Consider the following 56,880-nt stretch of genomic DNA (forward strand, 5'->3'; position numbering starts at 1 on the left):
AACCGTCCAGGGGCGACACCATGCGGGCCGGCATCGTTTTGTCGGTCACCATGTTGGGGGCTGGGCTGATCTATCAGGCGTCACAGCCGGCCCTGCCGAAGCTGTTCGAGGAACGGTTGGGCGACACGGTCAGCGTCGCCGACGCCGCCCTGGCGGTGACCGTGGTCTATCTGGTGGCCGGGCTGACCCAGATCGTCGCCGGACATCTGGCCGACCGCTTCCCGGCCAAGCGGATCTATGTGCTGGCGGCCTTGGTGCAGGCGCCGTTGCTGGCCCTGCTGTCCGGGGCTTCGGGCCTGCCCATGGTGGCGGTGGCGTTGCTGGCGGTGGCCGGCAACATGGGGGCCATTCCCGCCGAGAATCTGTTGCTGGCCAAATACACTCCGGCACGGTGGCGGGGCACGGCGTTCGGCCTGAAATTCGTGTTGTCGTTCGGGGTGTCGGGTTTGGCGGTGCCGCTGGTGTCGCTGTTGCGGGGCTTGACCGGTGGTTTCGAGGTGCTGTTGTGGCTGATGGCCGGGGCGGCGCTGATGGTGGCGGCGGCGGCCAGCCTGTTGCCCACCGAGAAAAAAGAAGGCGAGGCCGCCGAGAGGGTCACGGAAGCGGCCTCGCCGGTTCCCGCCACGGGGATCGACGGGAACTGAGGGCATTCGACATGGGGTGGGGAAGGGTCGAGTGTCGAATACCCCGTTCATTGTTAGGCGATGGCCGGCTTGGTCCGGCCCTTGGGTGCCAGCTTGGTCTCGGCGGCGCGCACCAGGGTCTTGAGCTTGGCCAAGGCGGCCGTTTCGATCTGGCGCACGCGTTCGCGGCTGATGTTGTAGCGCTGCGCCAGGTCTTCCAGCCTCAGCGGGTTTTCGCGCAACGTGCGTTCGGCGACGATATCGCGCTCGCGCTCGGTCAACTCGCCCCAGGCCGATTTCAGCAATTCGCGCCGGTACATCAATTCCTGTCGTTCGCCCAGGATTTCCTCGGCGTCGGGGCGGTCGTCCATCAGCAACTCGCCATAAGGCGTACCGCTTTCGCCGACTGGCGCGTCGAGCGAGCGTGGGGACTGGGTCAACAACCGTTCCATTTCGGCGACGCGGGTGTCGCGGACACCCAGTTCCTTGGCCACCTGACGGGTTTCCGCCTGACTGAGCGCGCCGCCCGAGGGGCCGGTCAGGCGGGACCTGAGGCCACGCAGCTTGAAGAACAGCTTTTTACGTTCTGCCGACAGGCCGAAATTGACCGGGGTGGAAAAGCGCAGGACATATTCGAACATGGCGGCGCGCACCCACCACTGGGCGTAGGTGGAAAAACGCAGGTTGCGCTCGACGTCGAAGCCTTCAAGGGCGCGGACCAAGCCCAGGTTGCCCTCGGCCACCAGATCGGCGGTGGGCAGGCCATAGCCCTTGAACTGCGAGGCGGTCTTGATCACCAGGCGTAAATGGGCCTCGATCAGGTGGTCGCGGGCGGCGACGTCGCCGTCCTGGCGCCAGCGACGCACCAAATCCGCCTCTTCCTCGCCGGTCAGCAGGGGGACCTCACGCGCCGTGCGGTAAAAAGCACTGGCGGGATCGGAAGCGGTGCGGGGGATCGACATGGTCGTCTCCGGTTGGTTCGTGTTCGTGACTTAAAGGTAGGGGGAGAACTCTGATCATTCCAATCGAACTTTCTTGAGAAATTGATAGGAATTTGTTATCACATGGCGTCATGATCACTCTTCGCCAGCTCCAATGCCTTGTCGCCGTGGCCGATCTGCTGCATTTCCGTCGTGCGGCCGAGCGGTTGAACCTGTCGCAGCCGGCCCTGTCGGCCCAGGTGGCGCAGTTCGAGGAACAATTGGGCGGGCTGTTGGTGGAACGCACCCGCCGCCGAGTGTTGCTCACTCCCTTGGGGCGTGAAGTGGCGGACCGGGCACGCTCCATCCTGCGCGACGTTTCCGACCTCGAGGAAATAGCCCGCCATGCCAACGCGCCGTTGTCCGGGACGCTGCGGCTTGGCGTTTTGCGCACGCTGGGGCCTTATCTCTTGCCGCACATGCTGACGGCCATGCGTGCGAGTTATCCCGACCTCAAGCTCTATTTGCGCGAGGAACCACGGGCGCAATTGCTGGCTGACCTTGCCCATGGCGAGTTGGATGTGGTGCTGTTGCACAACGCCCCGGACGACGACGATCACCTGACGGTGGTGCCGTTGTTCCGCGAGCCCTTGTGGGCGGTGTTGCCCCTGGGCCATCGTCTGGCCGGCAAGGCGGTTCTCGACCCCGCCGATCTGGCGGGGGAAAAGCTGATCCTGTTGGAATTGGGTGACGGTCTGCGCGATCCGGGGCTAAGCCTGTGCAAGGCGGCGGGCGCGCGCGAGCATCCTGATTTCCGGGCGACATCGCTGGACGCCTTGCGTCAGATGGTGGCGACCGGGCTGGGCTGTACCTTGCTGCCGGGCCTTTACGTCGAAGCCGAAGCCTTGGCCGACACCCAGATCGCGGTGCGTCCCTTCAGTCAGGCGCCGACGCGGGCGATCGACCTGGTCTGGCGCCGCACCACCTCGCGCGCCGACGATTTTCGGCTGTTCGCCAAACTGGTCGAGGACAATTTACCGCCGGTGGTCGAACGGGTGTCGTTTCCCGAGGGGCGGTGACTACGCCGATCTGACCTTGGCCACGAAGTTCTGAACCTGGGTCGCCAGATGGCAGAATTCGTCCGTCAGCCGTGAGGTGGCGTCGCGCAGGCTTTCACTGCGGCTGGCGGCGTCGCTCACCACGCTGCCGACGGCGTGGATGTTGTTCGCCACCACCTGCGTACCGTTGGCCGCCAGATTGACGTTTTGCGAGATTTCCCGGGTGGCGGCGCCTTGTTCCTCGATGGCGCTGGCGATGCCGGCGGCCAATTCCTGCGATTGCATGGCGATGGTGGCGATGGCGCGAATTTCGTTGACCGCCAGCACGGTCGCCTGTTGCGTCGCCTCGATCTTGGCGGTGATCTCGCTGGTCGCCCTGGCTGTTTGGTTGGCAAGGCTTTTGACCTCGCCGGCCACCACGGCGAAGCCCTTGCCGGCCTCGCCGGCACGGGCGGCCTCGATGGTGGCGTTCAGCGCCAGCAGATTGGTCTGGCTGGCGATGTCGTTGATCAATCCGACGATGGCGCCGACGCTTTCCGCGTGACGGGCCAAGTTCTCGACGGTTTCCCGAGCCTTTTCTGCTCCCCGCGCGGTCTGGGTGGCGATGTCCGAACTTTGGGTGACCCGCTGGGCGATCTCGTCGATGGATGCCGACAGTTCCTCGGTGGCCGCCGCCACGGTCTGGACCGAAGCGGTGGTTTCGTCGGTGGCGCGGACCACGGCGTCGGCGCTGGTGCGGGCGGTGTCCATGCCGCCGTGCATGGTCGTGGCGATGTCGCCCATGCCCCGTGTCGAGGCCGAGGCGGTTTCGATCAGCGTGGACACGTTCGCCTCGAATTCATGGGCCAGCCGTTCCAACAGGGCCTTGCGCGCCTCCTCGGCCTCTTGGCGCATGCGTTCCTGCTCCATCTGAAGGCGGCTAATCTCTTGGGCGTTGCGCTTGAACACCTCCAGCGCCTGGGCCATGGCGCCGATTTCGTCGGCGCGGTCGAGGCCCGGCACCGCCGTTTCCAGCCGGCCGGCGCTAAGTGCGGTCATGGCCTGGGTCATGGCGGTGATGGGGCGCGACACCAGACGGAGGATCAGACTGCCCAGCAAGGGCACCACCACCGCCAGGGTCAGCACGATGGACACCAGCAACACGGTGGTCAGGGTCCGCAGGGGGGCGAAGACCTTGTCCCGGTCCATGGAGACGCCGACGAACCAGTTGGCCGCGCTCAATCCCTTGATGGGGTAGAAGCGAAGGACGCGCTCGCCGTCGTCTTCGACCCCGGGGCCGGGGGTGACGCCCAGTGGTTTGAGCAGCAGGTTCTTGTCGGGATGGACCAGGACGGTGCCATCCGCCTTGACCAGGAAGACGAACCCCTTACCCGCCAGATCAAGCGAGGCGAGGAAGGATTGCAGAGCGTCGAGCGGCAAGTCGGCGCCGATCACGCCTTGCACGCTGTTTCCATCGCGCACCGCTTGCGCGGCGCTGATCACCAGCTTCTTGGTGGTGGCGTCCACGTAGGGCGGTGAGAAGGCGACGCCTTGGGCCTTGACCGCGGTGTCGTACCACGGCCGTTTGCGGGGGTCGTATCCTTCGGGCAAGGGCAGGGTGTTGGAGGTGATGAAGCTGCCGTCGGACTGGACACCGAAATACACCTCGGAAAAAATGTCGGTCAGGGTCTTGCGGGTGACCAGTGCCTTGATTTCGGCCGCGTCGGGGGCACGCTTCACGTCCTCGGCCAGCAAGGAGACCGCCAGCAAGCGGCCATCCAGCCATTTTTGGATGCCGTCGGCGGTGGAGGAACCGGCAATGGCCACCTCGCCTTCGATTTCCGCCATCAGGCCGTCGCGGGAAACCTTGTAGATCCAGGCGCTGAGCGTGCCGAACGAGACGGCGATCAGGATCGTGGCGACCGCCAGAATCTTGACGACGAAGCGTTTGCGGCGGCTGATAGCGATGGCGTCGGACATGGCGCTCTCTCCGGCAGGGATGACGATGCGACGGAGCGAAGGACAATATCCATAATCATGCCATAGATATTAAGGCCGGCATTAAGAAATTACTGTGTATCTCCCTGCCAGGACTCAAGCATGGGGGGCTATACCGTGGGATGAAAGTATCAGCTTGGAGGTAGTAAGTTGCGGTCGAACAGGCTGACGAGGTCTTCTCCCGATACGGGACGGCTGATCAGGTAACCTTGGATTTCGTCACAGCCCTTGGCCCGCAGGAAATCGGCCTGTTCTTCCGTTTCCACGCCTTCGGCCACGGCGCGCAGGCGCAGATTGTGGGCCAGATTGATGATGGTCGAGACGATTTCGGCGCCTTCGCCATCGGCGACGTGGCCGTCTTCCAGCAAATCGTGGACGAACGAGCGGTCGATCTTGAGCGCATCGATGGGCATGCGCTTGAGATAGGACAGCGAGGAATAGCCGGTGCCGAAATCGTCAATGGAAATGTGCACCCCCATCTGACGCAGTTCCCGCAGGACGTGGGCGACCTCGTCCACCCGCTGCATCAGGACCGATTCGGTCAATTCCAGTTCCAGGTAATTGGGCGGCAATCCGCTTTCCCGCAACGCCTCGGCGACGATGGCCGGCACGTCGCCCTCTCGGAATTGCAGGGCCGAGACGTTGACGGCGATGCGCACCGGCGGCAGTCCCAAATCGTGCCAGCTCTTGCACTGACGGCATGCCGCCTTGAGCACCCAGGCGCCGATGTCGCCGATCAAGCCCATGTTCTCGGCCAACGGGATGAATTCTGCCGGGCTGACCAATCCCATTTCGGGATGGCGCCAGCGCACCAGCGCCTCGACCCCCGACAGCCGCCCCGACACCAGATCCACCTTGCCCTGGTAGACCAGGGTGAATTCGCCCCGCGCCAGCGCGTGGCGCAACGAGCTTTCCATGGCCAGTCGTTCGAACGAACGGGCGTTCATGGACGGCGTGTAAAGCTGGTAGGCGTTGCGTCCCAGGTCCTTGGCCCGGTACATGGCGGTGTCGGCGTTCTTGATCAATTGCTCGACCGTCTGGCCATCGTCGGGATAGACGGCGATGCCGACCGAGGTGGTGACGTAGAGCTCGTGTTCGTCGATGACGAACGGCGCCTTGACGTGGCTGATGACCCGCTCTGCCAGTTTGGCGGCGTCTTCCATCTGTTCCAGTTCGGGCAACAGCACCACGAATTCGTCGCCGCCCAGCCGCGCCACCGTATCGCCTTCGCGCACGCACTGGCCCAGCCGTTTCGAGGTTTCCACCAGAACGGTGTCGCCGACGCCGTGGCCCAGCGTGTCGTTGATGCGTTTGAACAGGTCGAGGTCAAGGAACATGATGGCCAGACGCTGGCCGTGGCGGTGGGCGTTGGCAATGGCCACCTGAAGCCGGTCGGTGAACAGCCGGCGGTTGGGCAGGCCGGTCAGCACGTCGAAATAGGCCAGGTTCTTGATACGCTCCTCGGCCTTCTTGCGTTCGGTGATGTCGCTGAACACCGCCGCGTATTGGCTGATCACCCCGTGGTCGTCGCGGATGACGTTGATGGTCAGCCATTCTGGGAACATGTCGCCGTTCTTGCGCCTGTTCCAGATTTCGCCCTGCCATACGCCGTCGCGTTCCAGCGTTCCCCACATGCGGTGGTAGAAGGCTTCGTCGTGGCGGCCGGACTTCAATATGTTCGGGTTCTTGCCGAACACGTCCTCGAAGGTGTAGCCGGTCAATTGGGTGAAGGCGGGGTTGACGAACTCGATCAGGCCTTGCGGGTTGCAGATCATGATGCCGTCCAGCGACGCCTCGATGACCTTGCGCGCCAGATGCAGGTCCTTGCGTGAGCGCAGCAACGCCTCGTCGCGTTCGCGCAACGCCTCGTCCAGGCGCTGGACGTATTCGTATTGCAGGCTGAACAGGATGTCGGAAAAGGACAGCAGGCCCTTGAGCTTGCCGCTGGCGTCCTTGACGCCGACATGGCGGATGTGGCGCTCCTCGAGCAGGCTGCGCGCGGCCAGAAGGCTGTCGTCCTCGGACACGCACAACAGCGGCCGGCTGGCGATGGAATCGACGCAGGCCGGCAACGGGCCGTCGGCGGCAATGACGCGGACAAGATCGCGTTCGGTGATGATGCCCGGCTCACCATTATCGGCGGCCAGGACCACCGCCGCGTCGGCGCGGGCCGCCCGCAATTGCGCCACCGCCTGTTTGAGCGACGAATTGCCGTCGATGGCCACCATGGGCTTGGCCAGCCCCGAACGCACGTTACGCAGCACCAGGAAGTGTTCCACCCCGTGGCGCAAGATGACGTCCGACTGGCTGACGATGCCGATGGGGTGGCCGGAATCATCGACCACGACGAAATGGCGCACGCCCTCCATCTGGAACCGCAGGCCGGTGTCGCCGATCGAGGTCTTGTAATGCACGGTCTTGATGGGGTGGCTCATCACCGTGGCGATGGGCCGCACGAAACTTTCGTGGTCGTCGAAGTCGATGGCCAGGGCGTCGCGTTCGGTCCAGATGCCAATCGGCTGCCCCTGGTCGATGACGATGATCGAGGAACAACGTTGTGTCGCCATCTTGCGTGCCGCTTCCAACACCGGGGTGTCGGGCGGGCAGCTCAGGATTTCCCGTTTGACGATTCGCTCGACGGCGTGATCCGAACCCAAGAGCGGCTCCACGTTTAAGTTCCAGTTACATCAGTTTCTTTCTCTTTTTGCGAGGATGCAACAACCCTGTTCGGCAAACGTGTTCAGCCTTTTCCTCGGGTGACTTTAGAAACGGATTCCTTTTGGTTGTGAATATTGCGGTGCATTGCCGTCAAAAGGGGGGGTACGCAATTCGGCAAGCCCCTTAGTCCCACCGAGGGGGTGTCGCCAGCGGGGCGGGTCCGCTACAGTGGAAGCCGGCAGGGGAAGGTGGCACAGGAAGGGCCAGGGTGCGATGCACGAAGAGGGCAAGTCGGCCACGGTCGTCGTCGACCAGTTGCGACAGGAATTCGTCGACGAGGCGGTCGAGACGCTGCAAGGGCTGGACGTCATCCTTGATTCCGGCCGTCATGGGCATGCCGCCGAAGACGAGGTGGTCGACGCTTTCCGCCGTGCCGCCGTGCGGCTGCGTGGACCGGCCGGGAATTTCGGCATGCGGGCCCTGGCCGTGGTCTGCCATCGGCTGGATGATTATTTGACCCACGCACCGGCGGTGTTGCCGCCGCGCGTGTGGGACGACCTGCAACGCTTCATCGATCTGATGCTGACCCTGGCCGAGGGGGAGGCGGGGAACAGCACCGAAGCGGCCAGTCTGGTCCGTTCGTTGCCGCCCCGTCTGGGTTTCGAACTGGGCGATATCCAGATACGCTGCGTCGAGGTTCTGTTGGTCATGCCGCACGGCGCCCAGACCCGCTATGTCGAGCGTGAGCTTCAGCAATGCGGCTATCGGGTCAGCGTGTTGGACGACACCATCGAGGCGTTCTCCCAGGTGGTGCAATCCAAACCCGACCTGATCGTGATTTCCGCGCTGATGCCCCACCTTGAGGGCATCGACCTGGCCATCGGGCTGGCGGCGATGCCGTCGACCCGCAATATCCCTATCGCCGTCATCACCTCGCTTGATCCCGACGACGAACGCCTGAGCCTTCTGCCCAAAAGAATTCCGGTCGTGCACAAAGGGGCCGATTTCGGCGATGGCCTGTTCAAGGCGCTGGACAGCCTGTTCCTGATCTAGAAACAGCCTCAGTCCATCCGGGGTGCCCCGTGACCGGACAGGAACAGCCGGACGGCCTGTATTGCGATGGCGTCTTTTTCCTGCGGGTCGGGAATGGCCGCCACCCCCATCAGCACGTCGAAATAGCGCGGGGACATGACCAGATGGTGGAAATCCTCGGCGGCTGCCCCGGCATTCGGGATATCCAGGGTCCATGCGGCCGGCCGGGTGTCGAGAACGGCGACCATCTTGGTGATGAAGACCGACTTGGCATGGGTGCCGTAGGCGCGGCCAAGTTCCGGGAAACGCGATGATTCGGCGAACAGCAGCCGCATGAGTTTGATGTTTTCCGGCTGGTAGATGACATCCAGCAGGCAGCGGGCCATGTAGCGCAAGCTTTCCGCCGCCGAGGCGGGTTCGGAAGCGGCGGCCAGTCGCAGGCGCAAGGCCGCTGTGGTCTCGCTCAGGCATTTTTCGAACAAGGCTTTCTTGCTGCCGAAATGCCGGTAGATGGTCGTCTTCGCCACCCCTGCTGCCGCCGCGATGCCTTCCAGGCTGGCGGCGCCGTATCCTAGCTCGAGGAACACCCGGCGGGCGGTTTCGAGAACGTGGCGGATACGTTCCTCGCTTTCCCCTGCCGAGGGTCTGCCCGGTTTCCTGGTCGATGTTGCCGTCACCTTGGCCTCTCTGGTGCTGGTCGGGGGATGCTATTGGCGCTGGCGGATGCCGTCGAGAATTTAGTGCGCCACGGCGCGCTGTCCATCTGATATAAAACGATACCGTATCGTATCATTTTGGTGGGCATCGTGGAAAACGCACCGGTCATCATCAAACGGCCCAAGAAGGTCGTCGGCGGCGAGCATCATGGCGGCGCCTGGAAGGTGGCCTACGCCGATTTCGTGACCGCCATGTGGGCGTTCTTCATGCTGCTGTGGCTCCTGAGTTCGGTGACCGAGGAACAGTTGCAGGGGATATCCAACTATTTCGCGCCGACCATGGCTTCGAAAAGCCAATCCGGCGCGGGGGGCATGTTGGGGGGGCAGACCATCGGAGAGGGGGCTCAGATGTCGAACACCTCGTCGCCCAGCCTGGTGCAGCACCTGCCGCCATCCTCGGTCGGTCCAGGCGGCGAGGATCTGACGACCCCTTCCACAGAACCGACGGAGGGCATGGGGGAAAAGGAATTCAAGGCGGCGCTGGCGGAACGGGAACAGGCCAGGTTCGACAAAGCCAGGAACGTCCTGGAAACCGCCGTCCGCGGTATCCCGGAACTCAAGCAGTTCCAAGGGTCGATGTTGGTCGACAACACGCCCGAGGGGCTGCGCATCCAACTCACCGACCAGGAAGGGCTGGCGATGTTCCCGTTGGGCTCCAGCGCCATGTATGGTCACACGCGGGCGCTGCTTGACGTGATTGCGCGGGTGGTGAACCAACTGCCGAACAACGTGACCGTCGCGGGGCACACCGACGCCACGCCATTTCAGGACCCTTCCGGCTATGGCAATTGGGAATTGTCGGCGGACCGCGCTCTTGCCGCTCGTCGAGGACTTGTCGCCTCGGGTGTGCCGGAAAGGAAAATCCGGCGTGTTCTTGGTGTCAGCGACCAGGAGCCGTTGGATGCGGACAACCCCAAGGCCCCACGCAACCGCCGCATCAGCATTGTGGTTCTGCGCGAGAACGAGGTGCCGTAACTAAATGCCGGCGCCGGCTTCGATCAATCCGGTCTGGCGTTCCACTTCCTTGAGCAGGGCGTGCAACCCCTTGTCCACGAAACCATCGGCTTCCAACTGGCGGACCGTGTTGATCAGATAGTCGCGGTTCAGGCCTGTGCAGCCCTGGGCGTCCATGATGATCGCCGCCGAACGTTCCAGGCCCAGGTCGCCGGCATATTGCCGATGCTGGCGGTCGGCGACGAAGGTGTAGGCGGGAACCTTGCGGCCATCGTCCAAGCTGACGGCAAGGGTGCGCGCGATGTAGGCGTATCCCACCAGTTCCCGTTCGTTCAGGTATTGGACGGTCATGTCCGCGTCGGATTTCGGCACCCGGAAGGCCAGACCCCGGCACGAGCCGCCGCGATCCAACCCCAGCACCAGGCCGGGATGGGCCGGCGTGCCGCGGTAATGCAGGGAATAGAGGCAGAAGGAGCGGTGCCAGCCCTTGAGCAGGGCAGGGCGCGATTCCGCGAAGTCGAAGCCCGGCCGCCACATCAGCGAGCCATAGCCGAACACCCAAAGATCGTCGTCTTGCACGTCCATGATGGGGCGGCACAATGACCGAGATGCCAAGGGCTTTCCAGGGATTATTGCCCGAAAATCATTGCAGGGCTCCATAGGCCGCCAGCACGGCGTCGCCCAAGGGGCGTTCCAATTCTGGCGGAAGCGCCACCGCCGGCCGCCATTGACCATCGCCGCCGCGATAGGTGGGCAGCTTGACCACCAAGGTGGCGAAGCCGCGCCGGTGGCCCGTCACCACCTGGATGCCGTCCAGACGGAAGGCGATGCCGCTGACCTCGATTTCGGCCGAGGCCAACGCCAACAGATGAGGATGGTTGACGCGGGTGACGCTGTCGACGCGACAGGTCACCAACGCCATCTCGGGACCACCGGATTCGGGCAAGAGGTTATTTCCCTTGGTCGCCGAACAGGGCGATGATCGCCTGTTTCAGGTTGTAGATGGAAACCTTTCCCTCGATGTGCAGCACCGGCACCTTGACGCCGGTGGGGCCGTCCACGCTGTCGGTGACGATCCAATCGGCACTGGCGATGTCGTCTTGGGGGGCGAAACCGATGGATGCCAACTGACCACGCACGGTGGCGGCGTCAGGAGAAAGCAGAACGCCAACGCGGGGGGCGGCGGCGGCGATATCTTCAAGTCTTTTCATGATCTCCCGTTTCGGGGGCGGCGGGGTCAGTCGTCGTCCGTCGTCCCGTCATCTATATCGGCCTGGCGGACATGGGCCACGATTTCCGCCAACATGCCATTCACGTGTGCATCCGCCGCCGAATAGAAAATCTGGCGTCCCACCCGTTCGGCCCGCACCAGTCTGGCCCCTTTGAGCAGGCGCAGGTGGTGGCTGGTGAGCGAGGGGGAGACCCCCGCTTCGGCCGCCGCGTCGTTGACGCATTTCGGCTCGAACAAACAGGCGAGCAGAATCCGCAGCCGGGTGGGGTCGCCCAGCAAGCGGAAGGTCTCGGTGATGACCGCGATCTGTTCTTCGTCGGAGGCTACACGTCGCATGTGATATCCGTATATATGAACATCTATCGAGATTTCAAGCCTTGGTGGCCGAGGTGTGGCGCATTATCGAACGATAAGCCTGGGGCGTCGACCGGAGAACGTGGCGGCGGGGCGCCGGGGGGCTGGAATTCCTGGGCTCGACACTATATAGAGGACGCTTCGCAGCCCACGCCGGTGGGGTGCCCACCATAAGATGTTTCGAGGACTCGATGGCCGCAGATTGGACGCCGGACAGCTGGCGCTCTAAACCGATCGTTCAGGTTCCCACCTACCCCGACCAGACCAAGCTGGCCGAGGCCGAGGCGACCCTTGGCAAGTATCCGCCGCTGGTGTTCGCCGGCGAGGCCCGCCGCCTCAAGGCGTCGCTGGCCGATGTGGCCGAAGGGCGGGCGTTCCTGTTGCAGGGTGGCGACTGCGCCGAAAGCTTCCTCGAGTTTTCCGCCAACAATATCCGCGACACTTTCCGCGTGCTGTTGCAGATGGCGGTGGTGCTGACCTATGGCGCGGCCATGCCGGTGGTCAAGGTCGGCCGCATGGCCGGCCAGTTCGCCAAGCCGCGTTCCGCCGATATCGAGGTGATCGACGGCGTCGAACTGCCCAGCTATCGCGGCGACATCATCAACGGCTCGGAATTCACCCCCGAGGCCCGCATCCCCGACCCTGAGCGCATGTTGCGCGCCTACAATCAGTCGGCGGCGACGCTGAACCTGTTGCGCGCCTTCGCCCAGGGCGGCTATGCCGACCTGCACAAGGTGCACCAGTGGACCTTGGGCTGTGTCTCCGGTTCGCTTCAGGGCAAGCTGTACGAGGATCTGTGCGCGCGTCTGTCCGAGACCCTGGCCTTCATGGAAGCCTGTGGCCTGACCAGCGACGCCACCCCGCAAATCCGCGAGACCGACTTCTTCACCTCGCACGAGGCGCTGTTGCTGCCGTACGAGCAGGCGTTGACCCGCGTCGATTCCACCACGGGCGACTGGTACGACTGTTCCGCCCACATGCTGTGGATCGGCGAACGCACCCGCCAGTTGGACGCCGGCCATGTCGAGTTCCTGCGCGGGGTCAAGAATCCCATCGGGTTCAAGACCGGCCCGTCCATGTCGGCCGACGACCTGTTGGGCCTGCTCGACATCCTGAACCCCGAGAACGAAGCCGGGCGCATCACCATCATCACCCGCATGGGTGCGGAAAAGATCGGCGAGAAGCTGCCGGGTCTGGTGCGTGCCGTTGAACGCGAGGGACGCAAGGTGGTGTGGTCGTGCGATCCCATGCATGCCAACACGGTCAAGGCCGGGGCCTTCAAGACCCGCGAGTTCGACAGCATCCTGAGCGAGGTTCGCGCCTTCTTCGCCGTGCATAAGGCCGAGGGCAGCCATGCCGGCGGCGTGCATTTCGAGATGACCGGCCAGGACGTCACCGAATGCGTCGGCGGCACCCGTCCGGTGACCGAGGCGCATCTGGGCGACCGTTACCATACCCATTGCGACCCGCGCCTGAACGCCAATCAGGCGCTGGAGCTGGCTTTCCTGATCGCCGACGCGCTCAAGGGCGAGCGTGCGCTGGCGATGGCCAAAAAGCAGGGTTAGCTCTCTCCGTTTGTTGTCGTTCCGACGATCGCGCCCGTCGACCTGATTTGGTCGGCGGGCGTGATTGCGTTTCAGCAGTTGTTTCAGGGGGCATACTGCAACCTTGATGGGAAAGCTTCCATCTTATGGATAGGAAGCCTGTATGTCCGTTGTAGGTATAATGAAAGCCACGTCGTCGATCGGGGGATCGTGTCATGGCCGTCAAGACCGGTATCACCGTCAAGCTGTTGTCTACCGCGGTCCTTGCCGCTGCCGGCTTCCTTATCCTGGCCGTGGTGGCTTTGTCGCAGATTTACGACGTGATGATCGAGGACCGCGTCACCAAGGTCCGCAATCAAAGCGAGACCGCGCGCGGCATCTTGCAAAGTTATTATGACCGGGCCAAGGCTGGGGAGTTCGATCAGGCCACCGCACAGGCCATGGCTCGCAAAACCTTGCGTAACGTGCGTTACGACAAGGTCGAATATTTCTTTGCCTACACCATGGAGGGCGTCAACACCCTGTTGCCGCCAAAACCGGCCGCCGAAGGTACGTCGATGGTCGAACTAAAGGATTCCAACGGCGTCCAGATCATCCGCGAGATGATCGTGGCCGCCAAGGCCGGTGGCGGCACCGTGTTCTACAAGTTCCCGCGCCCCGGCTCCGACGTGCCGGTCGAGAAGGTGTCCTATGCCATCGGGTTCGAGCCTTGGAACTGGTTCGTCGGCACCGGCATCTATATCGATGACGTCAAGAGCGAGTTCAGGACCATCGCCTTCAAGTTCGGCGTGATCTTCGTGGTGGTGATGGTGCTGGCGGTGTCCCTGGTGGTGGCGCTGTCACGCCATATCGGCGGCGCGGTGGTGCGGCTGGTGGCGGTTACCGAGCGCTTGGCCGGGCGCGACTATGAGGTCGAGGTGCCGGAAACGACGCGCAGCGACGAAATCGGCCACATGGCCCGTGCCGTGGTGGTTCTACGCGACGGTGCCGCCGAGGCCGAGGCCTTGCGTCACCGTCAGGAGGCGATGAAAGCCGAGGCCGAGGCCGAACGGCACGCCGACATGCTGAGGGTCGCCGACGGTTTCGAGGGGAGTGTCAAACGGGTGGCGGACACCATCACCTCGGCCGCCGGAGAGTTGGAAGGGGCCGCGCAAATCGTGTCGGGGGCGGTGGACACCGCCTCGGTCCAAGCCAGTTCGGTGGCCGCCGCCGCCGAAGAGGCGTCGGCCAACGTCGCCACGGTGGCCACCGCGGCCGAGGAATTGTCGGCTTCGATCGCTGAAATCAGCCGTCAGGTGCAGGCGTCGTCGAGCATTTCCGCCGAGGCGGTGGACGAAGCCCGCCACACCAACGAGTTGGTGGAAGGCTTGGCGCAAAGCGCGACACGTATCGGTGAAGTGGTCAGCCTGATCAACGACATCGCGTCCCAGACCAACCTGCTGGCGTTGAATGCCACCATCGAGGCGGCCCGTGCCGGCGAGGCCGGCAAGGGCTTCGCCGTGGTCGCCGGCGAGGTCAAGAGTCTGGCGACCCAGACCGGTCGCGCCACCGAAGAGATTTCCAGCCAGATCGGGGCGGTGCAAGGCGCCACCCATCAGGCGGTGTCGGCGATCCGTGCCATCGTCGGCACCATCACCCGCATCAACGAAATCGCCGGCGCCATCGCGGCGGCCGTCGAGGAGCAAGGCGCCGCTACCCAGGAAATCGCCCGCAACGTTCAGGAAGCGGCGGCGGGGACGGCGCAGGTGACATCCTATCTGGGGCACTTGACCATGGCGACGTCCGAAGCCGGAAACTCGGCGGGCGGCATGCTGTCGGCGACCCAGGCATTGATGCAGGAAGCCCGTTCGCTCCGTCAGGAAGTGGACAGCTTCCTGTCCGGTATCCGCGCTTAGGCATAGGGACCACCCAACCGGTCAACCTGGTGATCGGTTGGGTGGCGGACCTCAGCTCAAGGAACGCAAGGTCTGGACCAGTTTGTCCAGGCCGCGGAAGGCGGCGCCCAGTTCGGTGTGGGCCTCGCGCATGGTGCCGGCGTCGGGGCAGGGGTGGCCGCCCAGCCGGTTGGCCTGAAGCATGCGAACGGCTGCCGCCAGGCTTTGGCCCTTGACGAAATCCGACACCCGTTGCACCGCCGCGTAATGTACCGACACATGCGCCGCCAGCTTTTCCGGCAACAGGTGCAAGGCCCCCTGGGTCGAGCGGAAGCCGGCGTCGAACCCGGCCAACGAGGTGACCGCTGAAACGAACGACACCCCGGCTTCCACGTTGGGCGGCAGGGGAACCGCCTCGTATGCCTGTCGCCGGGTTTCCAGTTCGGTGGCCAGGGTGGCGGCCACGGCGCGGCGGCGGGCGCCGATTTCGGCCCGGCGCATGGACAATGCGGTCAGGATGCCGAACAGCGTCGCCAGGAAGGCGCCGGCAAGAACTAATACCGGCAACAGCCAAGGCGGCAACTGGTCGTTGGAGGGCGGGGGAACCATGGCCGGCGGTGGCGCCGGAAGCGTGACGGGGGCCGTCGCCACAGGCGCCGGAAGCGTGACGGGGGCCGCCGCCACAGGCGGCGGCGGGGCGGCGGGCGGTTGAAGCTGTTGAACCATGGGCGCGGTCGGCTGGGGGGCCGGAACGGCTTGCTCCACCACGGGCAACGGTTGTTGCTGGACCGCCGGAACCCCAGGCATGACCTCGGTGCCGTTGGGGCGGATCGCTTGGAAATTGGGAGACGGTTCCTCCAGCAACGGCTTGTCGGCCGGCGGCACCGCGTCATGCTGGTTCTGGGGCAAAAGGTTGATGGGAGCCTGATTTTCCTGGGCGGAAGCCACGGCGGGCATCGCCAGAATCAGGGAGAGAACCAGCATGGACAGACGCATGGGGGTTAACCTCGGATCACTGTCTGATGGGCGGATTCAACCATGTCTCGCGGTCTATTGCCGCATATATTTATGAAAATTCCTCCAATTTCCGAGTTATCTCGCGAACCGGTCACCCCCGGCGCAAGGTTTCGTCGGCGGCGATGGCCTGGGTCGCGTCGGCGATGATCCTTCCAGGGGGAAAAGTCACCTCGACCGTCGTTCCCTGGTTGGGAACCGAGCTCAAGGTCAAAGTGCCGCCATGGGCTTCGACCAACGCCTTGGTCAATGGCAGGCCCAGGCCGGTGCCTTCGTATTTGCGCGACAGCCGGGTATCCGCCTGAACGAACGGCAGCATGACCCGTTCCATGTCTTCCGGGCTCATGCCGATGCCGGTGTCCGCGACGCAGAGGTGGAAGCCCGCTTCGTCCATGCGCGCCAGGACGGTGACGGTGCCGCCATCGTCGGTGAACTTGACGGCGTTGGACACCAGGTTGAGCACGATCTGGCGCAATCGCCGCTCGTCGGCCCGCAGATGGGGAAGGCTCTGGGGTAGTTCTTCGATCAACTCGACGCCGTTGGCGGTGGCGCGGCGCGACATCATGCGCAGGGACGACCGCACCAGGGCGGCGACGTCGACCACGCTGTCCATCAGATCGGTCATGCCGGCCTCGGCCTTGGACATGTCCAGGATGTCGTTGATCAGTTCCAGCAGATGCATGCCGCTTTCGTGGATGTCGTCCACATAGGTGCGGTAGGAAACCGGCTCCAGGGGGCCGAAGATTTCGTGCTTCATCAGTTCGGAGAAACCGATGATGGCGTTCAACGGCGTGCGCAGTTCGTGGCTGATGTTGGCCAGGAAGGTGGCCTTGGCGCGGTTGCCGCGTTCGGCGGCTTCCTTGGCTTCGCGCAAGGTGTCCTCGACCCGCTTGCGGTCGGTGATGTCGGCGAAGGTGAGGATCAGGCCGCCGCCCGGCATGGAGGTCGAGCGGACTTCGAGGACCATGCCGGTGGGGCGGGCGTGCTCGAAGATCTGGTAGGGGTTGCGGCGCAGCCGCTCCACCCGGCGTGCGGTCTTGGTCATGGCGTTGCCGCGGCCGAACTCTCCCAAAAGGGCCAGATGCAGCAACAACGTCTCCAGCGTTTCCTTCTTCTCGGACAGTACCGGCATGTCCAACAGGGCGCGGGCGGGCTGGTTCATGGCCACCAGCCGTTCCTCGCGGTCGAACACCACCACGCCATGGCCCATGTTGTCGATGATCGCCTGACGCTGCGCCGATTGGGTCGCCAGTTCCTGTTCGTGGCGCTTGAGCGGCGTGATGTCGGTCGCCGTGCCGCGATAGCCGCAGAACAGGCCGTCCGCGTCGAAAGCCGGCCGTCCGGCCATTTCCACGAACTTGACCGCGCCCGACGGCAGGCGATGGGAAAAGACGAAGCCGCGGAATGGACGGTGGGCCCGCATCATCGCCAATTGCTGTTGCCATTCCTCGATGGCGTCGCCGGCTTCGGCCAGTTCCATGAATTGGCGGCCGATGAAGAAACTGGGGCCGACGCCCAAAATCTGGCGCACGCGGCCGGAAACGAAGGTGAACTGGAATTCGGAATCCATTTCCCAGAACCAGTCGGACGCCGATTCCGCCAGATCGCGGAAGCGTTGTTCGCTTTCCACCAGTGCGTCCTCGACCCGCTTGCGGTCGGTGATGTCACGCACCACGCCGATGAAGGTGATCATGTCGCCCTGGCGCATTTCGGCAACGGCCAGATCCAGGGGGAAGGTCTCGCCGTTCTTCCGCAACCCGCGGACCTGGCGGCCGATGCCGACGACATGGGCCTCGCCGGTTTCGGCGTAATGCTTGAGGTAGCCGTCATGGGCCGACCGGAACGGTTCGGGCATCAGCATGGAAACGTTGCGCCCCACCACTTCCGTGGCGTCGTAGCCGAAGATACGTTCGGCCGCCGGATTGTAGGACAGCACCGAGCCGGAATCGTCGATGGTGACGATGCCGTCGACCACCGTGTCCATGATGCCGCGCAGCCAGTTCAGACCTTCTTGCAGCGACGCTTCGGCCTGACGGCGGGATGTGACGTCGCGCAAGATGCGCAGATGGCCGCCATCGGCGGTGCGGTAGACGCTGACCGCCACCCAGCGGCCGTCCCACAACTGGAACTCGCGGCCGGCACCCTTGGGTGCGTCCGGGCCGACGTGGTCGGCCAGCATGTCGAACAGCCAGTCCTGTTCGCGCCCCTGGGCCTCGGGGACCACGCCGCGTTCCGCCTCGATGCGCAGGATGTCCTCGAAGCTGCGGCCGGGCTTGATGACTTCGGCGGCCGGTGCCAGGAACGCGCGGTAGAGGCTGTTGCAGGTGACCAACCGGTCGTTGCCGTCGAACAGCGCCACCGCGTCCTGGACGCTGCCCAACGCATCGACCAGACGGCTGTGGAGCAGGTTGGCGCGCTGTCCCTCGCTTTCCACCAAAGCCTGTTGCCGGCGCAGCACCACCACCAAAAGTGCAACAGCCATGACCATGGACAGAAATTGCGAGGCAACGAAGCTCCAGGTGGCAAGCCCGGTATGGGAATGCAGCAAGGGGGCCGACAATTGATGCAGGCCGGCGGCGGCAAAGGCAATGGCCGCCAGCCGCAATGCGCCGCTGCCGGCGGTCAGGCCACCGCGCCACAGGAAGGCCCAGGCGGCGATCAGCAGCGGAATGCCGCCGATGCCGAACAATGGCAGGTTATCGAGGTGCAAAAAGGGGCGCACGGTATGGGCAAGCCAGTCCCAGCCCAGGGCGGAGACCAGCCCGACGGCCATCAACGTCGGCGTGATGCGCCAGCCGGCGAAGGAAAGAGCGCCGCACAACGACAGGCCGGCGGCCAGACCATGCAGAAGGTCAGAAATTTCGATGGGGATGCTGTCGCCACCCGACAACAGGACCGCCTTGCTGGCGGCTTCCAGGGTGAAGGCGGCCGCCCACCAGCCATAGGCGTTGGGAGCCGCTGGCAAGCTCCAGCCATAGAGCGTGGTCACGGCCAGCAAGGCCGAGCCCAAGACCGCTCCCAACAGCGCCGCTTGCAGCGCGAATTCCATGGCCGGGCCCGCTCCCCTAGCCGCGCGCCGCCTTTTGTTGAAGGCAGCGCGCAGTCACCTCATTCGTCGTAGGCAGCCAAGCTGGTCACCGGAACATCCAGTGCTTCCAGCTTGCGCCGGCCGGACAGGAAGTTCAGTTCGATCAGCGTGGCCGCGCCGGTAACCTCGGCTCCGACCTGACGCAACAGCTCGACGCCCGCCGCCATGGTGCCGCCGGTGGCCAACAGGTCGTCCAGGACCACCACGCGCTGGCCCGGCTGGATGGCGTCTTCCTGGATCTCGATGATGTCCGACCCGTATTCCAGGGAATATTCGTGGCGGATGGTCTTGCCCGGCAGCTTTCCGCGCTTGCGCAGCATGACGAAGCCGCAACCCAGCTTCAGCGCCAGCGGCGCCGCCACCAGGAAGCCGCGCGACTCGATGCCGGCCAGGATGTCGGGCTGGTACTTGCGCACCGCGTGGGCCAGACGGCCCATCGCCACCTGCCACGCGTCGGCATGGGCCAGCAAGGTCGAGATGTCGTAGAACAGGATGCCCGGCTTGGGAAAATCTGCGATGCCGCGGATGTGGTCCTTGATGTCCATGAAGTCCCCGGATTGAACATGTGACTAAGAAAAATGACGGCAGGATGGTAGCGGACCCCCCGGCCGCGGTCAAAGCAAAGGCTTTGCCATCCGTTCAAGAGCCTGGGCCACCGCGTCGACCGGAATGGCGTCCATGCTGTCCGCTCCGAAATCCTGGGCGCGGACGACGGTCAGCCGGCGGGCCGCGGGGGCGAATTTCTCGGGCGGGGTCGGGCCGAACAGCGACACCAGTGGCACGTCGGCCGCCGCCAGCATGTGGCCGGTGCCGGAATCGTTGGCGACCGCCGCCGTCAGACGCCGGCCCAAGGCGATGGTCAGCGCCGGCGGCGCTTTGTCCACCGCCTGAAGCGGCAGTCGGGCGTCCGGCAGGGCGGTGCGGATGTCGTCGGCCCATGCCGCCTCGTTGGGGCCCAACAGGAACACCGGAACGTTCTTCGCCGCCTGGATGCGGGCGGCCAGTTCCAGGAAGCGTTCGAACGGCCAGCACTTGTGGCGGCCGCCGGCACCGGGGGCGAACCCCACATAGGTCTGACCAGATGGCAGCAAGGATGCGGCCAGGGCCTCGACCGCCGGGTCGGCGGGCAGCGGCGCCAGGGCTTCGGTCGGCCGGCCGGCGGCCAGGGTCGCAAGGTCGAGCAATTGTCCGACCATGGCTGGCGGGCGTCGCCAGCCCCTGGTCGGGCGGGCGTCGGACAGGGCGAAGCCGGCGGCGGCGGAAATGAAACGGCGGTGACGGATGCGGCGCACGATCAGCGAGGTCAGCAACCGCCGCTGGGTGTCGATCACCAGATCGAACGACCGGCCCGAAAGCGGGCGGCGGCCAAACAATTCGCCGATCCTGCTGCCGACATCCGCCTGATCCAGGACCTCGTCCACCAATCCCTGGACCAAGGGGGCCAGCGATCCGGCATAGACGCTGTGACCCTTGCCGGCCATCCAGGTGATGCGGGCCTCGGGAAAGGCGGAACGCAGCGCCCGCAGGAACGGCAGCTTCATCAGCCCGTCGCCGACGGCGTCAAGCCCGACATAGACCAGGATGGAGGCCGGGGGGGACAGTGTCATCTATTCGCCGCGCAGGCGGTTGACGAAGGCGGCCATGCCCACCTGACGGTCGCGCTTGAGACGTTCGGCGTCCAGGATCGCCTGGACGCGGGCGATGGAACGGTCGACCTCGGTGTTGAGCAGGATGTAGTCGTATTCAAACCAATGGCTCATCTCGTCGCCGGCCTTGGCCATGCGCTTCTTGACCACTTCGACGGTGTCCTGGGCGCGGGTGCGCAGGCGGCGTTCCAGTTCCTCGACCGATGGCGGCAGGATGAACACGGTCACCAGATCGGCCCGCGCGTTCTGGCCCAATTGCTGGGTACCCTGCCAGTCGATGTCGAACAGCACGTCGCGGCCCGAGGCCAGCGCGTCCTCGACCGGGTCGCGCGGGGTGCCGTAGTAATTGTCGAACACGCGGGCGTGTTCCAGGAATTGGTCGCTTTCGACCATCAACTGGAACTTCTCGACGCTGACGAAGTGGTAATCCTTGCCGTCCACCTCGCCGGGACGCGGCGGGCGGGTGGTGCACGACACCGACATGGCGATGTCAGGGTCACGTTCCAACAGCGCGCGGGCGATGGTGCTCTTGCCGGCGCCGGAGGGCGACGACAGCACCAGCATCAAGCCCCGGCGGGCGACGGTGGGAAGGTTGGCGGGCGGGGTGCTCATGATCGCTTCCTGGCTATTCGATGTTCTGGACCTGCTCGCGGAACTGGTCGATCACCGCCTTGAGGTCCAGGCCGATGCGGGTCAGTTCCACGTCGGACGCCTTGGAACACAGCGTGTTGGCTTCACGGTTGAACTCTTGCGACAGGAAGTCCAGCTTGCGTCCGACCGCGCCGCCATCGGCGATCAGTTCGCGGGCTGCGGCCACATGGGCCCGCAGCCGGTCCAGTTCCTCGCGCACGTCGGCCTTGACGGCAAGCAGCGCCACTTCCTGGGCGATGCGTTCCTCGGGCAGGCTGGGCACCGCGTCCAGCACGGCGGCCACCTGATGGCGCAGGCGTTCGCGCAGGGTCTCGGGACGAAGGGCGGCGGTGGCGCCGGCCTTTTCCGCCAATTGGGCGATCTCGTCCAATTGGCCGACCAGCACGGCGCCGATGCGTGCGCCCTCGGCGGCGCGCATGGCCGCCAACTGGTCCAGGGCCGTTTCCAAGGTCGCCTTCATGGCCGTCTCGCGCGTCGTGCGGGTGGCTTCGGCGTCTTCCTCCTCGGTCTCGGCCGGTTCCAGCACGCCCTTGATGGACAAGATGCCGTCCCAGCGGGCGGGGGCGATGTTCTGGTGGGCGGCGCCGATGTTGTCGACCAGGGTCAGGATCTGATCCAGCAATTCCTGGTTGACGCGCAGCGCCGGAGCGTCGGCGACGCGGTGAACGTTGAGCGACAATTGCAGGTTGCCGCGCTTGAGCTTGCGGTTACAGGCCTCGCGCGCCGCCACTTCCAGCGCGTCGTGGCCCGATGGCAGACGGCAGCGGATTTCCAGGCCGCGTCCGTTGACGCTTTTGGCTTCCCACACCCAACTGACCTGGGCGTCGTGTCCCTCGGCGCGGGCGTAGCCGGTCATGCTGGCGACGGACAAGGCGGCTCTCCTTGGCTTTGATGTTCCGCCATGGGTTATAGCGGCAAGCCTCCTGGGCAACAATCCCGGTTTCGCCGGACGCCATGGCGGTTTATCCTTTCGGGTATGAAGGAACGCCGCAGGCCCGCACGCGGGCGCCCCAACGTCCTGGAAGTGACCGTGCGTGTTCCCGCCGACAAGGTGGACGCGCTTCGCAACTACGCCGCCCGCATCTCGCGCCAGCGCACCCCCGTCACCCGCGACGAGGTCATCGAGGCGTTGCGCGCCCATCGCGACCTGTTCGACCGCTTCGGCGTGGTGTCGGTGTCGCTGTTCGGGTCGGTGGTCCGCGACGAGGCCAAGCCCATGTCCGACGTCGACCTGATGGTGGAGTTCGCTCCCGGCCAGCCGGGCGGCCTGTTCCGCTATGTCGAGCTCAAGCATGCCCTCGAGGGGGTCTTGGGGCGGCCGGTGGACCTGATCACCAAGGGCAACATCAGACCCAGGCTGCGTCGGCGGATATTGTCCGAGTGCCTGCCGGTCATCGGCGAGGAGGCATGTGAAGCGTGAGCAAGGATTGGCGGGTCCGGGTCGAGGACATGCTGGAGGCGATCGAGCGCGTCACGACCTATGTGGACGGCATGCGGCGCGAGGATTTCGTCCGCGACAACCGCACCCAGGACGCGGTGTTGCGCAACCTCGAAGTCCTGGGCGAGGCGTCCAAGCGGGTGCCGTCGTACATTCAGCACCGCCACGCCGAGATTCCCTGGTCACGCATCGGCGACATGCGCAATATTCTGGTGCACGAATATCATTCGGTGGATCCTGAGATCGTGCTGGACGCCGCCCGCAACGACTTGCCACCCCTGGTCGGGCCGTTGCGCGCCGTACTGGCCGACAACGGCGAGGATTGACGCCATGCCCACCTCTATTCTGATCACCGGCGCGTCGTCTGGCCTGGGCGAGGCGCTGGCCCGTCATTATGCCCAGCCGCGCCGCCACCTGTTCCTGTCGGGGCGTGACGGGGCGCGGCTGGAGGCGGTGGCCCATGCCTGCCGCGACGCCGGGGCCGACACCCACACCGAGGTTGTCGACGTCACCGATCGTGCCGCCATGGCCGAATGGATCGCCCGTTGCGACGGCGTGCGCGCCCTGGAACTGGTGGTCGCCAATGCCGGTATCTCGGCAGGAACCGGGCTGGGCGGCGAGGACGAGGAGCAGACGCGGGCCATCTTCGCCGTCAACCTTGACGGTGTGCTCAACACCGTGTTGCCGGCGGTGGCGGCCATGCGGCCGCGCCGTGCCGGCCAGATCGCCATCATGAGCTCGCTGGCGTCGTTTCGCGGCATGCCGGGCGCCCCGGCCTATTGCGGTTCGAAAGCGGCGGTGCGGGTATGGGGCGAGGGGCTGCGCGGCGAACTGGCGCGCGACAACATCCGGGTTTCGGTGATCTGTCCCGGTTTCGTCAAAAGCCGTATCACCGCCCGCAACACCTTTCCCATGCCGTTCCTGATGGACGCGCACGAGGCGGCGGCGGTGATGGCCAAGGGATTGGCCGCCGACCGTGGCCGCATCAGCTATCCGTGGCCCATGGCCCTGGCGTCGTGGTTGACGGCGGCGTTGCCCGACGCGGTCATGGACTGGGTCGCCCGCCGCCTGCCGGCTAAATCCTAGGAGTTGTTCCCATGCGCATCCTGGTCCTTGGCGCCGGCGCGACCGGCGGGTATTTCGGCGGACGTCTGGCCCAGGCCGGGGCGGACGTCACCTTCCTGGTGCGGCCCAAGCGGGCCGAGACGTTGGCCCGCGCCGGCCTGGTGATCAAGACGCCGGAAGGGACCGACACCATTGCGGTGCGCACGGTGACCGCCGAAACGCTTGATGGTTCCTATGACGTGGTCCTGCTCAGCTGCAAGGCTTACGACCTGGAAAGCGCCGTTGCCGCCATCGCACCGGCGGTGGGAGAGGGAACCGTCGTCGTGCCGCTGCTGAACGGGCTGTCGCATTACACCGTCCTGGATGCCGCCTTCGGTGCCGAACGGGTGCTGGGCGGGCTTTGCCATATCTCCGCTTCGCTGGGACCCGAGGGCGAGATCGTCCGGCATATTCCGATCCGCCGGCTGACCATCGGCGAACGGCTCGGCGGCCATTCGCCGCGGGTCGAGGCGCTGGCCGGTCTGTGTGCGCTGGCACCGTTCCAGACGGTGGTCAGCGATGCTTTGATGCAGGCGGCGTGGGAAAAATTCAGCTTTCTTGCCGCCCTGGCCGGCGCCACCTGCCTGATGCGGGCCAACGTGGGTGCCATCATGGCCGCGCCGGGCGGCGAGGCGGTTCTGCGCGGTCTTTATGGCGAAACCCGCGCCGTCGCCACCGCCGGCGGTCATCCGCCCGGCGTCACCGCACAGGAAGAAGCCATGGCGATTCTGACCGATCCTGCCTCGCCGGTGGTGGCGTCCATGCTGCGCGACATCGAGGCCGGCCATCGGACCGAGGGCGAACACATCCTGGGCGACATGGTCCACCGCGCCCAGGTGGCGGGTGTGCATGTGCCGCTTTTGGCCCTGGCGCATTGCCACGTCCAGGCCTACGAAATCCGTCGCCGGATGTGAACTATAACAGGTTCCACAAATTTCCGATTTGTGGAACCTGTATGCTGCGGCCATTGCGGCCGCGGCCAAGAGCGCGGATGCGCTCGCCCGGCGAGGGGCGATAAGAAATTTCCGACCGCAGGTCGGGAATTTCTGAAACAGGTATCAGTCCCTGTCGTCGGGTTTGTGCGGCAGGCGCAGGCTGATGAGGGCTTGACGGGTCGCCTCGTCCAGCGGCTTGCGGTTGGCGAAACGCTGGTCCAGGCGCACGGCGCAAATGACGGTGCTCATCAAGGCCAGCCAGACCAGCCGGTTCTGGTAGCGGTCATGCGGGTTGGACAGCGCGCCGCAGACGAAGGCGTTGCCCAACAGCGCGAGAAGGACGGTGATCAGGATGCCGCCGCTGATGCGGTCGCGGCGGCGCCAGGCAAAAAACAGCAGGCCCAGCATGGCGATTTCGGCGGCCTGGGCCATGGGCACCTGAAGCTTGTTCATGGCCTCGAACGAGATGCCTTCGCGCCGTTGCTGCTTGGCGAAGCGGAACGCGCGGAAATCGGCCGGGTAATGCTTGAGCTGGGTGTGGACGAAGTGCCAGGTCATGGGCACCAGATCCTCGCCGGCGGCGATCAGTCCGAGCTGGCTCACGGTGTTGTCGAACATGGCCCGCGCCACGTCGGCCGGGAACATCATGATGGCACCCTTGACGATGACCCCCGCCTCGTCGTGCATGGCCTTCCAGCCGCCCATCTCGTCGAACGGGCTTTCGCCCCACAGGAACTCGTCTGCGGTATAGGGCAGTTCTTCCTTGTGCTCGCACATCTTGAGCTGGGCGCCGTTCGGACAGACTTCATCCAGGTATTTCTTGGCCAGACCGTCCTGGACGAACAGCGCCAGTTGCAACACCTGCCCCGATTCGGAAAAGAAGGCGCGGCCGGTGGCCAGATAATGGACGGCCGGCACCGAGGCGGTGCCAAGAGCGATGGACAGCAACGCCAGACCAAGCCGGGGGCGCGGCATGCGCAGGGACAGGCGCACGCCCAGCCACAGCGCGATCAGCACCAGCGCCAGTCCGGCGGCCACCGCCACATGCGACATGTGCACGCCGATGGCAAGGGCCACGACCGGCACCAACAGCCAGCGCCGCCACAGCGGCAAGGCGCTGCCGAAAGCCAGGATGGTGATGCCCAGTACCGACAGGCCGGCGAACATGTCGGCCATCACCTGCGACACCACCCACGGCAGGCCGGTGAACACCGACAAGGATACGCCGAGGCCCATGAACACATAGGGCCGCCAGCGTCCGACCCATGCCCACACCGCCTCGTGCAGCATCCAGGCCATCATCAGCGCCTGGACCCATACCACCACCCACAGCGTGCCGAACGGCTTGGCGACGGACACGAAGGCGCCGTAGGTCATGATGCGGTAGATGATCGGCTGCCACGTGAAGGAAATCTCCACGTAGTCCTCGCTGTCGAAATAGACCAGCGGATAGCCGTTCCAGAAAGCCGGCGCCAACAGCATGACGGCCACCGCAAGGGTGCCGAAAATCCGCCATCCCTTCCAATGGAAGAGGTCGGGGACGGTTGGCAGGTGGTGGCTGTTCACGCCCGCTTCCAGATGGTGCCCTGGGCGCCGTCCTCGAGCAGAACGCCGGAATCGGCCAGTTCCTTGCGGATGCGGTCGGCCTCGGCGAAGTTCCGGGCCTTGCGGGCGTCGGCGCGGGCGACGATCAGCGCCTCGATGTCGGCGTCGGACAGGCCGGCGGCGGTGTTGGCCGGCTGCCAGCGGAACCACGCCTCGGGGTCTTGGGTCAGGATGCCCAGCATTCCGGCCGCCGCCAGCAACGCGCCCTTGGCGCGGGCCTTGTCCGCCGCCTCGGTCGCCTTGTTGAGGACGGTGGTCAGTTCGTGCAGATGGGCAATGGCCAGGGGGGTGTTGAGGTCGTCCTCGAGCGCGGCCAGAACTTCGGCCGGCGGGTCGCAGATTTCGGCCGCCACCTCGGCGCTGTTGCGCAGCGCGGTGTACATGCGGTCCAGCACGGCGCGGGCCTGTTTCAGCCCGTCGGCGGTCCAGTCGAACGGCTGGTGATAGTGGGTGGACAGCATGTAAAGGCGCAGCGCCTCGCCCGGTGCCTGATCCAGCAATTCACGCACGGTGAAGAAGTTGCCCAGGGATTTGGACATCTTTTCGCCTTCGACCATCAGATGGCCGTTGTGCAGCCAGAAACGGGCGAAGGGGGCGCCGTTGGCGCATTGGCTTTGGGCGATCTCGTTCTCGTGGTGGGGGAACACTAGGTCCAGGCCGCCGCCATGGATGTCGAAGGTGGTGCCCAGGTATTGGCCGCTCATGGCGCTGCACTCGATGTGCCAGCCGGGACGGCCGCGCCCCCAGGGCGAGTCCCAACCCGGCAGATCGGGCGTGGACGGCTTCCACAGCACGAAGTCGGCGGGATTCTTTTTGTAGGGAGCGACCTCGACGCGGGCGCCGGCGATCATTTCGTCCATGGACCGCCCCGACAGCTTGCCGTAATCGGACATGGACGGGACCGAGAACAGCACATGCCCCTCGGCCGCGTAGGCATGGCCCTTGGCGATCAATCGCCCGATCATGTCGAGCATCTGGGCGATATGGGCGGTGGCGCGCGGCTCGATCGTGGGCGGCAGCGCGTTCAACTCGGCGATGTCGTCGTGGAACAATCGGGTGGTGCGGGCGGTGATGACCTCGATCGGTTCGCCCGAATCCTTGGAGCGCTGGTTGATCTTATCGTCCACGTCGGTGATGTTGCGGACGTAGGTCACCTTGGGATAAAGCCGCGACAACAGGCGGTACAGCACGTCGAACACGATCACCGGCCGCGCATTGCCGATATGGGCGCGGTCGTACACGGTGGGGCCGCAGACATACATGCCCACATGGTCGGGGTTCAGAGGCTGGAACGCCTCTTTCCGGCGGGTGAGCGTGTTGTAAAGAGCCAGCGCCACGTCTTTTCTTCCTCTTTCGTCAGGCGGTCTCGCCGCGCAGCCGCTTCGCGGCCTTGTCGCGGCCGACAAGGGGTAACAGGTTCTTCAGTTCCGGTCCATTTTCCCGCGCCGTCAGTGCCAGGCGCAGCGGGTGGAACAACGCTTTTCCCTTGCGGCCGGTGGCGGCCTTGACCGCGTTGGTCAGGGTCGTCCAGGTGGTGTCGTCCCACGGTTCCGGCGGCAGCAGATCGGCGGCGGCGGCGGTAAAGGCCGGGTCCTCGATCACCGGAACGACAGGGCCGTCCACCACCTGGGCCCAGTCGCGCAGTTCGGCCAGCGAGGACAGGTTGCCGTGCACCGCCGTCCACAGCGCGGGCGAGGCGTTGACGCCCATCGCCTCAAGGCGCGGGGTCACCATTTCGAACGGCAGGGCGTGCAAAAGCCGGGCGTTGAGATGGCCCAGTTCGGCCGGGTCAAATTTCGGGGTGGCGCGGCTGAAATGGCCGATGTCGAACTCGTCCTCCAATTGCTCGAGGCTGGTACGCACCTCGATAGCGTCGGAGGTGCCCAACTTGGCCAACAGCGAATTCATCGCCATGGCCTCGATCCCCTGGTCGCGCCAATCCTGAAGCGATTGCGAGCCCAGGCGCTTGGACAATCCCGCCCCGGTGATGTCGGTCATCAGCGGCAGATGGGCGAAACGCGGGGCCGGGGCCCCCAGGGCTTCGAACAACTGGATCTGGGGGGCGGAATTGGTGACGTGGTCCTCGCCGCGAATGATGTGGCTGACGCCGAAATCGACGTCGTCCACCACCGACGGCAGGGTGTAGAGGAAGCTGCCGTCGCCGCGGATCAGCACCGGATCGGACAGACTGGCGCAATCCACATGGCTGTTGCCGCGGACCAGATCGTCCCATTCGACGGTGCGGTGTTCCAGCTTGAAGCGCCAATGCGGCTTGCGCCCCTCGGCCTCGAAGGCGGCGCGCTGGTCGTCGCTCAGGTGCAGGCCGGCCCGGTCGTAGACCGGCGGCAGCTTGCGCGACAAAAGCCGCTTGCGCTTGTATTCCAGTTCCTCGGGCGTCTCGTAGCAGGGGTAAAGGCGTCCCTCGGCCTTGAGCTTTTCCGCCGCCGCGTCATAGGCGGCCAGTCGTTGGGACTGATAGGCCTTCTTGTCCCAGTCGAGGCCCAGCCATGACAGGTCGCGGACGATGGCGTCCACGTATTCCTGTTTCGAACGCTCCAGGTCGGTGTCGTCGAAGCGCAACAGGAAATAGCCGCCATGGGCCTTGGCGAACAGCCAGTTGATCAGGGCAACGCGGGCGTTGCCCACGTGCAGGAAGCCGGTGGGGCTGGGGGCGAAACGAACAAGCACGCTCACGGTCAGATCGTCCTGGTGAAGCCGTTGGTGATGGGATAGCGGCGGTCGCGGCCGAACGAGCGGCCGGTGATCTTGACGCCCGGCGGGGCCTGGCGGCGCTTGTATTCCGCTCGGTCCAGCATGCGCCAGACGCGGCGGACGACCGTGTCGTCATATCCTTTGGCGACGGTTTCCTCGACCCCCATTTCGCCCTCGATCAGGCAATGCAGGATGCCGTCGAGAACGTCGTAGGGTGGCAAGGTGTCCTGGTCCTTCTGGTCGGGCTTGAGCTCGGCGCTGGGCGGCTTGGTGATGACGCGCTCGGGCATCACCGGGCCGTTGGGGCCCAGGCCGCCCTCGGGCCGGCCGGCGTTGCGCCAGCGGCAGACGGCGAACACCGCCGTCTTGTAGACGTCCTTCAGCACGGCGTAGCCGCCGCACATGTCGCCGTAAAGGGTGGCGTAGCCGGTGCTCATCTCGCTCTTGTTGCCGGTGGACAGGACCATGGGGCCGAACTTGTTGGACAAAGCCATGAGGGCCAGACCGCGCGAGCGCGATTGCAGGTTTTCCTCGGTGATGTCGGGTGTTCTGCCATGGAACAAAGGCGACAACATGGCGTCGAAGGCGCCCATGGCCGGGCCGATGTTGACATTGTCCAGCCGGCATCCCAGCAGCCGGGCGACCCCGGCCGCGTCCTCAAGGCTTTCCCGGCTGGTATAGGGAGACGGCATCATCACGCACCACACCTTGTCGGCGCCCAGCGCGTCGGCGGCCACTGCCGCCGCCAGCGCCGAATCGATACCGCCGGAAAGCCCCAGCACCACGCCGGGGAAGCCGTTCTTGGCGACATAGTCGCGAAGGCCCAGCACCATGGCTTGATAGATGTTCTCGTCGTCTCCCGGTTCCTCGGCGACGGTGCCTTGGGTGGTCCAGCCATCGGCGCCCTTGCTCCAGGTGGTGGTGACCACCCGTTCCTGCCATGCCGGCAGGCGGAGCCGCAGTTTGCCCTTGGCGTCCAGCGCGAAGGACGCGCCGTCGAACACCAATTCGTCCTGGCCGCCCAACTGGTTGACATAGACCAGCGGCAGGCCGGTCTCGACCACCCGTTCGACCGCGCGGCCCAGACGAACGTCGCCCTTGCCCAGTTCGAACGGCGAGCCGTTGGGCACCACCAGGATTTCCGCCCCGCATTCCGCCAGCGTCTCGGCGACGTCGGCATACCACATGTCCTCGCAGATCAGCACGCCCAGGCGCACGCCGCGGAACTGGATGGGACCGGGCACGGCGCCGGGGCTGAAGACGCGGGCTTCGTCGAACACGCCGTAATTGGGCAGATGGTGCTTGAGTCGGGTCGCGGCCACCGCGCCCTTGTCCAGCAACAGCACGGCGTTGTGCACGTCGTTGCCCACTCGCCACGGCGCGCCGACCAACAGCGCCGGGCCGCCATCGGCGGTGTCCCTGGCCAAATCCTCGACCGCTGCCTCGACCGCATCCAGGAACGCTGATTTCAGTACCAGATCCTCGGGCGGATAGCCCGACACAGTCAGTTCCGGGAACACAACCAGTTGGGCGCCGTCGCCGGCGGCCAAGGCGCGGGCATCGCGGATGCGGCGGATGTTGCCGGCGACATCGCCGACCACGGGATTGATCTGGGCAAGCGCGATCGAAAGGGCTTCGGACATGGGGGAAGATGCCTAGAAAATGCCAAGCCCTGACTTAACGACAGGAGGCCGGACCTGTCAATGCGCGCACCGGGGGCCAAATCTGTTAAAATGGCCGGGCAAGAGGGAACGCCCATGACCATCACCCATCCGTCACCGTCATCGCCGTCGTCATCGGGAGCCAAGGCTTGCGAGGCCGTGGCCAACACCATGATCGGCCATTTCGTCACCCGCCTCGAGGTCGAGGCGCACCGGGCGGGCGGAACCTTGACGGTGGCGGCCATCCGGGCGCTGGCCGAACGGTTCATGGCCGACGAGGCGGCTCGCTTCGCCCCGGTGCTTCGGCGATCGTGGGACGCCTGCACCAAGATGCGCGAGGCGCGGCAATGGGAAAGCGCCCGCCACAATCCGTTCGACCGCATCCTGATCAAACCCTTCGCCCATTTGTTCCCGCCACGCCAGGGCGACGACGGCGTCTCGGGGGTGCTCAGCCGGCGCATGCTGCCCGGCTTTCACATGGCGGTGGACAAGATGATCGGCCCGGCGCTGTTCGAACAATGCCAGCGTAAGTCCCAGGCCATCTTGGACCGCCATCGCGCGGACGACGGAACCGATTGGGCCCAGGTGCACGCCGACCGCGAGACCCTGGCGCTTTGTTTCGACGTGTTGGTGGTGGTGGCCCATTCCTTCGCCAATTTCGACCGCCGCCGCGACTGGTTCGTGACGCTGGTGAACTCGCATCTCGGCCCGGCCGAGGCCGGTGCCATCGACGCCCATTGGCAATTGACCGAACATGGCTTCGCCGAAATGATGCGCGCCTTGTTCGCCGATCTGAAAGCGCTGCTGGCCGGCGACGCGGCGGCCTTGCGCAAAAGATATGGCGAACACACGGTGGAGGCGCTCGAGGGCTTCTTCCGTCGGCTGGACGCTTAGAGTAGACTTAACGGATATACCGTTGGGGAAAATCCATGACCGCGCTGAAGGTGCCGCCGGGCTTTGTTTGGGGGGCATCCACCTCCGCCTACCAGATCGAAGGGGCGGCGGCCGAGGACGGGCGCGGGCCCAGCATCTGGGACATTCATTCCCGTATTCCCGGCCGCACCAACAACGGCGACACCGGCGACGTGGCCTGCGACCACTATCATCGCTGGCCCGAGGATCTGGCCCTGCTGAAAAGGCTGGGGGTCGACGCCTATCGCTTTTCTGTGGCGTGGCCGCGTGTATTGCCGCGCGGGCGCGGCGCGGCCAACGACAAGGGGCTGGATTTCTACGACCGGGTGATCGACGCGGTGCTGGATGCCGGCATCCAGCCATGGCTGTGCCTCTATCATTGGGACCTGCCGCAGCGTTTGCACGAGTTGGGTGGTTGGACCAACCGCGACGTCGCCGGCTGGTTCGCCGACTACGCCACGCTGGTCGCCCGCCGCTTCGGCGATCGGGTGCGCCATTTCGCCACCTTCAACGAACCCAACGTCGCCACTTTGTTCGGCTATGCCATGACGTGGTGCGCGCCGGCCATGGCCGACCGCGACGCCTATTTCCGCGCCGCCCACCACCTGAACCTCGCGCATGGGGCGGCGGTGGACGTGTTGCGCGACCATGTGAAGGGCGCGCGGATCGGCGCCATCTACAACATGCAGCCGGTGCACCCCGAATCCGATACCGCCGAGAACCGGCACGCGGCCAAGGTGCTGGACGCCCACTGGAATCTGGTCTACGCCGACCCCCAGATTCTGGGAACCTATCCGGCGGTGGTGGCCGGCGATTTCGAACCCTACGTCCAGGCCGGCGACATGGCCCGCATCTGCCGGCCCGTGGACTGGTTCGGCATGAATCATTACGGCCCCATCTGGACACGGGCCGATGCCGACAGCCAACTGGGTTTCGCCTGGGGCGACAATCCCAATCCGGTGCCCCATCCCGACATCGGCTGGCCCATCTATCCCGATGCCTTCACCGCCGAACTCAAGCGCTGTGCCGCCCGTTACCGCCTGCCGGTCTATGTGACCGAGAACGGCATGGGGCGTGGTGCCGACGAGGAAAAGGTGGTGGGCGGCCGGGTCGAGGACCCTTACCGTATCGCCTATCTCAAGCTTTATACCCAGGCCATGGAGCAGGCCATCGCCGATGGTGTCGACGTGCGCGGATACTTCATCTGGTCGCTTTTGGACAATTACGAGTGGGGATCGGGCTACGGCAATCGTTTCGGCATCGTGCATGTGGATTTCGCCAGTCAGACGCGCACCCCCAAGGATTCGTTCTCGTGGTACGCCGACCTGATCCAGCGGACGCGGAAGGGATAAGGCGATGACCGCCGGCCCAACCGCCTGGGATGTCTATTCCCGTCTGTTACGGAGAGCCGGACGCCCGGCTTGGCTGGTGGATGAGCGGGGGACGGCGACATGGGTCGGCGCCGGGGAGGCGATGACGTTGCCGGGCGGGTTCGTTCCCGGCCGCTCCTGCACGGTGCCGGCCGGCCGGTTGGAGTGCGAGGAGGTCGAGGGTGGTTGGGCGGTGATGCTGACGCCGGCGGTGGCCGACGGGCACGTCATCCCGTTGCTGGACCCGCTGCCCATTCCGGTGTTCTGGAAGGATCGTGCCGGCTATTACCTGGGGTGCAACCGTGCCTTTTCCGAGTTGCTTGGAATGACGGCCGACAAGGTGGTGGGGTGTACCGTCCACGATCTGTACCCCGCCGAACTGGCCGACAAATACCGGGCGATGGATCTGGAGCTGATGGAAGGCGGCGCCAACGCCGTTCAACGGTATGAATGGGATATCGGAACCGGCCCCGGCCCCCATCGCCGGGTGCAGTTCCACAAGGCCAACCTGACCGATTCCGAAGGAAAAGTGGTTGGGGTGGTGGGCATGGCCCAGGACATCACCGAGCAGATATTGCTGGAACAGAAGTTCGCCACCGTGTTCGACGTCTGTCCCGATTCCTTGGCCCTGACGGATCGAAACACCGGACGCTATCTGGATGTCAACCGGGCGTTCGAAGAAGCCTTGGGATACCGCCGGGCGGAAGTGCTGGGCCTGACCTCGGTCGAATTGGGCATCTGGGAAACGGTCGAACATCGCCAGGAAATGCTGGGGCAGATGGCGGCTCAGGGCTATCTGCGCAATTTCGAGACCCGTTTCCGCAAGAAGGACGGCACCGTCTTCACTGCGTTGATTTCGGTGGAGGCGGCGGTGTTGGACGGGCGCGATTGCCTGATCATGTCGGGACACGACATCACGGAGCGCAAGACGGAAGAAACCTTGCTGCGCCGCACCGCCGAGGAATTGCATCGATCCAATGCCGAATTGGAACGCTTTGCCTATGTGGCCGCCCATGACCTTCAGGAACCGTGCCGAACCATTTGCAGTTTCGCTCAGTTGCTCGAACGCCGTTACGGCGTCGTCCTGGGGGACGAGGGCCGCGAATACCTGAGCTATCTGACGGACGGTGCCCATCGTATGCGCGAACTGGTCCAGGGGCTTTTGGGCTATTCGCGGGTGGACCGCAATTCCATCCGCTTCGAACCCGTCAACCTGTCCGAACTGGTGCAGTCGGCGTTGTCCGACCTGTCCACCGCCATCAGCCAAAGCGACGCCGACATCCAGCTTGGCGGCTTGCCGACGGTACGCGGCGACGCGGTGCAACTGCGTCAGGTGTTCGCCAATCTGATCGGCAACGCCATCAAGTTCCAGCCGCCGGGGCAGCGTCCGGTGGTGACGGTGGCCGCCCATCGCGGCGAGGATTGCTGGCTGGTCACCGTGTGCGACAACGGTATCGGCATCGCGCCCGAATACGCTGACGAGGTGTTCGGCATGTTCCGGCGCCTGCATGGCGGCGGCGCCTATCCGGGCACCGGCATCGGGCTGGCCCTGGTGAAACGGGTGGTCGAGGCCCATGGCGGGCGCATCTGGGTGGAATCCACCCTAGGTCAGGGCAGCACGTTCTGCTTTACCCTGCCGGCGTGAGCTCAGCCCTGTTGTTCGGTCCAGTCGGCCAGCCGGTTGAGCGCGTTGGACAACAGACGGTGGTCGCCGTCGTCGATCACCGGTCCCAGGACGCAGGCCACTTCGTCGCTGACCGCGCCGATGGCCAACAGCGCGCCCAACGTGTCGCTTTCCGCCATGCGTTCGGCCGCCGCCCGGTAGACCCGGCGCCGCGTGCCGCGCAGTTCTTGTTCCACCAGTTCCATCAGCGCTTCGTCCGCCGGTCTCTTACGGTGGACGTGAAAGGCCAAGGACCGCAAAATTCGGACCTTGTCCTCGGTGTCCAGGGAATCGCCTTTGGCCATTTCGGCCTCCTTTGCTGAGGGGCGGAACCATCGCTCCTTGCCGGGGGTCAAGTCAATCGACGGCGGAACATGGCCGTGCTATGCAAACCGCATGCACGATCTCACACCCCACGCCCTGGTCCTGCCGTTCGAGCGGGGCCTGCTCGACTTCCCCGACCGCGCCTTCCTGATGCGGGCCCAACCGTCCGACGCCTTCGGCGCCGATTGGCGCCAGGTTCTGACCTGCGAACAAAGCTTCCGTCCCGCCTTCGACGCCTTGGCGGCGGCTGGGTTCAACGCCGTCCCCAGGCTTGAGGGAACCTTTCCCGCCGGTCTGTTGCTGCTGACCAAGCACAAGGCGGAAAATCGCGCCAACCTGGCCCGTGCCTGGGGCTTGCTGGAGCCGGGTGGCGTCTTGGTGGCATGTGGCGCCAACGCCATCGGCGCCGCCAGCTTCGAGCGCGAGGTGGGAAAGGAGATGGGGCTGGCCGGCACCCTTTCCAAGCATCAGGCCCGCACTTTCTGGCTTTCGCGCACCGGCGGGGAGCCGCCGCCGGTCTTGGCGCAATGGCTGGCCGCCGCCCGGCCGCGCCCGGTGGGCGACAGCGGGCTTTTGGCCCGCGCCGGCTGCTTCAGCCCCGATCACGTGGACACCGGTTCCAAGGTGCTGGTGGAGTGTCTGCCCGAGAACGTCGCCGGGCGCGTGGCCGATTTGGGGGCCGGCTGGGGCTATCTGGGGGCGGAAATCCTGGGTCGTTTCGCCGCCGTCAGCGAATTGGACAATTATGAGGCCGAGGCGTTGGCGCTTGATGACGCGCGGAGCAACCTTGACCGGCTGCCCCATGGCGCGCACCGGAACTATCATTGGCTGGACGTGGCCGGCGGCATGCCGGAAGTCCAACCCTATGACTGGATCGTCAGCAACCCGCCGTTCCACGAGGGCGCCAAGGCCGACCCGGCCATCGGCCGCGCCTTCATCGCGGCGGCGTGGAAGGCCATCCGGCGCCGCGGCAAGTTCGTGATGGTGGCCAACCAGCACCTGCCTTACGAAGCGGAACTGCGCAAACGCTTCCGTGACGTCCAGCTTTTGACCGTGCGCGAGGGGTTCAAGGTGTACCTCGCCAGCAACCGGCACGACGTGGTGCGATGAGACTGATCCGACTGATCGCCAATCTCGGTTACGGCAGCCAGCGAGAGGTGAAGGCGATGCTGCGCGCCGGCCGCCTGACTTTGGCCGATGGCACGGAACTGGCCGAGAGCTCGCGGGTCGAGCACGCCGACATCCGTCTGGATGGCGAGGTGTTGGACCCGCCCCAGGGCATGGTGCTGATGCTCAACAAGCCGCAGGGCTATACCTGTTCGACCTCGGACCCTGGCCGTATCGTCTACGAGTTGCTGCCGCCGCGTTTCATGCGCCGCAATCCGGTCGTCGCCCCGGTCGGGCGGCTGGACCGCGACACCACCGGCTTGTTGCTGCTGACCGACGACGGGGACTTGCTGCACCGTCTGACCTCGCCCAAGCACCATGTGCCCAAGACCTATGACGTCACCCTGGCCCGGCCGTTGACGGGGGACGAGGGGGAATTGTTCGCCAGCGGCACGTTGCTTCTGCGCTCGGAAACCACGCCCTTGCTGCCGGCGATGCTGAAGGCGACCGGCGATTGTTCGGCCCGTCTGACCATCACCGAAGGCCGTTACCATCAGGTCAAGCGCATGTTCGCCGCCACCGGCAACCACGTGGAAAGCCTGCACCGCTCGGCGATTGGCGGTTTGGGCCTGGGCGACCTGCCCGAGGGACAATGGCGTTTCCTGACGGCGGACGAGGTGGCGGGGCTTTAACCCGCCAGCAGATGTCCGGCGGTGCGCACGGCGATGCCGATCGCGGCACCCAGGCAGGCGGGTTTCCAGACGGCGGCGACGCGGCGGCCGGCGCTCATCAACACGGCGACGCCGGGCACGTCCAGCGGATGGATCAGAAAGCCGGCGCTGGCGTTCAAAAGTCCGGCCGGCATGGTTCCCGCCCGCACCTGTTCGTCGACCACGCCCAGCATGGCGGTGCCGCCGGCCAGATATTTGGTGAAGGTGGGAAGGATCACCGCCGGGTCGATGCCGACCAGGGTCAGGGCAGGGGCCAGCAGCGTGGTCAAGGAATCGATGGCGCCCAGTTTCCTGAGCGCGGTCACCGCGACCAGCGACAGCACCAGCATGGGAATGGCGCCGATGGCGATCTTGAACGCCTCGGCCCCGGCACGGTTGATGACGTCCAGCACGCCCTTGGCGTCCTCGGCCACCGGGTGGCGCAAGGTTTCGTCCATGACATGCTCGTCCTCGGACAGGTGCCGGCCGAAAACGTAGGTGGTGGCCGCCGCCGCCGCCAGGCCGCCCACCAGCGACCATGCCAGGGTCGGCCACACCGAAAGGCCCAATGCCGCCAACGGGAAGGTGGCGTTGGCCTGGGCCATGGCCAGCACCATGGCGAAGGCGGCGGCCAGATGGCGATCAGAGGCGCCGCGCCCTTCCATCATGGACAAGGTCGCGAGCGGCGCGGCGAAGCTGACGAAGTTGATCTGAAGGGCGGCGAACACGCCCAGCCCGGTCAGGCCGAACGGCCTGAGCGACGGCGCCAGGCGCGCCACCAGCCAATCCATGACGCCGCGCGCTTCCAGCAGCCGCATGATGGACAGCATCACCACCATGATCGGCAACAGCACGAACAGCGACAGTTCCACCGCCGCGCGTCCCGCCGGCAGGATGACCGAAATCAGCGCTTCCATCAGTTCTCGCGGCGTTCGCCCTGGCGGCGCAGGGGGTGGACCAGCCAGTTGCGCAGATCGAGCGGGCTCATCTTGCGGCGACGGTCGGGGGGAGGGGCGCCGGCCAGCGTCGATGCCTTGACCTGAACCTGTCCGTCCTTGCTGGGTTCAAGCGTCAGCTTGCGTTCGTGATAGGCCTCGAGCGCTGAGTGATAGCCGACCGTGATGACCGTGGCGGCTGGGAATTCCTCGCGCACCAACTGCATCATCTCGTGCTCGCCGTCGGGGTGTAGTCCGTCCGTGGCTTCCTGGATGAAGATCCAGTTGGGACGGTGCAGCAATAGCCGGGCGAAGCCCAGGCGCTGTTGTTCGCCCAAGGTCAACACGTTTTCCCAGGTATTGGTTTCCTCAAGCCGTTCGGACATGTGTCCCAACCCGACCCGCGACAGGGTCGCCATCAGGAAATCGTTGTCGAAACTGTCGGGTCCGGCCGGATAGGCCAGCACGCTGCGCAGCCGGGCAATGGGCAGATAGGGACGCTGCGGCATGAAGAAGATGCCGGTGTCGTTGGGTTTGAACACCTGGCCCGATCCCCACGGCCACAGCCCCGCCACCACCTTGAACAGCTTGATGGCGGCACCGGGGTCGCCCGAGATCAGAACCCGCTCGCCGGCCTCGATGGTCTCCGTGAAGTTGTTGACGACCGGGGTTCCATCGACGCGGGCGACGCAAAGGTCGTCGAACACCAGGGCCGGCCGGTCGCCGGTCTCCACCTGGATGGTGTTGGCGCTGTCGGTTCGCGCCTGCTCCTGTTTCAGGGCCTGAAGGGCGTTGTGCAACGACAGCACGCGCTCGACGCTGGCTTTCCATTCCGCCGCCTTGGACAGGTTGTCCACCGGCCACGACAGGGCGCTGGTCATCTGTTGGAAAGCTTGGGCGATCTGCATCAGTTCACCCAGGGAGATGACGCCGGCGATGTAGCGCGGAGCGGCGATCAGGAAGGGAAAGCCGCTGGCCAGCACGCTGTAGCCCGACGAGAACACGAATACCTTGGCCAAAGCCGTGGTCTGAAGGTTGAAGCCCTTGCGCACCGCCACGAACAGGTCGGACAGTCGGCGACGTTCGTCGGGTTCGCCGTGCAGCAGGGCGATGGCTTCGGAATTTTCACGCACGCGGACCAGGCCAAAGCGGAAATTGGCCTCGACCGTCTGGCGCATGTTGACCGTCCGCACCAGCGGCCGGCCGATCAGCACGGCCGCCGTGGTGCCGGCGGTGGCGTACAATATGGACACGAACACCATGTGTCCGGGCACGGCGATGGCGGTGTCGAACAGCGTGACCGTGACCACCCCCGACAACGACCACAAAATCTGGGTGAAGCTGACCAGAAGCAACAGGCAATAGAACAGCGAATGCGCAAGGTCGATGGCGCTTTCGCAGGTGTTGCGGATGTCCTCGGAAATGCGGCCGTCGGGATTGTCGTGGTCGCCTGGCATGTGGTTGACCAGATAGTGCCGCCCTTCGGCCATCCAATTGTCCAGCACTTGCCGGCTCAGCCAGCGCCGCCAGCCGATCTGGAGGTTGCGCTTGACGATCAGGTGCGTCGAGGTGATGACCATGGCGATGCCCAGGATGCCCAGCAACGCCACCACCTGGACCAGGAAGCGTTCCATGGAACGTTGTTCCAAGGCGTTGAACAGCTTGGCGCTCCACAGGTTGACCATGATCGGCACGATCACCTGGGCGATGGTCAGCAGGATGAACAGCGCGGTCATGCCGCGCACCGCCCATTTCTCGTCGGACGACCAATAAGGGCCGGCAAGGTCAAGGAACTGACGGAAAAAACCCTTGGCGCGTGCGGGTGGGGGTTCTCCGGCCGATGATCGCGCCGCTCCCTCCGCCGTCATTCCATCTCCCCCAAAAGGCCTAGTCATCCGTATTCACCACAATAAACCATGGCCCGCGTGGAAACACCAGCGGGGGAACGGTGGGACGGGCTGCGCTTGACCAAGGTGGTCGGACCAATCCATGCTCGACGTCCTCTGGAAAGGTGCCCCATGCAAGTTGTTTTCGACGTCGTCCTGCCTGTTTTCGCCATCGTCGCCGCCGGTTACGGCGGTGGCCGGTCGGTTCTGGGGCAAACGGCGTCCACGGCGTTGTCGGCTTTCGTCTATTGGTTCGCCCTGCCGGCGGTTCTGTTTCTCAGCATGGCCCGCCAGCCCTTGGAACAGATCTTCAACGGTTCGTTCCTCGGCGCTTTCCTGGGCTCCATGCTGGTGGTGTATTTCGGCGGCGGCTTGTTGGGGCGGCTGGTCGGTCGCCGCACCTGGGCCGAGCATTCGCTGCAAGGGCTGAACGCGGCGTTCTCCAACACCGGCTACATGGGCATTCCGTTGTTCGTCGCCGCCTACGGCGCCGACCACCTGTTGCCGGCGCTGATCGCCACGGTGGTCATGAGCGTGGTCATGGTGGGGTTGGCGGTGATCTGGATCGAACTGGCGCAATCGGCCGGCAACGGCATCGTCCACGCGCTGCGCGATGTCGGCCGCGCCCTGGTGCGCAATCCGCTGATCGTGTCCTCGGTGGCGGGGTTGGCCTGGAACCTGGGCGGATGGCCGCTGCCGACGCCGGCCGTCAACTTCTGTCAGTTGGTGGGGGCGGCGGCGGGACCGTGCGCGTTGTTCGCCATCGGCGTCTTCCTGGCGGGACGCCCTTTGAGCTTGGCATGGCGCAAGGTGGGGTGGATGGTGCCGCTGAAGCTGGTGGTCCAGCCACTGCTGGCCTGGGTGCTGATCAAGACGGCGTTTCCGCTCGATCCCTTTTGGACCGGGGCGACGTTGTTGCTGGCGGCGTTGCCGACCGGGGCGCTGACCTTCGTGGTTGCCAGCCAGTATCAGACCTATGTCGAGGAGACCAGTCAGGTGATCTTGCTGTCGACGATCGCCTCGGTGCCGGTTCTGTCGCTGATCCTGGTGCTTTACGTCGGCTGAGGACAAGACGTGGACGACCTTAGCTCCCTCTTTGGCAATATTGCAGCTTGCTCCCCAACCCGCCTTGCTGCAATTCGATGCGGTCGCTGCCGGCAATCCAGGTGGTGGTGGTCCAGTGCAACCCCGGCAATTGCTTTTCCTCTTCACCCGCCGGCTTGCCATAAGCCGTGGTCAAGCTGGCCTTGAGGTCGCCCGGCAAGGTGTTGCCGGCCTTGGGCAGCAAATCGACGCAGACCAGCTTGGCGGAATCGATGTCGAACAGAAGGTATGCCACCAGTTCGGCGCCCTGGACGTGGTGGTCGGCCACAAGCTGGGGGACGCGGATGGGAACGAAGCCCTTGCGATAGGTCCGGCGCTTTTTTTCGTCGCTGGTCGCCGACAGGGCCTTGCCCTGGGAAGCGGACATGGCCTGGACCGGGGTCATGCCCCACCGCGTCCATTCCCAATCGGCATGGGCCGGTTCAAGGCTCATTAACAATAATGTCAATGTCGCAGCAAGGACCCGGACCATGTCATCCTCCGATGTTTGTCCTTCCCCGTTTAATAAATGTGGCCTGTGGCTGTCGTGGTCAACGTATCAGATGGGTTCTATTCTTGGGTATCGTGTACTGGTGCGGACATCGTCTGAAGGGATAGGCCTGGATTAGGGTGACAACCTTATTTTATCGCCATCTCTGGGTGAATTTCACAAAAGAAAACGCCCGCCATGGTCTCCCATGGCGGGCGTTTCGATCGGAAGCGTCGGGCTTAGTTGCCCTTGTTCTTACCGGCGATGATCTCGTCGGCGACCTGACGCGGAACCGGTTCGTAATGCGAGAACTCCATCGAGTACGAGGCGCGACCCGAGGTCATGCCACGCAGCTGGCCGATGTAGCCGAACATTTCGTTCAGCGGCACGAAGGCCTCGACGGCGATGTTGGTGCCGCGCTCCAGCTGACCCTGGATCATGCCGCGACGACGGTTCACGTCGCCGATGACGTCGCCCAGGTAATCCTCGGGGGTCACCACTTCGACCTTCATCACCGGCTCCAGCAGGATCGGGCTGGCCTTGCGGATGGCTTCGCGGAAGCAGGCCTTGGCGGCGATTTCGAAGGTCAGGGCGTTCGAGTCCACGTCGTGGAACTTGCCGTCGACCAGACGGGCGCGGAAGTCCACGGTCGGGTAACCGGCCAGGACGCCGTCTTCCTTCTGCATCTGAAGGCCCTTGTCCACGGACGGGATGTATTCCTTCGGCACCGAACCGCCGACGGTCTCGTCCTTGAACTGGTAACCCTCGCCGCGCTCCAGCGGCTCGAACACGATCTTCACCTCGGCGAACTGACCGGAACCGCCGGTCTGCTTCTTGTGGGTGTAGGTGTGTTCCACCGACTGGGTGAAAGCTTCACGGTAAGCCACCTGCGGCTTGCCCATGTTGCCTTCCACGTTGAACTCGGTGCGCATGCGGTCGAGCGTCACTTCCAGGTGCAGTTCGCCCATGCCGCGCAGGATGGTCTGACCGGTTTCGCGGTCGGTCTCCAGACGCAAGCTGGGGTCGGCGCGGACCATCTTGCCCAGCGCGGCGCCGAACTTCTCCTGGTCGGCCTTGGCCTTCGGCTCCACCGACACCGAGATCACCGGCTCGGGGAACTTCATGCGCTCAAGCACCACCGGAGCGGAGGCGTCGCACAGGGTGTCGCCGGTCTCGGTCTCGGCCAGCGAAACCAGGGCGATGATGTCGCCGGCGCGGGCTTCTTCGATGGCGTTCGGCTGCTGGGCGAACATTTCCACCATGCGGCCGATCTTCTCGCGCTTGCCGCGGGTCGAGTTCATCACCGACATGCCCTTGGTCAGCACGCCCGAATAGACGCGGCAGAAGGTCAGGGCGCCGTAGGCGTCGTTGATGACCTTGAAGGCCAGGGCCGAGAAGGGCTCGTCGTCGGACGACTTGCGCTCGCCGACCGGGTTGCCGTCGGCGTCCACGGTCTTGATGGATTCTACGTCGGTCGGGGCCGGCAGGTACCAGATAACCGCGTCGAGAACCTGCTGCACGCCCTTGTTCTTGTAGGACGAACCGGCCAGGACGGGGTTGAAGGCGCCGTTCAGGGTGCCGCGGCGGATGCACTCGCGCAGGACGTCGGCCGAGGGTTCCTCGCCGGATTCCAGATAGGCTTCCATGGCCGCTTCGTCCTGCTCCAGGCAGGTGTCGACCAGTTCGGCACGGTAGTCGGCGATGGCGTTCAGGATTTCCTTGTCTTCCGACACGGAGATCTTGCAGCGCTCGATGATGGCGGCGCCGTCAGCGTCGACGATGTCCCACTGGGCGTCCTTGTCGTCGGATTCCCAGATGTAGCCCTTCATCTCGACCAGATCGACCATGCCGCGGAAGTTGTCCTCGGAGCCGATCGGCAGGAAGATCGGCAGCGGACGGGCGCCCAGGCGGTTGCGGATCATGTCGACGCAGCGGCGGAAGTTGGCGCCCGCGCGGTCCATCTTGTTCACGTAGCAGATACGCGGGACGTTGTAATTGTCGGCCAGACGCCAGTTGGTTTCCGACTGCGGCTCGACACCGGCGACGCCGTCGAACACCACCACGGCACCGTCCAGCACGCGAAGCGAACGGTTCACCTCGATGGTGAAGTCCACGTGGCCGGGGGTGTCGATCACGTTGATCTTCTTGCCCTTCCAGAACGCGGACACGGCGGCCGACTGAATGGTGATGCCGCGCTTCTGCTCCTGTTCCATGTAGTCGGTCGTGGTCGACGACTTCAGGTCCTTGGTGTCGTGAACGTCGACGATGGTGTGCTTGCGACCGGTGTAATACAGGATGCGCTCGGTCGTCGTGGTCTTGCCGGCGTCGACGTGCGCGATGATGCCGATGTTGCGGATGTCGGAAAGAGGAGTCTGGCGAGCCATGTGGTTTCGGTCCGTTGTGTGAAAGGGGCAAAGCCCGTGGCGGGGCAAACCATCCCCACCCAGGCCGTAACTCCGAACTGGTTTGGGGGGCGTTTTATATGAGATTGCGGGCAAAAGCCACTGCTTAACCGCATGGGGTGTGATTCGGCTGTGGAAAGCTTGCTCAAGACAAGGCGACGCCTTGCTTTCAGGAGGTGAAGGAACTGCGAGGAATGAGGGGGCGGGTTACAGCGCGGTGCCCAGGTTGACGATTTTGCTGCCGTGGCCGGCCTCGGCCACCGCCTGGGCCAAACCCAGTTGCGCCGAGCCCCACACCTTGTGCTGGGCGGCCAGCACCGGGATTTGCAGGCTTTCGCCGGCCAGCGACCGGCGGCAGGTTTCGGCGTTGGACGAATTCATCGCCCGGCATGGCAGCGGCCGGGCCTCGTGCACCAGACAGCGTCCCTGGTCGTCGAGCAAGGCGCACCGCAGCTTGGCCCGCCACCATCCCGCCTGATCCAGTTTCTTGCCGCGCGCCGCCACCTTCTTGATGCGGGCACGGGTCTGTCCGCGCAACGGTTCCGGCAAGGCGGCCACCGCCGCACGCACCAGTTCCAGTTCGGCGGCGGTGACGCCGACCATCTGATGGCAGCAATGGAAGCAGCCGGCACCGCATTGGATGGCGGCGATCTGTTGGTCCAGTCCGACCGTCGCCACCACCCGCGTCCAAAAGGAATCGGCGGTGGCGATTGCCGCGTGGGCCGCCGCCGTTAATCCTTCGCCACGCTCCAGGACAGCCTTGGCCGCCGCTCGGGCTTCGGCCTGGATGTCGGAATAGCGTGGCGCGGCCGGTTGGGCGGTCATTCGCTCGGCGCTTCCGCCGGGTCCAGCGGCACCAGCCGCAGCCGGCGGCCGTCGGTACAGAAACCCAGTCCCAGGCGGCCATGCTTGAGCGCCAGCGCGTCCTCGCCGAACAACTCGCGGCGCCAGCCGTGCAGGGCGGGAACGTCGGCATCGTCGGTGGCGGCGATGGCCTCGACGTCGGCGGTGTTGGCCACCAGCTTCTGGGCGACGCCATGTTCATCGCACTTCATCTTGAGCAGCACCTTCAACAGGTCCACCACCGGACCCAGGCCGCGCGGCAGTTCCACCCGCTCGGGCGGCTTGGGGATCTGGTCCTCGGGCAGGGACAGGCCGCGCTTCACCGCCTCCAGGATGGCGATGCCCATCTTGCCCTCGACCAGTCCCTTGCCCAGGCCGCGGGTGCGGCCCAGTTCGGCGACGTCGGCGGGGTGGTGGGCGGCGATTTCCATCAGCGTCTCGTCGCGCAGCATGCGCTGGCGGGGAATGTCGCGTTCCTGCGCCTCGCGCTCGCGCCACGCCGCCAGTTCCTTGAGCACCGCCAGGAACTTGGGGCTGGACGAACGGGGCTTGAGCCGGCGCCAGGCATCCTCGGGATTGGTGCGGTAGGTACCGGGAGCGGCCAGTTCGGCCATCTCCTCGCCCAGCCATTCCAGGCGGCCGTTTCGTTCCAGCTTGCGGGCCAGCTTGTCGTAGACCACGCGCAAATGGGTGACGTCGGCCAGGGCGTATTGAATCTGCTTCTCGGTCAGCGGCCTGAGCGACCAGTCGGTGAAGCGCATTGATTTGTCGATCCGCGCCTTGGCCAACTGGCTGGCCAGGGTTTCATAGCCGACCGAATCGCCGAACCCGCACACCATGGCGGCGACCTGGGTGTCGAACAGCGGCGTCGGCACGGCGCCCGACAGGTGCAGGAAGATTTCCACGTCCTGGCGGGCGGCGTGGAACACCTTGAGTACAGACGTGTCGGCCATCAGCGCGAACAGCGGCGCCAGATCCATGCCCGGCGCCAGCGGGTCGATGGCGCGGGCCTCGTCCGGGCCGGCAAGTTGCACCAGACACAGTTGCGGGAAGTAGGTCTTCTCCCGCATGAACTCGGTGTCGACGGTGACGTAAGGGGCGGAGGACAGCCGCGCGCAGAACGCGGCCAGTTCCTGGGTATCGGCGATCATCGGCATGGGCAAGAGTGATACACCCAAGCCCGGTGCCGGGCAAGGGGCGGGGGAACGTGGCTCCCCCGCAATTTTCGATGCCGATCACTCCTTGGGGGCGTTGCACAGCGGCGCGTTGGCAAGGCGGGCGAACACGGCCTTGAATTCGGCCTCGGACGCCCACATCACCACCTGTTTCGGCGGAATCAGGGGATTGTCGGTGGTGAAGGTGGTGCCGCAGCAATTGGCGACCGCCGTGTCCACCACCTTGACGTCAAGGCGCATGGTTTCGACCTTCACGTCCTTCAACAGGCCGACGCCGTAGGTGGTGGCCAGCGGGTCGAACACCGGCACCGGGTCGGGTTCGGCCGAGGTGCCGCACTTTTCCTCGATCACCGCCTTGAGGAAGCTGGCGACCGGGTCGGTGGCCTTGATCAGGTCGGCGTATTCCGGGGTCAGGATGACGTTGTTGCAGGCGTTGAGCGGCACCAGTTCCAGCGGCAGGGTCGGCACCGTCCAGCGGAAGGCGGTCTGGGCCGCCAGCGGGTCCAGGAAGATGTTCCATTCGGCGCTGGTGTTGGTGGCGTAGATCGGTCCCTGGTTCCATTGCGGCTTGGCGTTGTTCAGGTCGGCGACGTTGCCGGGATACTTGCCGTCCACCTCGATGGCGCCGCCCATGATGGAAATCTTGCCGATGCGCGCCAGTTGCGCCGGGCTGGCCCAGGTCAGCAGGCAGGCGATGTTGGTCAGGCCGCCGATCGAGATGATGGTCACCGGTTCGCGCGCCGCGTCCAGCACGTCCATCATCAATCGCACCGCACTGCGCGGATCAAGGGGCGTGCAGGGCGGCGGCAACGTGGGGGCCAACCCCATGACGTCGTTCATGTTGGCGCGGAACGAGCGGGGGAAGGTGTGGTCGTAGCTGCTGGGGGTGGCGGCGCCGGCGCAGACCGGGGCCGGGTTGTCGGCCAGGGCCAACAGGCCGCGGGCGATGGAAACGCCGTCTTCCAGGTTGGTCTCGCCGCAGCCGGTGACGGTGATGCCGGCGATTTCGACGTCCTTGTCCTTCATCATCAACAAGATGGACATGACGTCGTCCCAGCCCATGTCGGTGTCGATGATGATCTGTTGTATACACTTGCCCATTGGTGTTCTCCGCGTTGTTTGCGCGCCAAGGTGGCATGCAATCGGAGGCTATGGACAAAGCGGGGTCTTCACAATTTAAAATTTCGGTTACGCACGGATTACGTTCTTGGTGGCGGTTCGCGATTGCCAGCCTTGACGAATTCGTGCCCGTATGCCTTTTTCCCCGTTTCGAATGTTCTCGCCCGCGGGGGCGAATCCGTCAGCGGAGACATTGTTTCATGCACGCCTACCGTACCCACACCTGCGGCCAGCTTCGGATCGAGGATGCCGGCAAGACCGTGCGTCTCTCCGGCTGGGTCCATCGCAAGCGCGACCACGGCAATCTGCTGTTCGTCGATCTGCGCGATCATTACGGTTTGACCCAGTGCGTGCTCGACATCTCCAGCGCGGTGTTCGCCACGCTGGAAAAGGCCCGGCCGGAAAGCGTCATCACCGTCACCGGCAAGGTGGTGGCCCGGACCAACGACACGGTCAACCCCAAGCTGCCGACCGGCGCCATCGAGCTTCAGGTGGCCGAGGTGGAAATCCAGTCCATCGCCGACGTGCTGCCGATCCAGGTGGCCGGCGACCAGGAATACCCCGAGGATATGCGCCTCAAGTACCGTTTCCTCGACCTGCGCCGCGAGGACGTGCACGCCAACATGATGCTGCGCTCGCGCGTTATCGCGTATCTGCGCAATGCCATGATCAACCAGGGCTTCACCGAGTTCCAGACGCCGATCCTGACCGCGTCGTCGCCCGAAGGTGCCCGCGATTACCTGGTGCCGGCCCGTCTGCACCCCGGTAAGTTCTATGCCCTGCCGCAGGCGCCGCAGCAGTTCAAGCAATTGCTGATGGTGGCCGGTTTCGACAAGTACTTCCAGATCGCGCCGTGCTTCCGTGACGAGGCGGGGCGCGCCGACCGTTCGCCCGGCGAGTTCTACCAGCTCGATTTCGAGATGAGCTACGTCACCCAGGACGACGTGTTCGCCGCCATCGAACCGGTGCTTGAGGGTGTGTTCAAGGAATTCGGCGGCGGCCGCAAGGTCACCCCGGCGCCGTTCCCGCGCATTCCCTATGCCGAGTCCATGCTGAAATACGGTTCGGACAAGCCCGACCTGCGTAATCCCATCGTCATCGCCGACGTGACCGAGCCGTTCCGTGGTTCCGGCTTCGGCCTGTTCGCCAAGCTGGTGGACAAGGGCTCGGTCGTGCGTGCCATCCCGGCCCCCGGCGCCGCCAACCAGCCGCGCTCGTGGTTCGACAAGCTGAACGAGTGGGCGCGCGAGAACGGTGCCGGCGGTCTTGGCTACATCCAGTTCGCCGCCGATGGTGCCAAGGGTCCCATCGCCAAGAACCTGGAGCCCGAGCGCATCGCCGCGATCAAGGCTGCCGCCAACCTGAACGACGGCGACGCGGTGTTCTTCGCCTGCGACAAGGAACTGCCGGCCGCCAAGTTCGCCGGTCTGGTCCGCACCAAGGTCGGCAACGATCTGGATCTGTTGGAAAAGGATGTCTTCAAGTTCTGCTGGACCGTGGATTTCCCCATGTACGAGTTGAACGAGGAAACCGGCCTGATCGACTTCAGCCACAACCCGTTCTCCATGCCCCAGGGCGGCATGGAGGCGCTGGAGACCCAGGACCCGCTGACCATCAACGCCTATCAGTACGACATCGTCTGCAACGGCGTGGAACTGTCGTCGGGGGCTATTCGTAACCACCGCGCCGACATCATGATCAAGGCCTTCGGCATCGCCGGCTACGGCCCGGAAGTGGTCGAGGAAAAGTTCGGCGGCATGTTGAACGCCTTCCGCTACGGCGCGCCTCCGCACGGCGGTTCGGCGCCGGGCGTGGATCGCATCGTCATGTTGCTGGCCGACCAGCCGAATATCCGCGAGGTCATCTTGTTCCCCATGAACCAGCAGGCCCAGGACCTGTTGATGGGGGCGCCGGCCGAGGTGGATGCCAGCCGCTGGAAGGAACTGCACATCAAGCCCGACCTGCCGAAGCCGAAAAAGGAAGAGGCCAAGAAGGAAGGCTGAGGACGTTTTGAGTCCGTATGCGAAAAGGGGGCCTTTCGGCCCTCTTTTTCATGGTCGCTGACAAAAAACTGAAAACCGGTCATGCTGTTTGTCGTGGATGGCGTGATCGGCCCTGTCCATCGGTTTGGGGCTCTTGCGCACCTTGATCCGCCGTCCCATCTGCCCAATGCAATCGCCGCGCGCGACTTGGGGGAGGTATGGCAATGGCACAACCTGTTCCGCGTGACCTTGGCTGGCGGCTGGCTCCGGCCTGGAGCCGTCCGGCCCGTTTCTGGATGGGCTGGCCCGATTTCCGCGACGATCAGATGGCGCGCGAGGATTGTCTGGGGCTGGCCGAGTTGCTGGCCGATTACGCGCCGGTTTCGCTGATCTGTTCCAGCCGCGATGCCGCCGGTCTGGCCTTGCGCACCTCGTCCAACGTCGCCGCGCTGGCCTCAAGCCACGGCGGCTGGCTGATGCGGGCCGAGGCGCCGTTGTGGCTGGTCGACGGCGACGGCCGTCTGGTGGCCGGGGTGGCCTTTTCGGCGGTGGGGCGCGAGTTGGTGGAACGGGCCGGGGTGCCGGTGCTGGAGCCGCCGGTCGGCTTGCCGCCGGGAATCGAAGGTGACGGCGAAGGGACCGTGCTGGCCAGTGTACCGCCGGAACGGCGGACCTTGGCCGAAACCGTCCTGCGCGATTGGCTGGGGGTGGAGCGCGTCCTGTGGCTGGAAGGCGGCGATGCGGCCGGTTCCACCCGCTTCCTGGCGCCCGCTTTGGTGCTGCTGCCGCCGCATCCCGATCTTCATCGCCTGCTCGAAGCGGCGCGCGACGCCCGTGGCCGCCGTCTGCAACTGGTGGAAATGCCCGCTTCCAAACGCGAAGGGCGTTGTTATGCCGATTGTCTGGTGGCGGGTGACACCGTGGTCGTTCCCGATTACGAGGATGGCCGCTGTGGCGAGGCGCTGGCCCGTGTCAGTGCCGCCACCTGGGGGCGGCGGATATCGGCTTTTCCCGCGGCGTGGCTGGCCCCGGCTGGCGCTGGGCTGGGCGGTGTGGTGGCGACGCAGCCAAGCTGAAAGAGCTCAGGTGGCCGGTTCGGCCTGACGACGCAACACCGCCAAAGCGCGTTCGGCGACTGTAAACGTCGGGTCGCGATGGCGGCGCATGAAATCCAGCCGCTGTTCCCATTCCGCCAACAGATCGCGCGGGCGGTTGGGATCGGCCTTTTGACCGGTCAGCGCCCCGATGGTGTTGTCGTAATCGGGATGCAGTTCGCTGGGGAAGCCGACCGTCTGGTACTCGTGCCACTTCAGGCTGCCCTCGACGTACAATTCGTGGACGATCTCGGCGAAACGGCGGGGCGAGACGTGGCGCAAATCGTGACGCGGCCGGCGCGGCGGCGGCAGGGCGATGACCGCCGGCGGTGCCGGCTTGGTGATGACTGCTGGCGGTGCCGGTTTGGCGGCGGGCGGCAAAACGGGGGTGACCGGCACCGGCAACTGGGCGCCGATGTCGGCCGTCGGTTCCCTCCGCACCGTCGATGGGACGGGGATTGGGATCATGTAACGGGCGATGGTGGCCAGGAAACCCATGCCGTCGGTGCGTCCTATCGCCGCGACGGCACGACGGCGGCGACGGTGTCGCCCAACAGGTCGGCCAGTTCCGGTGCGTTAGAAAGTGAACACAATTGTTCGAAGTTCAACGAGCCTTCGGCGAACAATTCCCCCACCAGCGACGCCATCTGGTGGCGGGTGGGATGAGCGGGAGCGCGTGGAGGGCTGACCGAAAGCGGCGGAAAGCCGGTCGCGGCGGTGGGCAAGGCGGTTTGGGGGGCGGTGTCGGCGGACGGCGAGCTGTCTCGCCAGTCGGGAGCGAAGTCGAAAGTCACGCTGTCCCTCCTGTCGTCGTTGAATGTCCCCCAGCACTGGAAACCAAGCATGGGCCGTGCCATGTACAAGACCATGACTTCAAACGATTCTATGGTTGGCCCGCTCGGCAATTCCTGCCCGACTCGGCAAAAAATGCCGGCCGCTGGGCAGAAACGGCACGGCGGGCATGCGTATTCCTCCCGAGGTCGGATGTGGGAAGGGCTGGTGGCGCGGAACATGCAATGTATAATGCCACCAAGTTTTGTTCTGGAGGCCGTTTGATGCTTCGCTCGGTTTGGGCCGCGACCTTGGTCGCGGGATGTGTCGGCGCGGGGGCCGCGAATGCAGGCCCGATGGATATGGCGCCGCACCGGGCGGTTTACGCCATGGGGCTGTCGTCGATCAAACCCGGAGCCGGCATCGCCGCCGCCACCGGCACCATGAGCTATGAATTCGACGATTCCTGCGATGGCTGGGTGGTGGAGAACCGCATCGCCATCAACTATGCCTACACCGAAGGCGGGCAGGTGCTGTCGACCACCGATTTCATCACCTGGGAATCCAAGGACGGTCTGCATTACAAGTTCCGCATGCGCAACACCCGCGACGGTCAGGTGACCGAGGACGTCGAGGGATCGGCCGAACTGAAGGGCAAGGGACAGGGCGGGGTGGCGCGCTTTACCCGGCCCGAACCGCTGACCGTGCCGTTGCCCAAGGGAACCATGTTCCCGACGGAACATACCTTTCGGTTGTTGGATGCCGCCAAGTCGGGCGGGCATTCGTTCTGGCGGGTGGTGTTCGACGGTTCCGGCACCGAAGGCCCTTATGAGGTCAACGCCCTGATCGGCGTGCCGAGCCGGAATCTGGGCGCGGTCGAGGTCAGTCCCTTGCTGGCCTCGGAATCCTGGCCCATGCGTCTGGCGTTCTATCCGGTATCCAGCCCCGACCCGCTGCCCAATTTCGAGATGGCGCTGGCCTATCATCCCAACGGCGTGACCCAAAGCATCGTCCAGAGCTTCAGGAACTTCAGCCTGTCCGGCAAGTTGCAGAGCGTCGAGGCGTTGCCGGTCAAACGCTGCCACTGAGGCCGCCCAGTCTTTCCTTCTTTCGCTTCCCTCGCGGTCCAGGCTGGTGAGGATGCGTCCTGCCAAGCCAAGAGGAGCATTCATGTCCGAGGCCATCGCCCAACTCGAAGCCGCCATCGCCGATTTCGAGGCCAAGCTTGCCGTCGAACCCGAGGCAGCCTTTCCCGCCCATGCCGAGGCGTTGTTGAACCTGTCCGCCGCCTTGGTCGAGGCCGAACAACCCGAAGCCGCCCTGGAGGCCGCCGAACAGGGGGTGGAACAGTACCGTCGGCTGTTCCTGGCCCAACCGGCCGATTTCGCCCTGGAACTGGCCTCGGCCCTCAACAGCCTGTCGATCCGCCTGTCCGAACTGGGCCGCGACGACGATGGCCGCACCGCTGGCGACGAAGCGTTGGTGCTGGCTCGCAAGGCGGTCGAAATCGTTCCCGATCAGGCGCGTTTCGTTCAGGTTTCGGTGCTGATGAACCAGTCTGGCCGCTCGTGGCGGGCCGGCCAGTCCCTGCGCGCCATCGAGGAAATGGGCACCGCCGTCGATGTCTTCCGCGACGGCGGCGAGGCGCTTTACTCTTTCCTGGGTACCCTGGTCGACGCCCTGCACCGCAATGCCATGGCGTTGTCCGAGGCCGGGCGCTGGGACGAGGCGGTCATGGTGCGGCGGATGACCGTCAAGGCCTTTCCCCCCGAGCATGTTCCCGCGCCGGTCGACCACCTTCTGGCGCTGACCCTGCAACAGGCGGCGTTCGCGCTCAGCCGTGACGGCCATGCCGGCGAGGCGCTGCCGCTGGTCGAGGAGGCCGCCGAGCTGGCCCGTGCCCTGGCCGAGGCCCAGCCCCAGCAATACCGTTTGTTCCTGGCGCAAAGTCTGGCCAATCTGGCCAGTCGCCAGCACGAAGCCCACGCCGACGCGGAAGCGTTGGAAACCGCGGTCGAGGCGGTGAACGTCTTCCAGGAAGTGGCCGAGGTGGACGCCGCCAGCGCCATCGTTCCGTTGGCCGCCACCTTGGAGACCTTCGCCTCGATCCTGGCGACCCTGGGCTATCAAGATCAGGCCCGCAACGTGCTGGCCCAGCGCGAGCAATTGCAGTCGGCCATGCGTCCCGTCCAGGAATAGGGGCACAAAGAAAACCGGCGGGGGTGGGTCCTGCTTGCCTTTGCGCGGGCGGGTTCGTAAACTTCCGCCCTTCGTTTTAGCCCCTGCTTAAGGAACGGGTCTCCATGGCCGAGTTGCCGCCCGAAATCGCCGCCATGAGTTTCGAAGACGCCCTGGCGGAACTGGAACGCATCGTGCGTGCGCTGGAAACCGGCGCCACCCGCTTGGATGACGCCATCAACGCCTATGAACGCGGAGCGTTGCTCAAGCGTCATTGCGAGGCCAAGCTGAAGGACGCCCAGGCCAAGGTCGAACGCATCTCGTTCGGTCCCGATGGCCAGCCGGCCGTCGAACCGGCCAACATCCAATAAGCCAAGGGGACGCGACGTGAGCGGAGATGAACCGGCGCTGGTCGGGGCGTTGAAGGAGGCGGGCGAACGGGTCAACGGCGAACTGGACCGTCTGTTGCCCCTGCCCGAAGGCCCCGAGGCGCGGGTGGTCGAGGCCATGCGTTATGCCGCCCTTGATGGCGGCAAGCGGCTCAGGCCCTTCCTGGTGCTGCAATCGGCGGCGCTGTTCAACGTTTCCGCCGCGTCGGCGTTGCGGGTCGCCTGCGCCATCGAGCTGGTGCATTGCTATTCGCTGGTGCATGACGACCTTCCGTGCATGGACGACGACGACTTGCGCCGTGGCCGTCCCACCTGCCACAAGGCGTTCGATGAGGAAACCGCGCTGTTGGCCGGTGACGCCCTGTTGACCCGCGCCTTCGAGGTGCTGGCGGCCGAGGCGACCCATGCCGACCCGGCGGTTCGCTGTCAGTTGGTCAGCGATCTCGCCCATGCTTCGGGGGCGGCGGGCATGGTCGGCGGTCAGATGATCGACCTGCGTGCCGCCGGCCTGGACATGGACGTCGCCGCCATCACCCGTCTGCAACAGATGAAGACCGGCCGCCTGATCGGTTTTTCGTGCGAGGCCGGGGCCGTGTTGGCCAAGGCGTCGCCCAACCTGCGTCTGGCGCTGCGGAACTATGCCCACGACCTGGGGCTCGCCTTCCAGATCGCCGACGACCTGTTGGACGTGGAAGGCGACACCGCCCAAGTGGGCAAGCGGGTGGGCAAGGACGCCGACGCCGGCAAGGCCACCTTCGTTTCCCTGTTGGGAGGTGAGCGCGCCCGCGCCCAGGCGCGCCTGTTGGCCGATCAGGCCTGCGCCCATCTCGATCCGTTCGGCGACAAGGCCGACCTGCTGCGCGCGACTGCCCGTTTCGTGGTCGAGCGCCGGGCCTGAGAGGATTCCTTCATGAGTACGCCATCGCTTCCGTCCGTTTCCCGCCTGCTTGACTCGGTCGACGAGCCCAAGGACATCAAGGGCTTTTCCATCGACCAACTGCGCCAACTCGCGGACGAGGTCCGTCACGAGATGATCGAGGCGGTGTCCATCACCGGCGGTCACCTGGGCGCCGGTCTGGGCGTGGTGGAATTGACGGTGGCGCTGCATCATGTGTTCGACACGCCTAAGGACAAGCTGATCTGGGACGTCGGCCACCAATGCTATCCGCATAAGATCCTGACCGGGCGCAAGGGACGTATCCGCACCCTGCGTCAGCCCGGCGGCCTGTCGGGTTTCACCAAGCGCTCGGAAAGCCGATACGACCCGTTCGGCGCCGGCCATTCCTCGACCTCGATCTCGGCCGCCCTGGGCATGGCGGTGGGGCGCGACCTCAAGGGGGGCGACTTCAACGTCGTCGCGGTGATCGGCGACGGGGCCATGAGCGCCGGCATGGTCTACGAGGCCATGAACAACGCCGGGTCCATGGATTCGCGGCTGGTGGTCATCTTGAACGACAACGACATGTCCATCGCGCCGCCGGTGGGCGCCATGAGCGCCTATCTGTCGCGGCTGTTGTCGTCGCGTCCCTATCTGTCCATCCGCAGCTTCGCCAAGGATCTGGCCCGCGCCTTGCCGCCGCCCCTGGAACGCGCCGCGCGCCGGGCCGAGGAATATGCCCGTGGCTTCGTCTCGGGCGGCGGCACGCTGTTCGAGGAATTGGGTTTTTATTACGTCGGTCCCATCGACGGCCACAATTTCGAGCATCTGTTGCCGGTGCTGAAGAACGTCCGCGATTCCGAGGATACCAAGCCGGTGCTGATCCATGTGGTGACGCAAAAGGGGCGAGGCTATCCTCCGGCCGAGGCGGCCGCCGACAAGTACCATGGCGTCGGCAAGTTCGACGTGGTCACCGGTGCCCTGGCCAAGCCCAAGGCCAACGCCCCCAGCTATACCTCGGTGTTCGCCCGCGCCCTGTTGGCCGAGGCCAAGCACGACGACCGCGTCGTCGCCATCACCGCCGCCATGCCGGCCGGTACCGGTCTGGACAAGTTCGCCGAGGCCCATCCCGAACGCTGTTTCGACGTCGGCATCGCCGAACAGCACGCGGTGACCTTTGCCGCCGGTTTGGCCTGCGAGGGGTTCAAGCCGTTTTGCGCCCTTTATTCGTCGTTTCTGCAACGCGGTTACGATCAGGTCGTGCATGACGTGGCGTTGCAAAAACTGCCGGTGCGTTTCGCCATCGACCGCGCCGGACTGGTCGGCGCCGATGGCGCCACCCATGCCGGCGCCTATGATCTGGCTTTCCTGGGCTGCATTCCCGAACTGGTGTTCATGTGCCCGGCCAACGAGGTCGAGCTGATGCATGCGGTGGCCACCGCCGTCGCCTTGGACGACCGGCCGTCGGCGTTCCGGTATCCGCGCGGCGAAGGGGTGGGGCTGGACCTGCCCGAGCGCGGCGAGGTTCTGCCCATCGGCAAGGGCCGCATCGTGCGGGAAGGCAGCCGCGTCGCCATCCTGTCCTTGGGCACCCGCTTGGCCGAGGCATGCAAGGCGGCGGAAGATTTGGCGGCGCGCGGCCTGTCCGCCACGGTCGCCGACGCCCGTTTCATGAAGCCGCTGGACGAGGAATTGATCTTGCGTCTTGCCCGCGAGCATGAAGTTCTGGTCACTGTCGAGGAGGGCTCGGTCGGTGGCTTCGGCAGCCACGTCCTGCATTTCCTGGCGCAAAACGGCGCCCTGGATCGTGGGCTCAAGGTGCGGCCGTTGGCCTTGCCCGACCGTTTCCTCGACCACGACCAGCCTTTGGCGCAATACGACCAGGCCGGGCTGAACGCCCCGCATATCGTGGCGACGGTTCTGTCCGCGCTGGGCACCGCCGGTCAGGACGCCGTCGGCGCCTGAACCTTATACCAAATCCCGGTGAGTAAAACTCACCGGGATTTGGTTAGGCCCAAGGGGCTGCGCGGCTTATGCCGCGGGAGGCAAGGGTTTCGGAGAAACCCGCCCGCCGCTGAGGGCTTCGGTGATCGGTTCCGATCACCGAGACATGGTATTATTTGCGTCCCAGGGCGAAACCGGTCAGGCCGGCGGTGACCGCCGCCAGTCCCAGCCAGCCCACAAGGCCGGGCAGGGGTTCACCCAGCAACAGCGTCTCGCCCAACAGGGCGAAACCGACCTCGCCGGCCTGGGTGGCGTCCACCGCGGCGATACGGTAGGGCTCGGCCGACAGGTTGCGGGCGTACAAAAACAGCGCGGTGGCCAGACAGCCGGCGAACAGCGCCACCACCGCCGTTGACGCGATCTGGTCCGGGGTCGGCGGCGGCGGCATGGTGGCGATCAGCAACAGGGCAAAGAACGGCAGCGCCCCCAGGGTCGGCAGCAAGACGGCGGTGGCCGGGTCGGCCAACAGCGCCGCCTCGGGGCCACCCCGATGGCGGGCGCGGTTGAGCAGTTGGTTGCCGACGGGATAGGCGACAGCCGCGATCACCACCGGCACCACGCCGTGCAGCAATTGCTCAAGGCCGATGCCGTCGCCAAGGCGCTGGCCGTTGATCAGCACGATGCCGACGAACGCCACCAACAGGAAGACGATGCCGCGCAACGGGACCCGAAGACCGAAACCGCGCAACACCAGGGGGCTCAGCAAGATGGTGATCTGCCATGTGGCGGCCACCACCCAGCCCGGCGCATGGTCGGCGGCGTAACAGCATC

Annotated in this window: 52 protein-coding genes (2 of these 52 cut by a window edge); 23 read left to right on the forward strand and 29 right to left on the reverse strand. The window is 65.2% G+C overall.

Going from position 1 to position 56,880, the window contains the following annotated elements; translation table 11 throughout:
- On the forward strand, positions 1-644 hold the 3' portion of the coding sequence (locus G4223_RS10375; protein WP_163678903.1) for an MFS transporter. 592 nt of this gene lie to the left of the window's left edge; the window shows 644 of its 1,236 coding nt (coding positions 593-1,236); the start codon falls outside the window, past its left edge; it ends in the stop codon at positions 642-644.
- 53 nt (positions 645-697) lie between these two features.
- Here the strand turns inward: G4223_RS10375 and G4223_RS10380 are convergent, their stop codons facing one another.
- On the reverse strand, positions 698-1,585 hold the full coding sequence (locus G4223_RS10380; protein ID WP_163678907.1) for an RNA polymerase factor sigma-32: 888 nt from the start codon (positions 1,583-1,585) through the stop codon (positions 698-700).
- A 110-nt stretch (positions 1,586-1,695) separates the two neighbouring features.
- Here G4223_RS10380 and G4223_RS10385 point away from each other — a divergent pair, with 110 nt between their 5' ends.
- Positions 1,696-2,622 (forward strand): hydrogen peroxide-inducible genes activator, encoded by a 927-nt coding sequence (locus tag G4223_RS10385; RefSeq protein WP_163678910.1) that lies wholly within the window; start codon positions 1,696-1,698, stop codon positions 2,620-2,622.
- Here the strand turns inward: G4223_RS10385 and G4223_RS10390 are convergent, their stop codons facing one another.
- Both G4223_RS10390 and G4223_RS10395 read right to left on the reverse strand, forming a co-directional pair.
- Positions 2,623-4,560, reverse strand: coding sequence for a methyl-accepting chemotaxis protein (locus G4223_RS10390; RefSeq protein ID WP_163678912.1), 1,938 nt, complete (start codon positions 4,558-4,560; stop codon positions 2,623-2,625).
- A 149-nt stretch (positions 4,561-4,709) separates the two neighbouring features.
- Positions 4,710-7,247 (reverse strand): EAL domain-containing protein, encoded by a 2,538-nt coding sequence (locus G4223_RS10395; RefSeq protein WP_338086863.1) that lies wholly within the window; start codon positions 7,245-7,247, stop codon positions 4,710-4,712.
- Between the two features lie 262 nt (positions 7,248-7,509).
- Here G4223_RS10395 and G4223_RS10400 point away from each other — a divergent pair, with 262 nt between their 5' ends.
- On the forward strand, positions 7,510-8,289 hold the full coding sequence (locus G4223_RS10400; protein ID WP_163678915.1) for an Hpt domain-containing protein: 780 nt from the start codon (positions 7,510-7,512) through the stop codon (positions 8,287-8,289).
- Positions 8,290-8,297: 8 nt separating this feature from the next.
- Here the strand turns inward: G4223_RS10400 and G4223_RS20380 are convergent, their stop codons facing one another.
- Complete coding sequence (locus tag G4223_RS20380; RefSeq protein ID WP_163678918.1) at positions 8,298-8,945, reverse strand: TetR/AcrR family transcriptional regulator C-terminal domain-containing protein; 648 nt, start codon at positions 8,943-8,945, stop codon at positions 8,298-8,300.
- Between the two features lie 129 nt (positions 8,946-9,074).
- On the opposite strand from G4223_RS20380, the gene G4223_RS10410 reads away from it, so the two are divergent.
- Complete coding sequence (locus G4223_RS10410) at positions 9,075-9,959, forward strand: flagellar motor protein MotB (RefSeq protein WP_338086864.1); 885 nt, start codon at positions 9,075-9,077, stop codon at positions 9,957-9,959.
- On the opposite strand, the gene G4223_RS10415 is transcribed toward G4223_RS10410, so the two are convergent.
- Genes G4223_RS10415 through G4223_RS10430 form a run of 4 tightly spaced genes read right to left on the reverse strand, consistent with a single transcriptional unit; the run spans position 9,960 to position 11,505 of the window.
- The gene (locus G4223_RS10415; protein ID WP_163678921.1) at positions 9,960-10,523 is read right to left on the reverse strand and encodes a gamma-glutamylcyclotransferase; all 564 of its coding nucleotides are present in this window, start codon (positions 10,521-10,523) and stop codon (positions 9,960-9,962) included.
- 58 nt (positions 10,524-10,581) lie between these two features.
- Positions 10,582-10,884: a hypothetical protein gene (locus G4223_RS10420; protein WP_163678924.1), complete on the reverse strand. Its 303-nt coding sequence runs from the start codon at positions 10,882-10,884 to the stop codon at positions 10,582-10,584.
- A gap of 4 nt (positions 10,885-10,888) precedes the next feature.
- The gene (locus tag G4223_RS10425; protein ID WP_163678926.1) at positions 10,889-11,149 is read right to left on the reverse strand and encodes a hypothetical protein; all 261 of its coding nucleotides are present in this window, start codon (positions 11,147-11,149) and stop codon (positions 10,889-10,891) included.
- Positions 11,150-11,175: 26 nt separating this feature from the next.
- On the reverse strand, positions 11,176-11,505 hold the full coding sequence (locus G4223_RS10430) for an ArsR/SmtB family transcription factor (protein WP_163678931.1): 330 nt from the start codon (positions 11,503-11,505) through the stop codon (positions 11,176-11,178).
- A gap of 209 nt (positions 11,506-11,714) precedes the next feature.
- Here G4223_RS10430 and G4223_RS10435 point away from each other — a divergent pair, with 209 nt between their 5' ends.
- Together G4223_RS10435 and G4223_RS10440 are read left to right on the forward strand one after the other, a co-directional pair.
- Positions 11,715-13,088: a class II 3-deoxy-7-phosphoheptulonate synthase gene (locus G4223_RS10435; protein WP_163678933.1), complete on the forward strand. Its 1,374-nt coding sequence runs from the start codon at positions 11,715-11,717 to the stop codon at positions 13,086-13,088.
- A gap of 194 nt (positions 13,089-13,282) precedes the next feature.
- Positions 13,283-14,962, forward strand: a complete 1,680-nt coding sequence (locus tag G4223_RS10440; protein WP_163678935.1) for a methyl-accepting chemotaxis protein — start codon at positions 13,283-13,285, stop codon at positions 14,960-14,962.
- Between the two features lie 51 nt (positions 14,963-15,013).
- Here G4223_RS10440 and G4223_RS10445 read toward each other — a convergent pair whose 3' ends face one another.
- From G4223_RS10445 to G4223_RS10470, 6 genes are all read right to left on the reverse strand, one after another.
- Entirely contained in the window at positions 15,014-15,937 is a 924-nt protein-coding gene (locus G4223_RS10445) for a hypothetical protein (protein WP_163678938.1), read from the reverse strand.
- A 112-nt stretch (positions 15,938-16,049) separates the two neighbouring features.
- Entirely contained in the window at positions 16,050-19,004 is a 2,955-nt protein-coding gene (locus G4223_RS10450) for a PAS domain S-box protein (RefSeq protein WP_163678940.1), read from the reverse strand.
- A 59-nt stretch (positions 19,005-19,063) separates the two neighbouring features.
- A complete protein-coding gene (locus G4223_RS10455; protein WP_163678942.1) occupies positions 19,064-19,588 on the reverse strand; it encodes an adenine phosphoribosyltransferase in 525 nt (174 codons plus the stop codon).
- A 69-nt stretch (positions 19,589-19,657) separates the two neighbouring features.
- Positions 19,658-20,650, reverse strand: coding sequence for a glycosyltransferase family 9 protein (locus G4223_RS10460; protein ID WP_163678945.1), 993 nt, complete (start codon positions 20,648-20,650; stop codon positions 19,658-19,660).
- Positions 20,651-21,301, reverse strand: coding sequence for a guanylate kinase (gene gmk / locus G4223_RS10465; protein ID WP_163678948.1), 651 nt, complete (start codon positions 21,299-21,301; stop codon positions 20,651-20,653).
- A gap of 13 nt (positions 21,302-21,314) precedes the next feature.
- Positions 21,315-22,211 carry a YicC/YloC family endoribonuclease gene (locus G4223_RS10470; protein ID WP_163678950.1) on the reverse strand — a complete coding sequence of 299 codons (897 nt, stop codon included), beginning with the start codon at positions 22,209-22,211 and terminating at the stop codon, positions 21,315-21,317.
- 159 nt (positions 22,212-22,370) lie between these two features.
- Here G4223_RS10470 and G4223_RS10475 point away from each other — a divergent pair, with 159 nt between their 5' ends.
- The 4 genes from G4223_RS10475 to panE are packed head-to-tail and all read left to right on the forward strand — an operon-like array spanning position 22,371 to position 24,796.
- Positions 22,371-22,760, forward strand: a complete 390-nt coding sequence (locus tag G4223_RS10475) for a nucleotidyltransferase family protein (protein ID WP_338086865.1) — start codon at positions 22,371-22,373, stop codon at positions 22,758-22,760.
- On the forward strand, positions 22,757-23,104 hold the full coding sequence (locus G4223_RS10480; RefSeq protein ID WP_338086866.1) for a HepT-like ribonuclease domain-containing protein: 348 nt from the start codon (positions 22,757-22,759) through the stop codon (positions 23,102-23,104). The genes G4223_RS10475 and G4223_RS10480 overlap by 4 nt, the downstream gene beginning before the upstream one ends.
- A 4-nt stretch (positions 23,105-23,108) precedes the next feature.
- A complete protein-coding gene (locus tag G4223_RS10485; RefSeq protein ID WP_163678954.1) occupies positions 23,109-23,864 on the forward strand; it encodes an SDR family NAD(P)-dependent oxidoreductase in 756 nt (251 codons plus the stop codon).
- An 11-nt stretch (positions 23,865-23,875) separates the two neighbouring features.
- The gene (gene panE, locus G4223_RS10490) at positions 23,876-24,796 is read left to right on the forward strand and encodes a 2-dehydropantoate 2-reductase (protein ID WP_163678956.1); all 921 of its coding nucleotides are present in this window, start codon (positions 23,876-23,878) and stop codon (positions 24,794-24,796) included.
- A 144-nt stretch (positions 24,797-24,940) separates the two neighbouring features.
- Here panE and G4223_RS10495 read toward each other — a convergent pair whose 3' ends face one another.
- From G4223_RS10495 to G4223_RS10510, 4 genes are read right to left on the reverse strand one after another with little or no spacing between them, the layout of a single operon-like run.
- Complete coding sequence (locus G4223_RS10495; protein ID WP_205762466.1) at positions 24,941-26,383, reverse strand: hypothetical protein; 1,443 nt, start codon at positions 26,381-26,383, stop codon at positions 24,941-24,943.
- A complete protein-coding gene (gene cysS, locus G4223_RS10500; RefSeq protein WP_163678958.1) occupies positions 26,380-27,759 on the reverse strand; it encodes a cysteine--tRNA ligase in 1,380 nt (459 codons plus the stop codon). Before cysS ends, G4223_RS10495 begins: the two co-directional genes overlap by 4 nt.
- 19 nt (positions 27,760-27,778) lie before the next feature.
- Positions 27,779-29,116: a glutamate--tRNA ligase gene (gene gltX, locus G4223_RS10505; protein ID WP_338086867.1), complete on the reverse strand. Its 1,338-nt coding sequence runs from the start codon at positions 29,114-29,116 to the stop codon at positions 27,779-27,781.
- 2 nt (positions 29,117-29,118) lie between these two features.
- Positions 29,119-30,777 carry an NAD+ synthase gene (locus G4223_RS10510; RefSeq protein ID WP_163678960.1) on the reverse strand — a complete coding sequence of 553 codons (1,659 nt, stop codon included), beginning with the start codon at positions 30,775-30,777 and terminating at the stop codon, positions 29,119-29,121.
- Positions 30,778-30,891: 114 nt separating this feature from the next.
- Here G4223_RS10510 and G4223_RS10515 point away from each other — a divergent pair, with 114 nt between their 5' ends.
- Genes G4223_RS10515 through G4223_RS10525 form a run of 3 tightly spaced genes read left to right on the forward strand, consistent with a single transcriptional unit; the run spans position 30,892 to position 34,722 of the window.
- Positions 30,892-31,689, forward strand: coding sequence for a hypothetical protein (locus tag G4223_RS10515; RefSeq protein WP_163678963.1), 798 nt, complete (start codon positions 30,892-30,894; stop codon positions 31,687-31,689).
- Positions 31,690-31,724: 35 nt separating this feature from the next.
- Positions 31,725-33,059 (forward strand): GH1 family beta-glucosidase, encoded by a 1,335-nt coding sequence (locus tag G4223_RS10520; protein WP_163678964.1) that lies wholly within the window; start codon positions 31,725-31,727, stop codon positions 33,057-33,059.
- Between the two features lie 4 nt (positions 33,060-33,063).
- The gene (locus G4223_RS10525) at positions 33,064-34,722 is read left to right on the forward strand and encodes a PAS domain S-box protein (protein ID WP_163678967.1); all 1,659 of its coding nucleotides are present in this window, start codon (positions 33,064-33,066) and stop codon (positions 34,720-34,722) included.
- A 2-nt stretch (positions 34,723-34,724) separates the two neighbouring features.
- Here G4223_RS10525 and G4223_RS10530 read toward each other — a convergent pair whose 3' ends face one another.
- Positions 34,725-35,045 carry a hypothetical protein gene (locus G4223_RS10530; RefSeq protein ID WP_163678970.1) on the reverse strand — a complete coding sequence of 107 codons (321 nt, stop codon included), beginning with the start codon at positions 35,043-35,045 and terminating at the stop codon, positions 34,725-34,727.
- A gap of 91 nt (positions 35,046-35,136) precedes the next feature.
- Here G4223_RS10530 and G4223_RS10535 point away from each other — a divergent pair, with 91 nt between their 5' ends.
- Entirely contained in the window at positions 35,137-36,174 is a 1,038-nt protein-coding gene (locus G4223_RS10535; protein WP_241004059.1) for a class I SAM-dependent methyltransferase, read from the forward strand.
- Positions 36,171-36,863, forward strand: coding sequence for a pseudouridine synthase (locus tag G4223_RS10540; RefSeq protein ID WP_163678973.1), 693 nt, complete (start codon positions 36,171-36,173; stop codon positions 36,861-36,863). The genes G4223_RS10535 and G4223_RS10540 overlap by 4 nt, the downstream gene beginning before the upstream one ends.
- Here G4223_RS10540 and G4223_RS10545 read toward each other — a convergent pair.
- Entirely contained in the window at positions 36,860-37,798 is a 939-nt protein-coding gene (locus G4223_RS10545; RefSeq protein WP_163678976.1) for a nucleoside recognition domain-containing protein, read from the reverse strand. The two genes, G4223_RS10540 and G4223_RS10545, sit on opposite strands and share 4 nt — an antisense overlap.
- Positions 37,798-39,684, reverse strand: coding sequence for an ABC transporter ATP-binding protein/permease (locus G4223_RS10550; RefSeq protein ID WP_163678978.1), 1,887 nt, complete (start codon positions 39,682-39,684; stop codon positions 37,798-37,800). The genes G4223_RS10545 and G4223_RS10550 overlap by 1 nt, the downstream gene beginning before the upstream one ends.
- A 150-nt stretch (positions 39,685-39,834) precedes the next feature.
- Here G4223_RS10550 and G4223_RS10555 point away from each other — a divergent pair, with 150 nt between their 5' ends.
- Positions 39,835-40,767 (forward strand): AEC family transporter, encoded by a 933-nt coding sequence (locus tag G4223_RS10555; RefSeq protein ID WP_163678980.1) that lies wholly within the window; start codon positions 39,835-39,837, stop codon positions 40,765-40,767.
- 19 nt (positions 40,768-40,786) lie between these two features.
- On the opposite strand, the gene G4223_RS10560 is transcribed toward G4223_RS10555, so the two are convergent.
- The 5 genes from G4223_RS10560 to G4223_RS10580 form a co-directional block, all read right to left on the reverse strand.
- On the reverse strand, positions 40,787-41,239 hold the full coding sequence (locus G4223_RS10560; RefSeq protein WP_163678982.1) for a hypothetical protein: 453 nt from the start codon (positions 41,237-41,239) through the stop codon (positions 40,787-40,789).
- A 275-nt stretch (positions 41,240-41,514) separates the two neighbouring features.
- A complete protein-coding gene (fusA, locus tag G4223_RS10565) occupies positions 41,515-43,659 on the reverse strand; it encodes an elongation factor G (protein WP_163678984.1) in 2,145 nt (714 codons plus the stop codon).
- Between the two features lie 225 nt (positions 43,660-43,884).
- Positions 43,885-44,502, reverse strand: coding sequence for a YkgJ family cysteine cluster protein (locus tag G4223_RS10570; protein ID WP_163678986.1), 618 nt, complete (start codon positions 44,500-44,502; stop codon positions 43,885-43,887).
- Complete coding sequence (gene rnd / locus G4223_RS10575) at positions 44,499-45,677, reverse strand: ribonuclease D (RefSeq protein ID WP_163678988.1); 1,179 nt, start codon at positions 45,675-45,677, stop codon at positions 44,499-44,501. The genes G4223_RS10570 and rnd overlap by 4 nt, the downstream gene beginning before the upstream one ends.
- Positions 45,678-45,755: 78 nt before the next feature.
- Positions 45,756-46,796: a nucleoside hydrolase gene (locus G4223_RS10580; RefSeq protein WP_163678990.1), complete on the reverse strand. Its 1,041-nt coding sequence runs from the start codon at positions 46,794-46,796 to the stop codon at positions 45,756-45,758.
- Between the two features lie 218 nt (positions 46,797-47,014).
- On the opposite strand from G4223_RS10580, the gene aspS reads away from it, so the two are divergent.
- Complete coding sequence (gene aspS / locus G4223_RS10585) at positions 47,015-48,817, forward strand: aspartate--tRNA ligase (RefSeq protein ID WP_163678993.1); 1,803 nt, start codon at positions 47,015-47,017, stop codon at positions 48,815-48,817.
- A gap of 203 nt (positions 48,818-49,020) precedes the next feature.
- Entirely contained in the window at positions 49,021-49,872 is an 852-nt protein-coding gene (locus G4223_RS10590; protein ID WP_163678996.1) for an agmatine deiminase family protein, read from the forward strand.
- 6 nt (positions 49,873-49,878) lie between these two features.
- Here the strand turns inward: G4223_RS10590 and G4223_RS10595 are convergent, their stop codons facing one another.
- On the reverse strand, positions 49,879-50,388 hold the full coding sequence (locus tag G4223_RS10595; RefSeq protein ID WP_163678999.1) for a hypothetical protein: 510 nt from the start codon (positions 50,386-50,388) through the stop codon (positions 49,879-49,881).
- Positions 50,389-50,402: 14 nt separating this feature from the next.
- Complete coding sequence (locus G4223_RS10600; protein WP_163679002.1) at positions 50,403-50,684, reverse strand: hypothetical protein; 282 nt, start codon at positions 50,682-50,684, stop codon at positions 50,403-50,405.
- A 333-nt stretch (positions 50,685-51,017) separates the two neighbouring features.
- Here G4223_RS10600 and G4223_RS10605 point away from each other — a divergent pair, with 333 nt between their 5' ends.
- The 5 genes from G4223_RS10605 (at position 51,018) to dxs (ending at position 56,070) form a co-directional block, all read left to right on the forward strand.
- The gene (locus G4223_RS10605; RefSeq protein ID WP_241004060.1) at positions 51,018-51,749 is read left to right on the forward strand and encodes a cell envelope integrity EipB family protein; all 732 of its coding nucleotides are present in this window, start codon (positions 51,018-51,020) and stop codon (positions 51,747-51,749) included.
- Between the two features lie 82 nt (positions 51,750-51,831).
- Positions 51,832-52,860: a hypothetical protein gene (locus tag G4223_RS10610; RefSeq protein ID WP_163679007.1), complete on the forward strand. Its 1,029-nt coding sequence runs from the start codon at positions 51,832-51,834 to the stop codon at positions 52,858-52,860.
- A 104-nt stretch (positions 52,861-52,964) separates the two neighbouring features.
- The gene (locus tag G4223_RS10615; RefSeq protein WP_163679010.1) at positions 52,965-53,210 is read left to right on the forward strand and encodes an exodeoxyribonuclease VII small subunit; all 246 of its coding nucleotides are present in this window, start codon (positions 52,965-52,967) and stop codon (positions 53,208-53,210) included.
- Between the two features lie 16 nt (positions 53,211-53,226).
- Positions 53,227-54,126, forward strand: coding sequence for a polyprenyl synthetase family protein (locus G4223_RS10620; protein WP_338086868.1), 900 nt, complete (start codon positions 53,227-53,229; stop codon positions 54,124-54,126).
- Positions 54,127-54,138: 12 nt separating this feature from the next.
- The gene (dxs, locus tag G4223_RS10625; protein ID WP_163679015.1) at positions 54,139-56,070 is read left to right on the forward strand and encodes a 1-deoxy-D-xylulose-5-phosphate synthase; all 1,932 of its coding nucleotides are present in this window, start codon (positions 54,139-54,141) and stop codon (positions 56,068-56,070) included.
- A gap of 151 nt (positions 56,071-56,221) precedes the next feature.
- Here the strand turns inward: dxs and G4223_RS10630 are convergent, their stop codons facing one another.
- Positions 56,222-56,880, reverse strand: partial view of a multidrug resistance efflux transporter family protein gene (locus G4223_RS10630; protein WP_163679018.1) — the 3' portion only. 262 nt of this gene lie beyond the right edge of the window; the window shows 659 of its 921 coding nt (coding positions 263-921); its start codon lies beyond the right edge, outside the window — the gene reads right to left on this strand; its stop codon occupies positions 56,222-56,224.

Origin of the sequence: Magnetospirillum aberrantis SpK (assembly GCF_011022235.1) — a bacterium.
Lineage (GTDB): Bacteria > Pseudomonadota > Alphaproteobacteria > Rhodospirillales > Magnetospirillaceae > Magnetospirillum > Magnetospirillum aberrantis.

What these genes read in the sequence shown, in the direction of transcription:
- G4223_RS10380 (WP_163678907.1), bottom strand. Translation starts at nt 1,585, where the DNA reads ATGTCGATCCCCCGCACCGCTTCCGATCCCGCCAGTGCTTTTTACCGC.
- G4223_RS10385 (WP_163678910.1), top strand. Translation starts at nt 1,696, where the DNA reads ATGATCACTCTTCGCCAGCTCCAATGCCTTGTCGCCGTGGCCGATCTG.
- G4223_RS10390 (WP_163678912.1), bottom strand. Translation starts at nt 4,560, where the DNA reads ATGTCCGACGCCATCGCTATCAGCCGCCGCAAACGCTTCGTCGTCAAG.
- G4223_RS10400 (WP_163678915.1), top strand. Translation starts at nt 7,510, where the DNA reads ATGCACGAAGAGGGCAAGTCGGCCACGGTCGTCGTCGACCAGTTGCGA.
- G4223_RS10415 (WP_163678921.1), bottom strand. Translation starts at nt 10,523, where the DNA reads ATGGACGTGCAAGACGACGATCTTTGGGTGTTCGGCTATGGCTCGCTG.
- G4223_RS10425 (WP_163678926.1), bottom strand. Translation starts at nt 11,149, where the DNA reads ATGAAAAGACTTGAAGATATCGCCGCCGCCGCCCCCCGCGTTGGCGTT.
- G4223_RS10430 (WP_163678931.1), bottom strand. Translation starts at nt 11,505, where the DNA reads ATGCGACGTGTAGCCTCCGACGAAGAACAGATCGCGGTCATCACCGAG.
- G4223_RS10435 (WP_163678933.1), top strand. Translation starts at nt 11,715, where the DNA reads ATGGCCGCAGATTGGACGCCGGACAGCTGGCGCTCTAAACCGATCGTT.
- G4223_RS10440 (WP_163678935.1), top strand. Translation starts at nt 13,283, where the DNA reads ATGGCCGTCAAGACCGGTATCACCGTCAAGCTGTTGTCTACCGCGGTC.
- G4223_RS10445 (WP_163678938.1), bottom strand. Translation starts at nt 15,937, where the DNA reads ATGCGTCTGTCCATGCTGGTTCTCTCCCTGATTCTGGCGATGCCCGCC.
- G4223_RS10450 (WP_163678940.1), bottom strand. Translation starts at nt 19,004, where the DNA reads ATGGAATTCGCGCTGCAAGCGGCGCTGTTGGGAGCGGTCTTGGGCTCG.
- G4223_RS10455 (WP_163678942.1), bottom strand. Translation starts at nt 19,588, where the DNA reads ATGGACATCAAGGACCACATCCGCGGCATCGCAGATTTTCCCAAGCCG.
- G4223_RS10460 (WP_163678945.1), bottom strand. Translation starts at nt 20,650, where the DNA reads ATGACACTGTCCCCCCCGGCCTCCATCCTGGTCTATGTCGGGCTTGAC.
- gmk (WP_163678948.1), bottom strand. Translation starts at nt 21,301, where the DNA reads ATGAGCACCCCGCCCGCCAACCTTCCCACCGTCGCCCGCCGGGGCTTG.
- G4223_RS10485 (WP_163678954.1), top strand. Translation starts at nt 23,109, where the DNA reads ATGCCCACCTCTATTCTGATCACCGGCGCGTCGTCTGGCCTGGGCGAG.
- panE (WP_163678956.1), top strand. Translation starts at nt 23,876, where the DNA reads ATGCGCATCCTGGTCCTTGGCGCCGGCGCGACCGGCGGGTATTTCGGC.
- G4223_RS10510 (WP_163678960.1), bottom strand. Translation starts at nt 30,777, where the DNA reads ATGTCCGAAGCCCTTTCGATCGCGCTTGCCCAGATCAATCCCGTGGTC.
- G4223_RS10515 (WP_163678963.1), top strand. Translation starts at nt 30,892, where the DNA reads ATGACCATCACCCATCCGTCACCGTCATCGCCGTCGTCATCGGGAGCC.
- G4223_RS10520 (WP_163678964.1), top strand. Translation starts at nt 31,725, where the DNA reads ATGACCGCGCTGAAGGTGCCGCCGGGCTTTGTTTGGGGGGCATCCACC.
- G4223_RS10525 (WP_163678967.1), top strand. Translation starts at nt 33,064, where the DNA reads ATGACCGCCGGCCCAACCGCCTGGGATGTCTATTCCCGTCTGTTACGG.
- G4223_RS10530 (WP_163678970.1), bottom strand. Translation starts at nt 35,045, where the DNA reads ATGGCCAAAGGCGATTCCCTGGACACCGAGGACAAGGTCCGAATTTTG.
- G4223_RS10535 (WP_241004059.1), top strand. Translation starts at nt 35,137, where the DNA reads ATGCACGATCTCACACCCCACGCCCTGGTCCTGCCGTTCGAGCGGGGC.
- G4223_RS10540 (WP_163678973.1), top strand. Translation starts at nt 36,171, where the DNA reads ATGAGACTGATCCGACTGATCGCCAATCTCGGTTACGGCAGCCAGCGA.
- G4223_RS10545 (WP_163678976.1), bottom strand. Translation starts at nt 37,798, where the DNA reads ATGGAAGCGCTGATTTCGGTCATCCTGCCGGCGGGACGCGCGGCGGTG.
- G4223_RS10550 (WP_163678978.1), bottom strand. Translation starts at nt 39,684, where the DNA reads ATGACGGCGGAGGGAGCGGCGCGATCATCGGCCGGAGAACCCCCACCC.
- G4223_RS10555 (WP_163678980.1), top strand. Translation starts at nt 39,835, where the DNA reads ATGCAAGTTGTTTTCGACGTCGTCCTGCCTGTTTTCGCCATCGTCGCC.
- G4223_RS10560 (WP_163678982.1), bottom strand. Translation starts at nt 41,239, where the DNA reads ATGAGCCTTGAACCGGCCCATGCCGATTGGGAATGGACGCGGTGGGGC.
- fusA (WP_163678984.1), bottom strand. Translation starts at nt 43,659, where the DNA reads ATGGCTCGCCAGACTCCTCTTTCCGACATCCGCAACATCGGCATCATC.
- G4223_RS10570 (WP_163678986.1), bottom strand. Translation starts at nt 44,502, where the DNA reads ATGACCGCCCAACCGGCCGCGCCACGCTATTCCGACATCCAGGCCGAA.
- rnd (WP_163678988.1), bottom strand. Translation starts at nt 45,677, where the DNA reads ATGCCGATGATCGCCGATACCCAGGAACTGGCCGCGTTCTGCGCGCGG.
- G4223_RS10580 (WP_163678990.1), bottom strand. Translation starts at nt 46,796, where the DNA reads ATGGGCAAGTGTATACAACAGATCATCATCGACACCGACATGGGCTGG.
- aspS (WP_163678993.1), top strand. Translation starts at nt 47,015, where the DNA reads ATGCACGCCTACCGTACCCACACCTGCGGCCAGCTTCGGATCGAGGAT.
- G4223_RS10590 (WP_163678996.1), top strand. Translation starts at nt 49,021, where the DNA reads ATGGCACAACCTGTTCCGCGTGACCTTGGCTGGCGGCTGGCTCCGGCC.
- G4223_RS10595 (WP_163678999.1), bottom strand. Translation starts at nt 50,388, where the DNA reads ATGGGTTTCCTGGCCACCATCGCCCGTTACATGATCCCAATCCCCGTC.
- G4223_RS10605 (WP_241004060.1), top strand. Translation starts at nt 51,018, where the DNA reads ATGGATATGGCGCCGCACCGGGCGGTTTACGCCATGGGGCTGTCGTCG.
- G4223_RS10610 (WP_163679007.1), top strand. Translation starts at nt 51,832, where the DNA reads ATGTCCGAGGCCATCGCCCAACTCGAAGCCGCCATCGCCGATTTCGAG.
- G4223_RS10615 (WP_163679010.1), top strand. Translation starts at nt 52,965, where the DNA reads ATGGCCGAGTTGCCGCCCGAAATCGCCGCCATGAGTTTCGAAGACGCC.
- dxs (WP_163679015.1), top strand. Translation starts at nt 54,139, where the DNA reads ATGAGTACGCCATCGCTTCCGTCCGTTTCCCGCCTGCTTGACTCGGTC.